Origin of the sequence: Leucobacter sp. 7(1), from assembly GCF_900163635.1 — a bacterium.
Lineage (GTDB): Bacteria > Actinomycetota > Actinomycetes > Actinomycetales > Microbacteriaceae > Leucobacter.
This window is the reverse complement of the sequence record NZ_FUID01000052.1, coordinates 1-57,018: the sequence shown is the minus strand read 5'-3', so window position 1 is coordinate 57,018 and position 57,018 is coordinate 1. Positions and strand designations below refer to the sequence as shown.

The window sequence follows — 57,018 nt, the reverse complement described above, 5'->3', positions numbered from 1 at the left end:
CTGGAAACTTCCGGCTCGCCTATTTCGAAAGGCCCTGACTTGGCAGAGAAATCCCCGAAGAGCTCACCGAAGAGCAAAAAGCTGTTCCGCGGACCACTGCTGTACTTGGTACTCGCGCCGCTGATTGTGCTCCTCGGGTGGTCACTGCTGTCGGGCGGCAGCGTCCGAGAGGTCCCCACGAAGCAGGGACTCGAAATGCTGTCCGAGGGGAAAGCGAAGGCCGCGGAGATCGTTGACGGCGATCAGCGCGTCAACCTCACGCTCACCAAGGCCAACAAGAAGCTCGGCACCGATGAGGTGTACTTCTACTACGTGTCGCAGCGTGGGGAAGCGGTTGTCGAGGCGGTTACGGACGCCAAGCTGAAGGACGGCTTCACCGATAAGGTGCCGCAGCCGAACCCGCTCTGGTCGCTCCTCGGCTTCTTGCTCCCGCTGCTCTTGATCGGCCTGCTGCTGTGGTGGATGCTGTCCTCCATGCAGGGCGGCGGCCGCGGCGTGATGCAGTTCGGGAAGTCGAAGGCGAAGCTCGTCTCGAAGGAGACCCCGCAGGTCACCTTCGCCGATGTCGCCGGTGCCGACGAGGCAGTTGAGGAGCTCCACGAGATCAAGGACTTCCTCGACGACGCTACGCGCTTCCAAGCCGTGGGTGCCCGGATCCCGAAGGGTGTGCTGCTGTACGGTCCTCCCGGAACGGGCAAGACGCTCCTCGCGCGCGCTGTCGCCGGCGAGGCGGGGGTGCCGTTTTACACGATCTCCGGCTCGGACTTCGTTGAGATGTTTGTCGGCGTCGGCGCGAGCCGCGTGCGCGACCTTTTCAAAGAAGCGAAGGCGAATGCTCCCGCGATCATCTTCATCGATGAGATCGACGCTGTGGGCCAGCGCCGTGGTCAGGGAATGGGCGGCGGTCACGACGAGCGCGAGCAGACCCTGAACCAGCTGCTCGTTGAGATGGACGGCTTCGACCCGAAGACAAACGTCATCATGATCGCGGCGACGAACCGCCCCGACATGCTCGACCCCGCGCTGCTGCGCCCGGGCCGCTTCGACAGGCAGATTGGCGTGGACGCGCCGGACATGCCCGGCCGTCTCAAGATTCTGCAGGTGCACGCGAAGGGCAAGCCGCTCTCCCAGAACGTGGATCTCGCGGTCGTTGCGCGCAAGACCCCCGGGTTCTCCGGTGCGGATCTCGCCAACGTACTGAACGAGGCCGCGCTGCTGACCGCGCGCTCAAACGCACAGCTCATCGACAACCGCGCGCTCGACGAGGCCATTGATCGCGCGATCGCCGGTCCGCAGCGCCGGACGCGCATCATGAAGGACCAGGAACGGTTGATCACGGCGTACCACGAGGGTGGACACGCCCTCGTAGCAGCCTCGCTGAACCACTCAGACCCGGTCACGAAGATCACGATCCTACCCCGCGGACGCGCCCTCGGATACACGATGGTGATCCCGCTCGAAGACAAATACTCGGTGACCCGCAACGAACTGCAGGATCAGCTCGCATACGCGCTCGGCGGACGTGTCGCCGAGGAACTCGTGTTCCACGATCCGACGACCGGTGCCGGCAACGACATCGAAAAAGCAACCAGCACGGCCCGCAAGATGGTCACCGAATACGGCATGTCTGCCGCGATCGGCCCCGTCAAGCTCGGTCAGGCGCAGGCCGGCGCGTTCATGGGGGAGTTCGGCCAGAGCCGGGACTACTCCGAGGGGATCGCGGTTTCGGTCGACTCAGAGGTCCGTGAACTCCTCGAGCAGGCCCACAACGAAGCGTATGAGGCACTCGTGAAGAACCGCGACGTGCTGGATCGCCTGGCGCGCGAGCTGCTCGAGAAGGAGACGCTCGACCACAACCAGGTCGCCGAGATCTTTGTCGACGTGCAGAAGCTGCCTGAGCGGCCCACGTGGCTCTCCCACGACGACCGCCCCGTGTCGCATCGGCCTCCGATCGAGGTCCCGGCTGTGCTGCGCGCCGACGGCCCGATCAGCGGCCCGGAGACGGATCCGGCACCCGAGGCCGAGGCATCCGAAGCTCCGGCAGCGGAGGCTCCCGCAGCGGAGGCTCCCGCAGCGGAAGAACCGACGCCTGAAGCTCCGACGCCTGAAGCACCGGCCCCGCAAACACCGGCCCCGCAGGCTCCTTCCTCGCACACACCGGGATCGACCGAGCCGCCGCGGAACCTGGGCGTGCGCGACGCGGACGACACTGACGGCCGCGCCCGGTAACGACATGAACGAGACCGTGGATCGCGAACGCGTCGCCGCGGCGGTGCGCGAGCTGCTGCACGCGATCGGTGCCGACCCGGACAGCCCCGAGCTGGCGAGTACGCCAGCTCGGGTCGCCGAGTCGTACACCGAGTTTTTCGCGGGCATGGGACAGGATCCCGCAGCCTTCCTGAGCGACGCGATCCCGGTGGGCGCGGATACTGGGGAGCTCGTGCTTGTGCGCGACATTACGCTGCGTTCAATGTGCGAACACCACCTCCTGCCCTTCCGCGGACGGGCGCATATCGCCTACCGGCCCGGCCGCAGCGTGGTCGGTCTGAGCGCGATCCCGCGCGTCGTTGACGCGCTTGCGGCGCGCCCGCAGGTGCAGGAACGGCTGGGGGAGCAGATTGCTCAGACCCTCGCCGACGGGCTCGACCCTGAGGGTGTGCTTGTGGTCCTCGAAGCACGCCACGGCTGCGTCTCTGACCGCGGCGTGCGCCAGGCAGACGCTGTGACAGTCACCGTGGCTTCGCGTGGTGTGCTTGCCGATCCCACGCAGCAGGCCGCGGTGTTTGCACTGCTCGGGCACGGTGGCTCAGAAGGTGCGCAATGATCACCCGTGGCACGCCCACCCGTGTGATGGGCGTGCTCAATGTGACGCCCGACTCGTTCAGCGACGGCGGCGTCTATGATTCCGTGGACCGCGCAATCGCGCGCGGCTTCGAGCTTCGCGCGCAGGGTGCCGACCTCATCGATGTGGGTGGCGAGTCCACGCGACCCGGCGCGACCCCGGTACCGTCCGAGGCCGAGCAGGCCCGGGTTGTCCCGGTAATCGAGGGGCTGGCAGCGGCGGGGATCGACGTTTCGGTCGACACGATCCACGCGGCCACCGCGGCCGCGGCAGTTGCTGCCGGGGCGCGGATCATCAACGATGTGTCCGGCGGACTCCACGACCCCGACATGCTCGCGGTCGCCGCTGCCGCGAGCCGCCAACACGGCGTGCGGTTCATCGCCGGCCACTGGCGCGGGATCCCCGATCCGGCCCACGCCAACTCGGACTATGAGAACGTGGTTCGTGATGTTCGGGCCGCGCTGGCCGGTCTCGCTGAGAAGGCCCTGGCCGCCGGCGTCGCCCGTGAACACCTGATCCTCGATCCCGGTCTCGGCTTCGACAAGACCGGAGCGGATGGCTGGCGGATCCTCGCGCAGCTCGACGCGCTTACCGAACTGGGCTTCCCCGTGCTCGTGGGTGCCTCCCGCAAACGCATGCTGGGCGAGGCGATCGCCGAGCTGCCCGCAGCTGCGCGGCTCGCTGACCCCGCGCCGGGGGGCCATGAACGCGACCTCGCGACCGCCGTGGTGAGTGCGTTCGCTGCGCAGGCCGGGGCGTGGGGCGTGCGCGTGCACGACGTCGCGGGCACCGTGCAGGCGCTCGCGGTGCAGCACGCCTGGCAGGGAGCCGAAGGATCACCCGTCTCCACACCCGAGCCCAGCGGGCCCACCGACAGGATCACGCTGACCGGGCTCGAGGTATTCGCACATCACGGGGTCTTCGACTTTGAACGGGAGCGGGGCCAGCGCTTCCTCATCGACGCCGAGGTGAGCGTGAATCTGCGAGCCGCCGCAGCGGGCGACGCACTCGCAGAAACTGTCCACTACGGCGAACTCGCGGACGCAATCGTCGCTGCCGTGGGGCGCGACCCTGTCGATCTGATCGAAACCGTTGCGGAGCGCGTCGCAGACGTGACGCTCGGCTTCGCGGGAGTCATCGAGGCTCGGATCACGGTGCACAAGCCGGACGCCCCGATCGCGCACCCCTTCCGGGACGTGTCAGTGACCGTGGTGCGGGGAGGGTCCCGATGATCGCCCAGGTGGTGCCGATCCTGCTCGCCTTCGGCGCGAATTTGGGCGACCGCGGCGAAACGATCGTGGCCGCGCAGACGGTGCTTGCCGGGGAGCCAGGGATCCGCAATCTCGTGGCCTCTCCGCTCCGCGAGACAATCGCCCTCACCACGGCGGGGCCGGATCCTGATGCCCCGCGCTACCTGAACGGTGTGGCGAAGGCCGACACCACGCTGACGCCCCACGAGCTGCTCGACGTTGTGCAGCGCATCGAGGCCGAGCACGGCCGCACGCGCGACGTGCGCTGGGGGGACCGCACCCTCGACATTGACATCATCCTGTTCGGCGGCCGGGCGGTGCAGGACGACCGCTTGACGGTGCCGCACCCGCGGGCGTTCGAGCGTGATTTTGTGCTCTCGCCCTGGCTTGCCCTCGACCCCGACGCGGTGCTCATGGGGCACGGTCGGGTCGCAGAGCTGCTGGCGCGGGTGGGAGATACGACTCGCCCGCTCACGGCGGTATCGGACGACCGTGCGTCCGCGGAGCATCCGGGGGTGCCCGATGCGCGGTGACGAGCGGACGAACCCGCTCGCGGTACTCGCGGCAGCGGCGATGGGCATTGCGATCGGGCTTGTTGTCCAGTTTGCGTTGTCCGGTCGGGGGTCGGCCCCGTTCGTGCCGCCGCTCTCCCTCGCGGTCATGCTGGTGCTCATCGCAGCGGTACTGCTGACGCTGGGAATCCGGCTTCGGCGCGCCGTGCTGAAACGAGCCGGCGATGTCAACCCGTTCCACGCGGTGCGCCTGCTCGCGACCGCTCGCGCCGGCCAACTCGTTGGCGGACTACTCGGCGGATTCGGTGGTGGGCTGGCGCTCTCGCTTCTGGGACGTAGCGTTCCCGCACCCGCGACGACCTGGGTGCCGATGCTCGTGGTGCTTGGCGGCGGGATAGTACTGATTGTGTGCGCGGCGATCACGGAACACCTGTGCCGCGTTCCGCCCGGTGACGGCGAGAGAACTGAGGAAACTGGCGAGGAGCCCGGGCCGGCAGGCCAGGCCGCCTACCGCAAGCCGTAGGAGGCTGGGAACGGTTGGATTAGGCTGGTCCGCGTGACTACTGACGCTCTCCCACACGATGCGACGACTCCCGACCCCTCCTGGCCCACCGGCACGGAGGACTGGCAGCGGGTATCCCCGGCGTATGCCTGGGCTGACCTCATTCTGAATCTCGCATTTACGATCGGGCTCGGCGCCGTGGTCGGCCTCATCCTCTGGTTCAACGCTGGTGACCAGCGCCTGGTGCCCATCCTCGTCCTCTCGGCCCTGGTTGTGGTGCTGCTCATCAATTCGCTGTTTGCCTTCCGCCGCGTGCGCGCGATCGGCTACATCCTCCGTGAGGATGACCTGCTCTTCCGACGCGGAATCATGTTCGAGCGCGTCATCGCCGTGCCCTACGGTCGGCTCCAACTCGTCGATGTGACCCGTGGGCCGCTGCTGCGCGCCCTCGGACTCGCGACGCTCAAGTTCGTGACGGCGTCGGCCGCGACCGGCGTGCAGTTACCTGGTCTGAAAGCGGAGGACGCTGAGGCACTGCGCGACCGGCTCGTGATGCTCGCCGAGACCCGGCGGTCGGGACTGTGAGCCAGTCCGACCCGCACTCGCTGCCTGATCGAGTACCGGCTGATCCGGCACAGCCTGTTCCGGCACAGCCTGTTCCGGCACAGCCTGCTGGAGCACAGCCTGATCCGGCACAGCCTGATCCGGCACTGGCTGATCCGGCACAGCGTGCTGGAGCACAGCCTGATCCGGCCGCAGCGCCCCTGACACCCGCGGCCCTCCCCGGCACCCCCGATGCGGAGGGCTGGCGCCGTATGCATCCGCTCTCCCCGCTGCTGCGGGGTGGCCTTGCACTGCTGGTGATCGCCGGTATCGTCATCGCGAACTTCCGCGACCGCCTCGTCGAACTATTTTTCGCAGGCGATCTGCTTGAATCCGAAGCCGCAACCTCAGCGGTCGATGAAGCGGACCTGATTACCTTCATCATGGAGCGCGGGCTCCTGGTTGTGGTGCTCGGTGGCGCCCTCGTACTGATCCTCCTGATCGTCGGCATCTCGTGGCTCATGTGGCGATTCGCGACCTATCGGATTACGGACGAGGCCGTCGAGACGCGCAGTGGCATTGTGTTCCGCAACCACCGGCGCGCACCCCTCGAGCGCATTCAGAGCGTGAATCTGCAGCGGCCCATGCTGGCGCGCGCCCTCGGGCTCACCAAGATCCAGATCGTGACCGCCGGGCAGGGCGGCACTGTCGAGCTTGCATACCTCGGCCACCAGGACGCGAAAACCGTGCGCGAGCAGATCCTGCGCCGCGCCGCGGAGAAACGGAACGGGACCGGAGGAGCGGCCGCGTCGATTACCGAGATCCGAGGTGGCGATGCCATCGGCCTTGACGGGGCGGTGCTTGCCGCAGCGGACGGGCTCGTGGGACGCGCGCAGGATTTCATCGACACCGACGTGGACGCGGAGGCGCTCGCCGCGCAGTCACTCGTGAAGGTTCCCGTGGGCCGGCTGCTGGGCAGCATCGCGCTGAGCTGGGAAGCGGTCTCTCTGGTGCTCGTGGTGCTCGCCGTGGTGATCGGCGGGGCGATCCTGTCGCCGTATCTGATTTTCGGCATCATCCCGATGATCATCGTGATGGCGGGCGTTATGCTGGGGCAGTTCAACAAGGGCTTCAACTTCACGCTCTCGCGGGGTCGTGACACCGTCCGCACCGGTGCTGGGCTCACCTCCACGATGACCGAGACGATTCCCTTTGGCCGAATCCACGCCGTTGAGGCACGGCAGCCGCTGTTCTGGCGCCCGCTCGGCTGGTGGAAGGTGCGCATCACCACCGCGGGCCACTCCGTCGCCCAGGGTGGCCAGAACAGCTCCCAGAACGTTGTGCTCCCTGTCGGACTCGAGGCCGATGTGCTGCGCGTGCTAGACACCCTGCTGCCCGGCATCGGGGATGACGACGCGGAGATCGCCGCGCTCCGCGACGGTTTGAGTGGCCCTGCCCGCGGCTACCTCGGTGCCGGGCCCCGAGCCGGATGGGTGCTGTGGTGGGGTCGGAAGCGCGCCGGAATCGCGATCGAGGGTCTCGGCACCGAAGACGCAACGCTCCGGATCCGGCGCGGCGTCATGACGCGCTCCCTGTCCGTGATGCCCATTGTCCGGGCGCAGTCCGTGCAGCTGCGCAGGCCGCTTGTGCACCGAGCGCTGGATCTCGCGTCGATTCAGGCACACACCGTGCTCGGCCCGGTGCGAATGGAGGTGCGTGGGCTCGGACTCGGTGACGCGCAGCGCACGTTCGACGCACTGGCAGCGGCCGTGCTTCGCATTCAAGGCGCTGAGGCCGACCGGATCGCGCGAGCTCACGCTGGGGGCGCGGCCCCGGCACCTCGTCATGCGGATCCGGAGGCGACCCTGTGAACGTGGGAGCCGCTGAGTCACGCCTCGGGGTCGGTATCGTCGGGGCCGGTCGGGTCGGGCCCGTGCTGGCTCGCGCGCTCGCGGGCGCGGGGCACGCGATCACCGGGATCTCTGCCGTGAGCGCTGAGAGTCGGGAGCGGGCCGAGGCCATGCTTCCGGGGGTGCCGATCCTAGACGTGCCCGAGGTTGTGCGCCGGTCGGAACTTGTGCTGCTGGCTGTCCCGGGCGACCAGCTTCCGGGCCTCGCCTCTGGCCTCGCCGCGACGGGGGTGTGGCAGCCGGGACAGCTTGTGATCCATACCGCGCCTGAACACGGCACTGCGGTGCTCGCGCCGGCGCTTGCGGCCGGGGTCATCCCGTTGGCGCTGCACCCGGCGATTGTGTTCACCGGGACGAGCCTCGATCTCTCACGTCTCGCGGGGGCGACGATCGCTGTGACGGCCCCCGCGCCCGTGCTCCCGATTGGGCAGGCGCTCGCGGTCGAGATGGGTGCCGAACCCGTGGTGGTGCGGGAACAGGATCGCGTGGCCTACGCGGATGCGATGACCGCGGCGGGGGAGCTGTCGCGTGCTGTGGTGCGCCAGGCCACCGATGCACTCCGTGAGCTGGGAATTGAGCGCCCGGATCGCCTGGCGGGTGGGGTTGTGCGCGCCGCTGTCGAGGAAGAACTGCTGGCCGCGGCTGGCCGCGAGCTGCCCGAGCTGCCTGAGTAGGCCGGCTGCCCGGGTCGCCCGGGTACGCCGGTTGCCCGGGTACGCCGGTTGCCCGAGTTGCCCGGGTACCCCGTGCAAACCGGGCAGCCAAAGGTCGCTACGCGTACTCGTGCCCGCCGATTCGCTCTTTGGAGATTCACGATTTCCACGGAGACTCACGAGTTTCACGGAGATTTTTCGCCGAAACCGGGACGTGGCGCGTGTATCTCCTTCGTAGTGGTGGGGGCGGCCCACGCTGCGATGAGGCTCCCGCGGAATCTAGCGGGAAACCACCGCGGCTCGGCGTCTGGCCTAGGATAGACGGGTACGTCAGCCCCAACGGAGGACCCACCCCCAATGAGTGATCAGAGCGCAGCCAACGCACCCGCAACCCCGGACGATGCCACCTCGGCCATCAGCGCCGAGGAAGTGTTTGAACAGAAGCGCGTGCGCCTGGAGAAGCGCGACAAGCTCAACGCCGGCGCCGAACTCGGCGGCGGCGCATACCCGGTCGCGGTGCCGGTCACAACGACGATTCCCGCCGTGCGTGCGCAGTGGGGTCACCTGGAGGAGACCCCGGACACCGCATCGGGTGCGACTGTCGGAATTGCCGGCCGCGTCGTGTTCCAGCGCAACACGGGCAAGCTCTGCTTCGGCTCGTTGCAGGCGGGCGACGGCACGCGCCTGCAGGTGATGGTGAGCCTCGCGGAGGTGGGCGAAGCATCGCTCGCCGAGTACAAGGAACTTGTCGACCTGGGCGACCACCTGTTCGTGAGCGGCGAGGTCATTTCGAGCCGCCGCGGTGAGCTGTCGATCATGGTCCGTGAGTGGCAGATCGCGGCGAAGGCGCTTGCGCCGCTGCCAAACATGTACGCGGAGCTCAACGAGGAGACGCGGGTCCGCCAGCGCTACCTCGACCTGATCCAGCGCGAGCAGGCACGTCGTAATGTCGTGACCCGCGCGCGTACGATGGCGAGCCTGCGGCAGACCTTCGCCGAGCGCGACTTCATCGAGGCGGAGACCCCGATGTTGCAGACCATGCACGGCGGCGCCTCGGCGCGCCCGTTCGTGACGCACTCGAACGCGTTCGACACCGAGCTGTTCCTCCGTATCGCCCCCGAGCTGTACCTCAAGCGGGCAGTTGTCGGTGGCATGGAGCGGGTCTTCGAGATCAACCGCAACTTCCGCAACGAGGGCGCGGATTCCACCCACAGTCCCGAGTTTGCGATGCTCGAGGCGTACCAGGCCTACACCGACTACAACGGCATCGCTGACCTGACGCAGGATCTCGTGCAGAACTCCGCGCTCGCTGCGAACGTGGGCACGGACCGTGAGGGCACGCACGTCGTCGAGTGGGCGGACGGTACGTTGTTCGACCTGGGTGGCGAGTGGGATCGCATCTCGATGTACGGCACGCTCTCCGAAGCGGCCGGGCGCGAGGTCACCCCCGAGACGTCGGTTGCTGAACTGCAGGCGATCGCCGATGCCGAGGGCGTCGAGGTGAAGCTGCCCAACCACGGCAAGCTCGTCGAGGAGCTGTGGGAACACTTCGTGAAGGACGGGCTGACCCGCCCCACCTTCGTGATGGACTTCCCCGTGGAGACGAGCCCGCTGACGCGCCACCACCGCTCGATCCCGGGCGTCGTCGAGAAATGGGATCTGTACGTGCGTGGCTTCGAGCTGGCAACCGGCTACTCGGAACTCGTGGATCCGGTTGTGCAGCGCGAGCGCTTTGTGCAGCAGGCGGCCGAGGCCGCTCGCGGCGACGATGAAGCGATGGGCGTTGACGAGGAGTTCTTGCGCGCACTTGAGCACGGTATGCCGCCGTCCGGAGGCATGGGCATGGGCATGGATCGCCTGCTGATGACCCTCACTGGTCTTGGGATCCGCGAGACGATCCTGTTCCCGCTCGTCAAGTAGCACTGGTGCGCTGCGCGGGGAGCGGTCTCGCTCCCCGCGCACACAGGCTTCCCGGGTACAGAGCAGGTAGAGTGGCTGTATGGATAACTGGTGGATGAACGCGATCTGGTCGCTGACCCCGACCGTGTTGATCGGGCTCTTCTTCTGGCTCGTGCTGCGCCTGATTTTGCGCGCTGATCGCACTGAGCGTCGCGTATACGAGCGCATCAGCGCGGAGGAGCGGGCAAAGGCCGGGCTTCCCACGCGCGACGACACGTAGCTCGTCGGTTCCGTCGCCGCGCCCGGTGACGTCGGTGGTGCCCGCTACAGTATGTAGCATGGGCGCGCGTACGCGCGACCCTGATCGTTCGGTGCTGCTGCGCGAGCGGTGCTGCGGTGGAGAGGGCGCGCATGGATACGAACTGGTTTGGCTTGAACTGGCCCTTCTGGTGGACGCTCGCGTTCCTCATCATCGACAACGTGGTGCGGATCGTGGCGCTGTTTGTCGTTCCACGCAACCGCCGTCCCACTGCCGGTATGGCCTGGCTGCTCGCGATCTTCCTACTCCCGGTGCCGGGGCTCCTGCTGTTCCTGATCATCGGAAGCAAGCGGCTCCCGCGGGAGCGCGAGCAGAAGCAGGAAGCGATCAACCAGTTCGTGTCGCAGATCGCGGAGCGCGAGGAGAACGGCCTGACTGCGGCTGAGGAACACCTCGAACCGGAGTTGCGCGGGGTCGTGCAGCTTGGTCGTTCGCTGGGCGCGCAGCCCATGCTGCGGGGGAACGCCGCCACGATGACAATCGACTATGAGGACTCGCTGGCGCAGATGGCCGCGGCAATCCGCGAGGCGACTGACTATGTCCACGTCGAGTTCTACATCCTGGTGCATGACGACGCGACCGACGGGATCTTCACCGCGATGCGGGAGGCCGTGCAGCGCGGCGTGCACGTGCGCGTGCTGCTGGATCACATCTCGGCCGTGCGGAACCCGGGCACCAGGCGCACCGCTCAAAGTCTCGACGACATGGGGGCGGAGTGGGCCTATATGCTCCCGGTGCGGCCCTGGCGGGGCGAGTACCAGCGACCCGATCTGCGCAACCACCGGAAGCTTGTCGTGGTGGATGGCCGGGTGGGGTTCATGGGATCCCAGAACCTTGTGGATTCGAGCTACAACAAGCCGTCAAACCACCGTCGCGGGCTCCATTGGAAGGATCTGATGGTTCGCGTCGAGGGGCCCATCGTGCTCGGGCTCGAAGCCGTGTTCCAGGGGGACTGGTACCTCGAGACCGGTGAATACCTGACAAATCTCGCGGACCCGCTCGAGGCCGTTGAGCAGCCGGGCATGCTTGAGTGCCAGATCGTGCCGAGCGGGCCGGGTTACGAGGGCGAAAACAACCTACAGGTGTTTGTGTCCCTGCTGTACATGGCGCAGCGCCGGATCAGCATCACGAGTCCGTATTTTGTGCCCGACGGCTCGATCATGAACGCCCTCCGCGCGGCGACCGCGCGCGGCGTTGAGGTGGAACTGTTCGTGTCCGAAACGGGTGATCAAGCCGTTGTCTATCACGCCCAGCGCTCCTACTACGAGGAACTGCTGCGTGCGGGTGTCCGGATCTGGATGTACCGCCCGCCGATCATTTTGCACTCCAAGCACTTCGCGATCGACGATGCAGTTGCGGTTGTGGGTTCCTCGAACATGGATCAGCGCTCATTCGGCCTGAACATGGAGATCTCGATGGTTGTGCACGGGAAGAGCTTCGTGCGGGACCTTGACGCGGTGAGCGACGAGTATCGGGCAAACTCCCGAGAGCTGACCCTGGACGAGTGGATGCAGCAGCCACTGCGCTCGCAACTGCTTGACGGCCTCGCCCGTCTCACCTCAGCTCTGCAGTAGGGGAGCTGCTCCGTTCGTGGCCCCGAGCGTCCTCCACAAGCCCGGTATAGAGCCGCAGCGAGCGCGCTTATCCACAGATGTGGCTCGACGCGCAAGAAACTCGGTGCAGCGCTGGAAATATGGGGATCCCTAACGCAGAATGTGAGGCATGATCCCCATGAACGAACCACAGATGTGGAGCTTGATTGGTGTGCTGGCCGCGACGCTCGCGGCACTCGTGAGCATTATTCCCTGGTTCTTGAATCGGATGATGACCTCATTGAGGGCCGAACTCGGGACCCGCTATGACCTGCTCCAGGCGCTCATGGAAACACACTGGGCGGCGACGGACGAGCGGTGGGTAGGCCAGTTTGAGGCATTGAAGGATCAGACGGTGACACACTCCGCCGGCATGCAGGGAGCTATCGTCGCCCAGCTCTCGGGACTACACAGTCGGATGGAGACGCACGCCAAGGGAATGCAGCGCCAGCTTGCCGTGCACATCGAGGGAATGCAGGGCCAGTTCGCCATGCACACCGATGGAATGCAGGGCCAGTTCGCCATGCACACCGAGGGAATGCAGCGTCAGCTCGACACGCATACCGACGGAATGCAGCGCCAGGTGGTGTCGCTCGCCAAAGATCTCGCGACACATGCCGAGACGATGCAGCACCAAGTGGAGTCGCTCGCCAAAGATCTCGCGACACATGCCGAGACGACGCAGCACCAACTCGACACACACTCCACCGCCGTTCGCGGGACGCTGGACCACCTGGCAACGACGACGCAGGCGCAGCTGCAGGCGCATGCGACGGCGACGCAGGCCCAGCTCGAAGCGCACGCCACGGCGACACAGACCCAGCTTGACGTCCGCTTCACCGCGATGGAGACCCTGTTTGACGTCAGATTCACCGCACTCGATTCCCGGATGGATAAGCTCGATTCCCGGATGGATGGTCTCGATTCCCGGATGGACAAGCTGGATACCCGAGTGGACGGGCTCGAGCATGCCGTGCGTGAGATCTCTCGCGGGGTCACCCACGAGGTCAACGGCTCGGCGATCTCCAGCTCGTGAGAACGCGCCGCAGCTCGGAGTCTCTGAGTTAGACCGCGGTTTCCATATTCGGGTCGCGTGGCTCTTCCGCGCTGAGTACTCCCAGCGCGTCAAGTCGGATCGCGGCGTGCTGCGGCACTGAATCATTCGGCCCCTGGGAACGGCTCAGGATCCAGACCTCGCCGTTGGTGATCCGCGGCATTGGCGTGCTCGTGAGCCGCCCGAGACCAGCCCGGATCATCGCCCCGTGCGCGACAACGATCGAGCCTGGTGCCTCCGCGAGGATCCGGCTGAATGCCCCTGCCGTGCGTGCTGCGAGCGCATCGATCGACTCCGCATCGGGAATCTCGAGGCCCGGCCAGCGCTCGTGAGCCTCGGGCACGCAGACGCCCTCGGCGGCCCCGAAATCGCGCTCCCAGAGCTCCTCGTCAATCCGCGGGCCAGGGAGCGCCAGGCCGCGCCCAATGATCTCCGCGGTCTCGCTCGCACGGGAGAGCGGCGAGGCAAACAGGCCCGCCCAGGGGCCGAGCGAGCCGGCGGCTCGTGCAAGCGCCGTGGCGGTTTCGGCGGCCTGCGCTCGCCCCGTGTCGTTGAGTGGAATCTCGGTGCGCCCCTGGATGCGCCCGGCAAGGTTCCAGTCGGTCTCACCGTGCCGCACCACAGCGATGTGGCGAGCGGCCGATCCAGCGGACCCGAAAGGAGTGGAAGACGGAACGGTCATGCCAGCTACGCTAGCGCCTGCGGTCCGGGAATGCCCTGGGCGGAGCAGGAGAGCTCCCGGCGCTTCCCAGGGCGAGGCACCGCGTCACGCCGCTGGCGAACAGGCCCCCAAAGTTCTGGTTCTGCCCGTAATCTGGGTGCATCGGCAGATCTGGACCGCGATCCGCCTGGGAGGTTATAGATGTTCGAGAGATTCACCGACCGCGCTCGCCGCGTTGTTGTCCTCGCCCAAGAAGAGGCGAAGATGCTCAACCATAACTACATTGGGACCGAGCACATCCTGCTCGGCCTGATCCACGAGGGTGAGGGCGTCGCCGCAAAGGCGCTCGAGCAGCTCGAGATTTCGCTGGACGCTGTGCGCGCACAGGTGACCGACATCATCGGCACCGGTCAGCAGCCGCCGGCCGGCCACATCCCCTTCACGCCGCGTGCGAAGAAGGTGCTGGAGCTGAGCCTCCGCGAGGCGCTCCAGCTGGGCCACAACTACATCGGTACCGAGCACATTCTGCTCGGTCTCATCCGCGAGGGCGAGGGTGTTGCTGCTCAGGTGCTCGTGAAGCTGGGCGCGGATCTGAACCGCGTCCGCCAGACTGTCATCCAGCTGCTCTCCGGCTACCAGGCCGGCAAGGAGAACGCGACTGTTGGCGCCCCGGAGCAGACTGGCGGCGAGGCGAAGGGTTCGCAGGTGCTCGACCAGTTCGGTCGTAACCTCACCCAGGCCGCCCGTGAGGGCAAGCTCGACCCGGTGATCGGGCGCGAGAAAGAGGTGGAGCGGGTCATGCAGATCCTCTCCCGCCGCTCCAAGAACAACCCGGTGCTGATCGGCGAGCCCGGCGTCGGCAAGACCGCCGTCGTCGAGGGCCTGGCGCAGGCCATCGTCAAGAACGAGGTGCCGGAGACGCTCAAGGACAAGCACGTGTACGTGCTGGATCTTGGCTCGATGATCGCGGGCAGCCGCTACCGCGGTGACTTTGAGGAACGCCTCAAGAAGGTCACCAAGGAGATCCGTAACCGCGGCGACATCATCATCTTTATTGATGAGATCCACACGCTCGTGGGTGCGGGTGCCGCCGAGGGCGCGATCGACGCAGCGAACATCCTGAAGCCGATGCTTGCTCGTGGCGAACTCCAGACAATCGGTGCGACAACGCTTGATGAGTACCGCAAGCACTTCGAGAAGGATGCGGCGCTGGAACGCCGCTTCCAGCCGATCCAGGTCGCGGAGCCATCGCTGCCGCACTCGATCAACATCCTCAAGGGCCTGCGCGACCGCTACGAAGCGCACCACAAGGTGTCGATCACGGACGGCGCGATCGTCGCCGCCGTAAACCTCGCGGACCGCTATGTGCAGGATCGTTTCCTGCCTGACAAGGCGATCGACCTGATTGACGAGGCTGGCGCACGCCTGCGCCTCTCGATCCTGTCGAGCCCGCCCGAGCTGCGTGAGTTCGACGAGAAGATCGCGGTTGTCCGTGCCGACAAGGAACAGGCGATCGAGAATCAGGACTTCGAGGCCGCGGCGAACAAACGCGACGAAGAGAAGAAGCTGATCGCCGAGCGTCTCCGCCTGGAGAAGCAGTGGCGTGCGGGTGACGTCGCCACAAACGCCGAGGTCGACGAGGGGCTCATCGCAGAGGTGCTGGCACAGGCCACGGGCATCCCCGTGTTCAAGCTCACCGAAGAAGAGACAAGCCGCCTGCGGTTCATGGAAGAGGCTCTGCACCAGCGGGTCATCGGCCAGAACGAGGCAATCTCTGCGCTCGCGAAGACGATCCGTCGTCAGCGCGCAGGCCTCAAGGATCCGAAGCGACCGTCGGGCTCGTTCATCTTCGCTGGCCCCACGGGCGTCGGCAAGACGGAGCTCGCGAAGGCGCTTGCGGAGTTCCTGTTCGACGACGAGGACGCGCTGATCTCGCTCGACATGTCGGAGTATGGCGAGAAGCACACAGTCTCGCGCCTGTTCGGTGCTCCTCCCGGGTTCGTCGGCTTCGAGGAGGGCGGCCAGCTCACCGAAAAGGTGCGCCGCAAGCCGTTCTCCGTGGTGCTGTTCGATGAGATCGAGAAGGCTCACCCGGACATCTTCAACTCGCTGCTGCAGATTCTGGAAGAGGGACGCCTGACTGACGGTCAGGGTCGCGTCATCGACTTCAAGAACACCGTCATCATCATGACCACGAACCTCGGTTCGACGGCAATTGCCGGTGGCCCGGTCGGCTTCCAGCTCGAGGGCGACTCCTCGGTTGGCTACGACATGATGAAGGGCAAGGTGAATGAGGAGCTGAAGAAGCACTTCAAGCCCGAGTTCCTGAACCGTGTCGACGACACGATCGTCTTCCCGCAGCTCACGAAGGCCGAACTGCTGCAGATCGTGGACCTGTTCGTGAAGCAGCTGAAGGATCGGCTCCTGGACCGCGACATGTACATCGAGATTTCGACGGCGGCGCGCGAGCGCCTCGCCGACATCGGGTACGATCCGACGCTGGGTGCGCGGCCGCTGCGCCGCGCGATGCAGCGGGAGATCGAGGACCGTCTCTCGGAGAAGATCCTGAGTGCCGAGTTGCTCGCGGGCGACCTGGTGAAGGTTGACCTGGCTGACGGCCAGTTCACCTTCGAGACCGAGTCGCGCTCCGCGAAGGAGCACGGTGAGACCTCCGCTTCGGCGGCGGCCGCTGTGGCCTCGACCGCGGCCACGCCGAACACAACCGCGGAGTAGTCCTAGACTTCTCGCGGAGACACGACGGCCCCCTGCTTCGGCAGGGGGCCGTCGTGCGTGTGGGGTCGTGCCCCGGACTAGACTTGGGGCATGAGTGCCGCACCCGAGATCCGCATCCGCAACGCGCGAACGGGGGACGTGATTCGCATGGTCGAGCTCATGGAACCCCTCGTAGCGCGCCGGATCCTGCTGGGTAAGGACCTCGTCGACCTGTACGCCGCGGTACCGGAGTTCATCGTCGCGATCGATGCTGAGGAGCGCGTCATCGGTTACGGCGCGGTGCACGTGATGTGGGAGCAGCTGGGCGAGGTGCGCACCCTCGGCGTCTCGGAAGCCTGGCTCGGGCGCGGGATCGGTCACCGCCTGCTCGACGCCCTTGAGGAGCGTGCTCGCGACCTGGGCCTGACGCAGCTGTTCTGCCTCACCTTCGAGACCGACTTCTTCGAACGCCACGGTTTCGCGGAGGTCGGGGAGGACACTGAGCTTGTCGCCTCTGACGTGTACGCCGAGCTCCTGCGCTCAAACGACGAGGGCGTGGCGGAGTTCCTGGATCTTGCCCGGGTGAAGCCGAATACGCTCGGCAACACGCGGATGGTGAAGCAGCTCCCCTAGGGGTTTGCGGCTACGCTGGCGCCATGTCGACCCTCCGAGAGCCCGTCGGTCCCAAAGACCGGAAGGTCTATATTCGGCGTCGTCTCCTTGTGCTCGCTGGGCTTGTGGCCCTCATCGCGGTGATCGTGCTTGTGATCGTCAAACCGGGATCCGGCAACGATGTCCCAGAGGCAGCACAGGTGAAGGTCCCGGCCGGCCTGGAAACGGAGCCCCCGAAGAACGACGCGGACGAGGACGCTGACGGCGCTGGGGCAGCGGCCTGCACGGCCGGACAGCTCCGTGTCACTCCCGTTACGGACAAGGGTGACTACGCCCCGGGCGAGCTGCCCGGGCTCTCCCTGTCGGTGGAGAACACCGGCGAGGCCGCCTGTACCGCAGATCTTGGCACGGCCGGGATGGAACTCGTGGTGGCGAGCGGCGACGACGAGGTCTGGCGATCGACCGACTGTCAGGAAAACCCCGAGTCACTCCCCGTGATTGTAGATCCGGGCAAGCCTGTGGAGAGTGAGCCGGTGCAGTGGGACCGTACGCGATCAAGCACGGAGACCTGTGCCATCACGCGAGACCCGGTGAACGCTGACGGCGCCTCCTACCATCTCCGCGTCACCGTTGCCGGGACGCAGGGCAGCGGCACCGCCCAGTTCCTCCTCTACTGACCAGAATCCCTACGCACCCAGATCCACCTCTTCGATTCGGAGCGCGAGCCACAGCTCCGCGCGGTCGTCGGCGTCGGCAAGGGTGCGTCCGGTGAGGCGTTCGATACGGGTGATCCGATCGCGCAAGGTGTTGCGGTGAATGCCGAGGGCGGTAGCTGCGGGGCCGCGCTGTCCGTCCGCCTCGTACACGGCGCGGAGTGTCCCCCGGAGGAGGGCGCGCTCCGTATCAGGGAGCGCCACGTCCTGGTGCGAGAGCGGGCCAAGCACACGCTCGCTGAGCCCGTGCGCGGTCTGCGCGGCCACACCCGCAGGGGCCCCACGATCGAGCGCAAACAGTGCCTCGAGGAACGGGGTGTCGCGGTCGGCCCAGACCACGTCGGGGACGCGTGGTGCGGCATACAGTGGCGCGGTGGGGGAGAGGCTGCGGAGCCGGGCGTGCGCCGAGCGGAGACTGTGTGAGGCGTCCTGCGGTGCCGTAGGGCGCCCAATCACTACGTCAAGCCCGTGGCTTGTGGCAACCGCGATCGCGTGCTCGGTGGCGCTCTCCGTGTCGGCGCACACCTGCCAGGCAAGCGCGAGGCCGGGTGCCCGGGGCGGGGTGGTGCCCGGGGTGATAAGGCGATCAAGCCCACTGCGCGGACGCCGCCGCCAGTCCGCGACGTCCTCCGCCGTACCCTGAACGGCCACGGCGCGCACCCGCTTCGGGAGCCGCACACGGGCCGACAAGATTTCAATTGTCGAGGGGGGCGTCTGTTCGGTGAGGAGTGCCCAGCTGAAACGTTCCCACCGTTCGCGCTCGCGCCGCTCCTCCGCACCCGCGCCGCGCAGACTGAGCCCGAGCACGATTGAGCCCGCGGCGATCGCTGAGCGGCCCTCCGGGGAAAGCGCGGCGGTGCCCGCGACGGCAAGCCGGAGCGAGCCCTCTCGGTCGAGTTTGATCGTCTCGAGTGGCTCGGTGTCCTGCGCGGCCGCGAACCCCGCGGTGCTCGCGAGAATTGCCCCATCTGAGGTCAGGAGGGCCAGGTGTTTCCCCGTCGCCTGGGCGATACTGGCGAGGACCTCCGCCGGATCTTGCTCGCCACGCGCACCGTCGAGCAAGCGTTGCTGCGCCTGCAGGGCGCTGCGCGCGGACCGCAGCTCATCCGCACGTACGAGCTCCGCGACGGCTTTGCTGACGGCGATGAACGGAACCGGGAGGGGAATCTCAAAGAGCGCGACTCGGTAGGCGCTCGCTGCCTGCACCAGGGCGGCCGGGATCTGCTCGTGATTGACGCCCACGCCGAAGCCTATTGCGGCCACCCGTGCGCGGCTGAGACTCGCGACAAAGTCCCGCCAGCGGGCATCAGCGTGTGACAGTGAGAGCCCTGTGGTGAGAATAATCTCGCCGCCCTCGAGGTACTCGCCCAGGTCGAGCAGTTCCGTGGTGGACACCCAGCTGATCTCCGGGTCGCCGGGTCCCGCCTGGACGAGGCGGAGTGCGAGATCAGGCAGTGCAAGCAATTCAGTGAGAGCGGCCATAGTGAGATTCTTGCACAGGGGTGAAACGGAAGCCTATGCAAGGACGCAGGCCGAGGCGTGCGTAGCTCGCCATACACTGGGCACAACCGGGGTGCGGCGCGCGGCGCGACACGCATCGGACGAGTAGTGAACGGGGAGTACGTGAACGACCAGACGGAGCACACCGCAGCGCAGGCGGCGGGTGGGAATGCCGGGGCACTCGCGGGAATACGCGTGGCCGACTTTTCGCGCGTGCTGGCCGGGCCGCACGCGACAATGATCCTCGCCGACCTCGGGGCCGACGTGATCAAGATTGAGAGCCCCGAAGGGGATGGCACCCGGCAGTGGAACCCGCCGAGCAACGCGATTGGCCAGAGCACCTACTTCGCGGGTGTGAACCGCGGTAAGCGCTCCGTCGTGTGTGACCTGCGTGATCCCGCGGGCCTCGAGCGCGCCCGGGAACTGGCAGCGACCGCGGACGTAGTCATCGAGAATTTCAAGCCGGGCACGATGGACAAGTTCGGGCTGAGCTACGCGGAGGTCGCCGCGGCGAACCCGGGTGTCGTGTACTGCTCAATCTCCGGTTTCGGGGACACGGAGGGGCGGGACCTCCCCGGTTACGATCTGCTGGTGCAGGCCGTTGGCGGCCTGATGAGCATCACCGGACAGGAGAGCGGCGATCCCACCAAGGTCGGTGTCGCGCTCGTCGATATCCTCACTGGCCTGAACTCGGTGATCGGGATCCAGGCAGCGCTGCGCGCGCGGGACACGGCGGGATCCGCTACGTCGGGCCAGGGACAGCACGTGAAAGTGACCCTGCTCGGTTCGTTGCTCTCCGCGCTTGCGAACCAGGCGTCCTCCACGCTGGAGACTGGTGTGTCTCCGACGCGGATGGGGAACGCCCACCCCTCAATCTCTCCCTACGAGACGTTTGACGCAGCCGATCAGGCACTTGCCTTGGCTGTGGGGACTGACGGCCAGTTCGCGCGTCTGTGCGAGGTGCTCGGGGTGCCTGAGCTCGCGAGCGACGAGCGGTTCGTGAGCAACCCGCAGCGCGTCGCGCACCGCGTGGAGCTGCGGGCGGCGCTCGAGCTGCCGCTGCGCACCCGCCCGGCTGAGGAATGGATTGCGGCGTTCACCGCGGCGAACATTCCGGCGGGCCGCGTGAACACGATCGCCCAGGCCCTCGAACTTGCTGAGTCACTTGATCTGGCGCCGGTCGCCGAGACTCCGGCTGTTGCCCCAGATGGTACGACGCACACGCTGCGCTCGGTCGCTTTGCCGATTTCGCTTTCCGGCACACCCGCCCGGTACTCGGCACCGCCGCCCGGCGTAGGCGAGCACCAGGATGCAACCTGGCGCGAGGCGTGACTGGTCCCGGCCAGCGATCAGAACTCTCCGGTTCGCCCCAAATTTCTTGACGTATCCGTTTCCACCGAAGGAGCACACAATGACCACCATTGACAACCTGTTCGACGTCGCCGACTTCGTGACTGAGGAGGAGCGCGAGTGGCAGCTGAAGGCTCGCGAGTTCGCCCAGACCCAGATCAGCCCGATCATCGATCAGGCGTTCGAGGATCGCCGCCTCCCCGTTGAGCTGCTGCCCGCCGTGGGTGAGTTCGGGGCCTTTGGCATGTACATGCAGGGCTACGGCCTCAAGGGCGCGTCCTCCGTGGCCTACGGCCTCGTGGCGATGGAGTTTGAGGCTGTCGACTCGGGCTTCCGCACCGCACTGTCCGTGCAGGGCTCGCTCGCGATGGGCGCGATCTACAAGTTTGGCTCCGAGGAGCAGAAGCAGCAGTGGCTGCCCGCAATGGGTCGTGGCGAGGCGATCGGCTTCTTCGGATTGACCGAGCCGCAGGGCGGCTCCGACCCCAACACGATGCTCACCTCCGCCCGGCGTGAGGGTGACCAGTGGGTCCTGAACGGCAAGAAGCGGTGGATCGGCCTCGCCACTATCGCAAAGGTCGGAGTGATCTGGGCGAAGGATGAGGAAGGCGTGGTCCGCGGTTTTGTGGTGCCGACCGATACCCCGGGCTTCCAGGCCACTGCGATCGAGAACAAGCTCTCGATGCGCGCTTCGTTGCAGACCGAGATCGAGCTGACTGACGTGCGGCTTCCGCTCGACGCGATCCTCCCGACGGCGAAGGGGTTGTCGGCACCTTTCAAGTGCCTGAATGAGGCACGCTACGGCATTGCCTGGGGTGTCATGGGTGCGGCCCGCTCGTGTCTCGAGGTCGCCGTGGAGCGCTCGCAGACCCGCGAGGTGTTCGGGGCGCCGATTGGTTCGAAGCAGATCATCCAGGCGCAGCTCGCGGACATGTTCCTTGAGTACCAGAAGGGCCTCCTGCTGGCGCTGCACCTCGGCCGCCTGAAGGACGCGGGAACGCTCTCCTACGACCAGATCTCGGTGGGCAAGCTGAACAACGTGCGCGAGGCCATCAAGATCGCTGGCAACTGCCGTTCGATCTTGGGCGGCGACGGCATTACGAGCGATTTCCCTGTGATGCGCCATATGGCGAACCTCGAATCCGTGCGGACCTACGAGGGCACGGACGAGGTGCATCAGCTCGTGATTGGACGTGCGCTGACGGGCATCGCTGCGTTCTAGCGCGCGCCGCGAGCAAAGCCAGTGTGATCTGGGATTATCCCAGATCACACTGGCTTTTTTGGTGCAAGAAATGGGTTCTGTGCATGTGTTATCCATAACGATCGTTGGCAAGAAATCTCTGAAAGTTTCCTGGACATTCAGGAAACTCTGTGTCTAGTCTGTGGGTATCACTGGGGGGTGGTCACACTGCACCGACGCAACGTTCAGGGCCGCGGGTTGACGCGGACATTGGCACGGCAACCGCGGGCCTCGGGTCAGCGGGTTTGGCACCGGATCGGCCTGATGGGGATCGCAGCGCTTGTCGCCGTGACAGGAATGTTCGCCCCGCAGCTTGGCGGCGCTCCCGTGCCGGCGGCGCATGCGGCCGACACCGACGCGCCCCAGATTTACAAGTTCCAGGGATTCTGGGACCGGATCGATGGTGACGTTGACGAGATTCGCGCCGACCTGGTATTGCGCGTGCCACAGGGCTACGTGAATAAGGGCACGGGAGCGCTGCAGAGCGTGAATGGCCAGCAGCTTCGTGTCGGCCATGAATACAGCGTTGGCTCGGGTCGTAAAAGCCATGCCTACATCAACACGATGCAGGGCGGAAAGGCCGGTGCGGAGGCGTGGGCGAAGAACCGGGACGAACGGTTCACAATCCATAAGGTGATCCCCTCAGGAAAATTCGACTTCCTCGTAATGTCGATCGAGGGCGACATCGACATCACGAATGCGCCGAGTGCGACGAACATTCCCGGCGGCCTGCTCTCCAATCTGAACTTCTACTTCAGCTACGCCTCCGGTGCGCCCGGTACGACGACTGGATGGATTTCCTCGGCGCTCACCACCGAGCCGGCGCCCTTCTACTGGTATTACGGCACGCGGAATGATACGTCCATCTCCGGCCCGCAGTTCCGAATCCCTTGGGACAACACCCAGGAGCTCTGGAGTGCCGGGCAGGCAAACTGGGGGCAGGTGCTCGACTATGGCCTGTCCTCGTCGGCTCCAGGCTCGCTTCCCCCGAACTCGATCGGGCTCGACCTCGTCAACAACGCCACCCGGAGCAACCCGGAGACTGGTTATGCGGGCACCGTTTCGGACAGCTTCTGGTACGCCTGGGTGCACGAGGACGGCTCGCTTGTCGAGAGCATCAACACGGGGCCGATTCGAGTGACCGGGGTGAAGCCGAGTGGCTCGTGGTACACCAACGCGAACCAGATTCCGAAAAACGTGAGCCAGGCCGATTGGCCGGGGCGCGCGGTGCTGGGCTGGACGCAAGAGCAGGCAGACCAGGGGTTGACGGGAAATGTCGCCCCCAGCGGCGAGACGAACTTCGAGGACGCCGGTGGCACGGGCTACTACCGCCTGCTCGCATGGCCCGAGGCGCGGGATCCGAATAATGTGGTTGGAGACAACGGATCTCCCCGGATCTCCTACTCCGCGGCGGACCTGTTCGATGGGAACGGGATGGTCACGCCCGAGGCGGACGCGGTCAAATGGACCACGGGTTCCGTGTACTACAAATACGAACTGCCGATCCCGGACGCCCCAGTCATCACGGTCCCGCCGGAGAACTCGCACACCAACGTCAATAACACCGTGACCATCTCGGGCACCGGAACCCCAGGACACACGATCACGCTCAAGTTCACGTCGGGCGAGACGATCACCGATTTCAACGATCCGGCGCTTGAGACGCTCGTCGACGGGCAGCACGAGGGGGTTCTCCCGGAGGATGTCGTGGTGGATTCCGAGGGGAACTGGAGCTACACCTATACCCCTGCAACGCCGCTCCCGGACGGGCCCTACACCGTCGTGGCCGCTCAGACGGATCCGACGCCTGGCTTCCTTGCGCTCACCAGTGAGATGTCGAACCCGAATGATCCCGATCCCGCCGTCGCAAGCGACTGGGGTGTCACCTTCTTCATCGACACCGTGGCCCCGGACGCGCCCGCGTTCGTGTGCCCCGCCACCCCGACCGAGGAGACAGCACCGACCTTTACTGGCTCCGGAATCGAGGCGGGCGCGAAGGTGTTCATCTCGCAGGACGGAGAGCGGATCGGTGAGGCGACCGTCACCGGAACTGACTGGTCCTACACGGTGGATCCGGCGCTCACCAACGGCACTTACGTCTTTACGGTGACACAGGTGGACGCGGCCGGCAACGAGTCGGCCGTAAGCGCCCCACCCTGTGAGCTGCGGGTGGCTGTCGCAGTGCCGGGCACCGGCGCGAAGGTCGTCGTACCCGTGCAGTACCCGGACCCGTCGCTCCCCGAGGCCGCGGTCGAGAACTGGGAGATCACGCTCACTGACGGCGACGACACCGTAGTGATGAGCGGGGGCACCCCCGCACAGCTGAAGCGCGACACCGTCTACACCGTGGGGGAGCGGCTCCGCGCGGACCCCGCACCGGAGGCCACAGCGGCGCGCTACACCCAGCTTGGTGAGCTCGTATGCGTCGACGGGGAAGGCGAGCCACTACCCAACGGCGTGGTGGACCCGGACGCGAGCACGGTGACTGTCGGATCCGAGCTTGAGGTCGCGGAACCTCTCGCCTGCACCCTGAATAACCAGGCAGCACAGGTCAGCTTCGTCACGCAGCGGCTGGGCGGCCAAACGACGGTACCAGCCGCGGGCTGGACACTCGGGGTGGTCGGTGCGGAACCAGGGTACAGCTCGGCGCTGACCGATACCGCGCCAAGCGATGTGGCGCGACCCGGCGAAGCCACGGTGTCGGCAGGGATCCCCGCAGGGCTCTCGTTGATCGGGATCCAAGCGCTCGACCTGACGCGGGCGGACTGCGCGGCGCACGCCCCGGATGCGACCGCCGCTCCACAGGACTGCTGGATCACCCTCGAGGGTGCCGGCGATCCGGCGGCGACACTCGCGCAGGGTACGCACTCCGTGTTCCGGCTCGTGGCGGCGACGCCCGCAGATCTTCCGGCCCTCCCCATCACGGGCGGGCTCGGATCCTGGGTCTTCATGGTCGGCGGGGCGGCAGTGTTCGCCCTGGCTGGTGGCACGTATCTGCGTCGCCGGCACCTCCTGACCGCAAGCCTGGGAACAGACCCGTCCGGGGGCAGCGCCGCCGGACCGAGCGATGACGGGAGGGGCGAATGAGGCACAGCACCTCGTGCCAGAGGGGGCGCTGACCTCCCACCGCACATGAGACACCCGGGCATCACGACCCAGACCAACGGAACACACTCAACTCCGTTTGTGCGCTGCTGTGCTGCGCCCAAACGGCGACGAAAGGACAGACCGTGAGGAATACACACACTCGACGACGGACGTTGACGGCGCTTGTCGGCGCCGCAGCACTCGTCATCGGCTCCACCGCACTTCTCGCCGGGCCCGCATTCGCGGCACCGGGGGACGGCGGCACCGGCACCTTGACCGTCCACAAGCTCGAGCAGCCCGAGGGCGGGGATTTCGGCCCGAACGACGGCTCCGAGATTGACGTGTCCGGCGCGAACCCGCTCGTCGCGGGCTTCACCGCCTGCACCATCGACGACATTGATCTGACGGATCCCGCGGACTGGGAGCGGCTGAAGGACATCACGCTCACGCTCGACGGCGGCGGGAACCCGATCGCGACCGAGGGCGGCACGAATCTGGCGCTCACCTGCGGCACTGAGGAGACGACGCAGGCCTCCGACGGCACGGCGGTTTTCACGTTGGACGCGGACAAGGCCTACCTGGTCTATGAGAGCACCGTCGCGGAGAACGCGATCCCGGCGGCAGCGCCGTTCCTGGTGACCGTGCCCTACCCGGGCAACGGTGAAACCGGGCAGGACACCTGGAACTACAACCCACATGTCTACCCGAAGAACACACTTGCGGGCGGCGGAGCCACGAAGGACGGCGAAATCATTGGTGACAAGGTCACCTTCGATATCGCGGTGCCGATCCCGCCGCTGGGCGCGGGCGAGACCTACACTGAGGTCCGCGTGAATGACCAGCTCGAGGCCTTCCTGACATACACCAGCGGCACGGTGACATTTACGGACGCCGATGGGAATAACGTGACGCTCGTCGCGGGTACCGATTACACCCTGACGCCGGCTGACGGTGCCGGGGCAGGCGGCGACGAGGTCGTGCTCACGTTCCTCGCACCGGGTCTGCTCAAGCTTGATGCGAACCCGGGCGGCACTGTGCACCTGCAGATCAAGGCTGACGCCACCGGCTCCGGTAGCACGGCGAACGAAGCGCAGATCACGATCAACGGCACCACGACGGATCCGGGCACCGGGCCCGAGGTTGAAGACCCCGAAGACTTCTTCTCCGGGGCGCACATCCTGAAGGAAGCGAAGAACAAGGGCGCGGCTGCGAATGTTCCGCTCGCGGGGGCAACCTTTGATGTGTACACCGCGGCTGCTGGCACAACAGATTGCCCAGCAGAGCCGGATCCCGCGGCGACCAAGGTTGTGGACGCGGCTGAGTCGGGTGCCGACGGCAAGACGCCGAATCAGGTACTGGGCGAGGGCAAGTACTGTGTCTACGAGGTCGGGGTTCCCGCCGGCTACAAGCCGATGAGCGGCGGCATGCTGCTCGAGGTCACGGGCGAGGACGCCTCCGTCACCGTGGTGAACACCCAGATCGGGGCCGACGAGGGCGATCTCCCGACGCTGCCGATCACCGGTGCGATGGGGAACATCCTCCTCGTGGCTGGTGGTGCCGCGCTTCTGCTCGTCGCCGGCGCACTGATCGCCGCGCGTCGCAAGCAGCAGCACCAGCAGTAACAGCAGAACAGGGGTGACCCCGCACGCGGTGCGGGCGTTGTGTGGCCGCCGGGCGAGACCCGGCGGCCACACCTGTTGCAGTGATCCGGCGGGGGAGAGGGCCACACATGGCGGTTACAGAGGAAGTACGTACGGTGCCGGAATCGAAGGGCACGCGACGGTGGCGTTTCGGATGGCTGAACCTCATCATCGCCGTGCTGCTCCTCGGTGGTCTGACGCTTGTTACCTATCCCACCGCGGCATCGTGGGTGTCGCAGCGAAACCAGTCGAACGTTGTGTTCGACCAGACTCGAGCCAACTCGGAGATCGCGCGTGAGGAGATCGCTCAGGCATTCGAGAAGGCACACGAGTACAACGAGGCGCTCGTGTCGGGCGCGTTCCTCGCCCCGGGAGCGAATATCGCGGAAGGTACGGGTGGGTCCCTGCCCGGTATGGTCGACCCTCATGAATACTGGAAACTGTTAAACGCCGACCCCACAGGCACGATGGCGCGGCTGCGGGTCCCGTCGATCGATCTCGACCTCCCCGTCTACCACGGGACAAGTGACGCGACGCTGCTGAAGGGCGTGGGACACCTCCAGGGAACCTCGCTGCCCACGGGAGGTGAGGGCACTCGCTCCGTGTTGACCGGCCACCGGGGCCTCGCGAACGCGACAATGTTCACCAATCTTGACCGGGTGAAAAAGGGGGATACGTTCAGCGTCGAGGTGCTCGGTGAGGTGTTCACTTACCGGGTGTTCGACCTGAAGGTCGTGGCACCGGAAGACACCGAGGAGATCCGAGCGGTGCCGGGTAAGGATCTGATGACGTTGATCACGTGCACGCCGCTCGGGGTGAATACGCACCGGATCCTCGTGACTGGTGAGCGGGTGACGCCGACACCTGCGGGCGATCTCGAAAGCGCGGGGAAGAAGCCCGAGGTCCCCGGGTTTCCGTGGTGGCTCGTGGGCTATGGGGCAGGTCTCGGCGTCGTGGGACTCTGGGTCTGGCGTTCCGGGTACATGCCGAAGCGGGCTCGTCCGGTCCCCGATACGCTGGAGTGAGACACGGAACCGGGGGATCCAGTCGCCGCCGGGATCTGACGGTATCCGTTCTCACGGTGCCCAATCTCACGGTGCCCAATCTCACGGAGGAATTCGATGACGTACCCAGCTGCCCCGCTCAGCCGTGTCCCTTGGGGTGCTGTTGCACTGTTCACGGTTCTCGCTCTGGGCTTGGCCTGGTTGATCGCCCTCCCGCTGTGGCTCGGAGACCTGTCCGAACCCGGCACCGCGGCGCTGTTTGGTCCGCTCGTGCAGGCGATGATGTTCACCCCGCTGCTGGCGACGCTTGCCGTCGTGTTTCTCCTTCGGGTGCCGCGCGGCGGGCCGGATCACCGCGGGGCTCGGCTGAGGTTCCTCGGGATGTGGCCGCTGCGGCCGGCCAAGCGGGTGGTGTGGTTCACCGTGGGGGCAATGTTTGCCCCGATTGTGGTGATCGCCGCGAGTATTGCGGTGGCGGCTGCCTTCGGCTGGGTCACACTTGATCTTGTGCACTTCTCCGGCTTCGCGGAGACGCTCGCGGCGACGGTCCCGGAGGACGCAGCCGCACTGCTGCCTCCGGCCGGGACGATCGCGCTGCTCCAGCTGCTCTCCTTACCGTTCGGAGTGATCTTTAACTGCATCTTCACCTTCGGTGAGGAGCTCGGTTGGCGGGGGTGGCTGCTCCCCGCGCTGCGCCCGCTCGGCACCTGGCCGGCGCTCGTGATTTCCGGCGTGATCTGGGGGCTGTGGCACTCACCCGTCATCCTGCTCGGGTACAACTTTGGCCTGCTCGACTGGCGCGGCGTCGCGCTGATGACGGTGGCGTGTGTGCTCTGGGGAATCCTGCTCGGCTGGTCGCGCCTGCGCACGGGGTCGGTGTGGCCCGCGGTTGTGGGGCACGCCGCGCTCAACGCGGGTGCGGCCCTGGTCGTGCTTGTCTCTGCAGCCGGCGCGGAGCTGGATCCGGTGCTCGTGCTCCCGCTCGGGGTTGCGGGATGGATCGCGGTCGCCGCAGTGATCGTGGTCCTGGTCCTGACGGGCCAGTTTTCCGAGTCTCGGCAGCCCCCGCTTGCCGATCCACGACCGCGCGTAATTCTCGCGCCTCATATGCCCGCGGCTACGCTCCCGGGTTCGGAATCTTGAGCGTGCCCGCGACGATCTCGTCGCGGAGCTCGGTGACCTCGCTGAGGACGTCCGGGTGCTCCATGATTGTGCACTCAGACTTCGGGGCCTCGGGGGTGAGGCTGACAAGCGTCATCCCCTCCTCCGCGAGGCCAAACGAGATCGTCGTTTCGGAGGAGCTCTTGCCGGCCATGATCTGACCCACCACGGTCGCGATCACGGTCTCGACGGACTTCATGGTGCCGTCCACGACCGCACCGGGTGCAAGCCGGCACTGGTTTTCGTCGACCCCGTACGCTGCGAAGCCCTGAGCCTTCGCGGCATCCATGATGCCCTCGTTCGAGCGGGCCGCAACGGCAAACACCTGGTCCGCGCCCTCGCGAGCGAGCTCCGTCGCGAGTTGGGCACCGCGCTCCGGGTTTGCGTAGGGTGCGGCGTCGGCCCCGATCACGGGGCTCGGGAGGACCTGCACCTCCGGACTCACGCTCTGTGCGCCGGCGGCGAAGGCGAGCGAGTATTTCCGCAGCAGGGGAGTGTCCTCTGCGAGTACCGCACTGACGCGCTGTGTTGTCGTGAGCCGGCCTGCCTCCACTCCGAGGAGGTAGGCAGCCTCGTGCTCACGGAACGTCGCCTGGTACAGGTTTTCCGGGGCGCCCTCCACTGTCGTGTCGATGAGGAGGAACCTCTGTTGCGGGTTCTGCTCGGCGACCGCTTTCGCGGGGGCCGCGAACGAGGCTCCAAGCATGACGATCACCTCGGGGGCTTCCGCGACGGCGGCCTCGAGGTTCGCGCGCCGTGTCGCCTCGTCGCTTGCCTCAAGCGTGCGTGCGCGACCGTCGAAGGTTCGTGCGACGGCCTCGATCCCGGCTTTGCCGGAGGTGAAGAACCCGTTTTGTCCGATCGGGTCGCTCGTGAGATACACGAAGGTGGGTCCCGCGACGGTGCTTCCCTGTTCCGACTGTGTGCCCGGGGCGCAGGAAGTCAGGAGCAGCGCCGCAGCGAGGCCGGCCGCGAGCAGCGCGGCGCGGAAGCGAGGAACATGCATGGCGGGGCCTTTCAGCGCAGCGGATGGGAACGGGCCGAGTGGTGACCGAGTGGCGGCCAGCCCAGTCCCAGCCTATTCCCCGCTCGCGATATCGCCGGGCGAACCCAATTGCTCACCGGCTGTTCACCCAGTCCCTGCGCGTGTCTCGGCGGACATTCGGGCGCGCAGCGCGTAGCGTGTGGGCTATCGGGCAGGGTGCCCGATCGAGGCGGCCAGCCACCTCGATGGGAGTGATGGTCGTCTCGCTGATCCGGGGCTCATGCCCTGGGGCAGAGGAGCCATCGTGGCCAACATCAATCACCCCGCACCATCCGTTGTCTCGCCCTCCGGTGCGGACCAGGACCACAAGCTGCGCACGTATGTGTTGGACACTTCGGTGTTGCTCAGTGATCCTCGGGCACTGTTCCGGTTCGCCGAGCACTCGGTCGTGCTGCCAGTCGCGGTCGTGATCGAGCTGGAACGGAAACGGGACGACCCGGATCTCGGGCATTTTGCTCGACGTGCGCTTCGGATCCTGGATGAGCTCCGTGGAACGCATCAGCGGCTCGACTTCCCGGTCCCCGTTGGAGATGCCGGCGGCACCTTGCGGGTGGAATTGAACCACACGGGGATGGAGTCGCTGCCCTCGGGGATGCGGCTCGGCGACAACGACACACGAATCCTCGCGGTGGCGCACAACATCGCCGCCGAGGGATTCGACGTGACGGTGATCTCGAAGGACCTTCCGCTTCGGCTCAAGGCGGCAGCGCTCGGGCTCGGAGCGGAGGAGTACCGTGCCGAGCTGGCGAGCGATGACACGTACACAGGCATCGCGACGCTGGATCTCAGCGAAGAAGAGATGCGAGTGCTCTGGGAGGATGAACGCGTTGATGGGGTGCCTGCCGCGGAGGAGATCCCGCTCGGGACCGGTCTCGTGCTGCACTCGCCACGCGGGTCTGCCCTCGGTCGAGTCGACGGCCCCGGGGGGCTGCACCTCGTCCGCGGCGACCGCGAGGTGTTCGGGGTCACCGGGCGTAGCGCGGAACAGCGCCTCGCGATTGATCTGCTCCTTGACCCGAAAGTCGGGATCGTCTCGCTGGGCGGCAGCGCGGGGACGGGCAAATCAGCGCTCGCGCTCGCCGCGGGGCTTGAAGCCGTGCTGGAGCGGCAGCAGCATCGGAAGGTGATGGTGTTCCGGCCGCTGTACGCCGTGGGTGGGCAGGATCTTGGCTACCTTCCGGGTGACCATCAGGAGAAGATGAACCCGTGGGGGCAGGCGGTGTTTGACACCCTCGGTTCGATTGTCTCGGAGAACGTCCTCGACGAGGTCGTGGCGCGGGATCTCGTGGAGGTGCTCCCACTCACCCACATCCGCGGGCGTTCGCTGCACGACGCCTTCGTGATCGTCGACGAGGCACAGTCGCTCGAACGGGGTGTGCTCCTCACCATGCTGAGCCGGATCGGGCAAAACTCTCGGGTGGTGCTCACCCACGATGTCGCCCAGCGTGACAACCTCCGTGTGGGTCGCTACGACGGGATCGCGGCGGTCATCGAGAAGCTCAAGGGCCACCCCCTCTTCGGGCATGTGACGCTGACCCGGTCCGAGCGCAGTGAGATTGCCGCCCTCGTGACCGAACTGCTCGGGGAGTAGCGGAGCGCCGGGGCCCGGGAAACGGCAGTTTCCCGGGCTACTCGGTGAGGCCTGAGTGCCACTTCTCGGTGGCGGTGAGATTCGCGGCTGCGCTCGCTGCCGCGGCCTCGGGGTCGCGGCGGCGGATCGCGTCGAGCACGTCGTCGTGACCGCGCGGCTCGTCGCGGCAGAACCCCTCACGCGTCTGTGCGTTCCGCATCGAATCGTGGAGTCGGGGCAGCAGTGCCGTGTACACCTCGAACAGAATCGGATTCCGCGCGGCTCGGGCGATCGCCTCGTGGACTGCGACATCGGCCGCAACCCACTCCTCGTCTGCGGAGCGCGTGCGCGCGTCGAGCGCCGCGGCGATGCGGGTGATGTCGGCCTCCTGGGCGCGTTGCGCAGCAAGGCGGGCGAGCTGAGGCTCCAGCGCTGAGCGCGCCTCGAGGACATCGCTGAGGGTGCCGCCGGATCGGGCCAGCGCACCGGGTACCTCACTGCGGGCGCGCACAAAGGTGCCGTCGCCGCGCCGGATCTCGAGCATGCCCGTGTACTGCAGGGCGCGGAGCGCCTCGCGCAGGGTGCCGCGCGCCACGCCGAGCTGCGCCATGAGTTCGGGCTCGGGTGGGATGCGTTCCCCGACCGGCCACCGCCCCTCGGTGATCTCCGCGCGCAGACGCTCGACGACCTGATCGCTCAGCGAGGCTCGGGGTACTGCGGAGAGGTTCATCTGTGCAATGATAGTGCACGTACAAAGGTTAGACGTTAGATGTTTGGAATCACCGTATGAACGCACACCCGCCACACCCGACCACCCCGCGCCGCGTTGCCCTGATGCTCGTGGCGCTCCTGCTCGTCGCGGTGAACCTTCGGCTTGCCATCACGAGCGCGAGTGCGCTGCTCACCGCGCTGACTGACGCGGGGGCACTGACCGCGGTCACTGTCGTGCTGATTCCCGCGATCCCGACCGCCGTATTCGCGATCGCGGGGCTCGGCACCCCGAAGCTCGCGGCGCGGTACGGCGTGAACCAGATCGTGCTTGTCGGGATGGCGGCCCTCGCCGTCGGCCTCCTGATTCGCGCCGTGCCGCAGCCGTGGATCGTTGTCCTCGGCACCGTGATCGGCACGGGCGGCCTCGCAATGGTGAACATCCTGCTGCCTGCGGTTGTCCGCGCCACGTTCTCGCAGCGGATCGGTCCGGTCACCACTGCGTACACGACGGTGATGTCGCTCGGAGCGGCCCTCGCGGCCGCGCTCGCTGTTCCCGTGGCAGCGGGCCTCGGCTCGCCGTCGCTCGGGCTCGGGGCGTGGGCGGTCCCCGCGGTGCTCGCACTCGTGATCTGGGCAATCGCCATCCGCGGCGACCGCCGTGCCGGTGCCGGCACCGGCAACATCCCGGCACAAGCACAAGCACAAGCACAAGCACAAGCACAAGCACAGACACAGGCACAAGCACAGACACAGGCACAGGCAGCTCCCTCGGAACGCTCGCCCGCCCGTGGCCCGCTGCCACGGGGAACGTGGCTGCTCGCGGGGTATTTCGCCCTGCAAGCGCTGCTGAGCTACGTGGTGATGGGCTGGTTGCCGACGATTGCGACCGATGCTGGCCTTGCGGCCTCACGCGCGGGCATGCTGCTGGGTATCGCAATGGCGGTCGGCGTCGTCGGAACCGTGCTTGTCATGGCGCTCGGGCGTACCCCCGGCGGGATGCGCCTCGGCTTCGGAATCGTGGCGGCTGCGAACACCGTTGCGCTGATCGGCATGATCTCGGCACCCGCCGCGCTTCCGGAACTCTGGGCCGCACTTCTGGGCCTCGGAATGTGCGCGTTCCCCCTGGTCCTCGCGCTGATCGCCGGGTTTGGGCGCGACGCACAGGAATCGGCGCGAGTCTCCGGGGTTGTGCAGTCGGTCGGATACTCCGTGGCCACGGTCGGCCCGCTCGGGGCGGGCGCCGCCCACCAACTGCTCGGCTCCTGGGACGCGGTACTCCTCGCGCTGATCGTGGGTACGCTCGCGCAGTTTGCCATCGGCGTGCTCGTGGCCCGGGTCGTGCGCGAGCGTCGCGCGGCGGCGGACGCGGTAGACGAGGAAGACGCGGAAGACGCGGAAGCTTAGAAACAGCAACCTCAGGAACGCCCCCTGAAACACCACAGCGGGGGCCGGGATCATGATGATCCCGGCCCCCGCTGTGGTGCGTACGGAAGTTACTTCGCGACGCCCGGGTGGGTCATCGAGAGCAGATCCAGTGCCTTGTCGAGGTCAGCCTCGGAGACATCGCCGCGCTCGACGTAGCCGAGATCGACGACGGCCTCGCGCACCGTGATTCCCTTGGCAACCGAGTGCTTTGCGATCTTCGCGGCGGCCTCGTAGCCGATGAGGCGGTTCAGCGGGGTGACTGTCGAGGGGCTCATGCCCGCGAGCGCCGCGGCGCGGTCGAGGTTCGCTTCGAGGCCGGCAACGGTCTTGTCAGCGAGCACAACGGAGGCGTTCGCGAGGAGGCGGATCGACTCGAGCAGCGCGGTACCCATGACGGGGATCTGCACGTTGAGCTCAAACGAGCCCGAGGCACCGGCCCACGCAATTGTCGCATCGTTGCCGATGACCCGCGCGCAGACCATGAGGACGGCCTCGGGGACGACGGGGTTGACCTTGCCCGGCATGATCGAGGAGCCCGGCTGCAGATCGGGAATGTGGAGCTCGGCGAGGCCCGTGTTGGGGCCGGATCCCATCCACCGAATGTCGTTGTTGATCTTCGTCAGCGACACCGCAATTGTACGGAGAGCGCCGGATGCCTCGACGAGGCCGTCACGGTTCGCCTGGGCCTCGAAGTGGTTGCGTGCCTCAGTGATGGGCAGGCCGCTCGAGGCAGCGATCTCCGCGATGACCTTCTCGGGGAAGCCGAGCGGGGTGTTAATACCGGTGCCCACCGCGGTGCCGCCCTGCGGGACCTCGGCGACGCGGGGGAGGGCTGCGTCGATGCGCTCGATGCCGTAGCGGATCTGAGCCGCGTAGCCGCCGAATTCCTGGCCGAGGGTGACAGGGGTCGCGTCCATGAGGTGCGTGCGGCCCGGCTTGACGGCCGTCTTCCACAGCTCGGCCTTCGCCTCGAACGCTTCAGCGAGGTGCGCGAGCGCGGGCTTCAGCTGTTCGATGAGCGCGCCGGTGACGGCGATGTGCACGGAGGTAGGGAACACGTCGTTCGAGGACTGCGAAGCGTTCACGTGGTCGTTCGGGTGCACCGGGGCCCCGAGGTGCTTCGAGGCGAGAGTCGCCAGGACCTCGTTGGTGTTCATGTTCGAGGAGGTGCCCGAACCGGTCTGGTAGGTGTCAACGGGGAACTGGTCGTGGTGTGCGCCGCCGATGATTTCGTCGGCGGCGGCCACGATCGCGTCGGCGATCGGCGCGTCGAGGATCCCGAGCTCCTTGTTGGCGATGGCTGCGGCGCGCTTCACGCGCGACAGCGCGACGATCTGTGCGGGCTCCAGGCCCGAGCCGGAGATGGGGAAGTTCTCGACGGCGCGCTGCGTCTGCGCGGCGTACAGGGCGTACTTCGGAACGCGCACTTCACCCATGGTGTCGTGCTCGATGCGGTACTCGATCTCTTCAGTCACAGCAGTCCTTTGTCTGAGGTGTTGGGTGGGTACGAGAAAAACTAGTCGAGGGGGGCGAGCTCGAGCTCGACCGGGCCGACAACGGTGTAGGGCACCGCGCGACCCTCGGTGAGTCGGTACTGGCAGCCCACAACAGCGAGCTTGCCGGCATCGACGGCGTCGCTAATTGCGCGTGAGGTGCGCAGCAGCTCGTTGACTGTCGCGGCGAGGTGGATCCGGCCGACAGCGTTCGCATCGATCTTGCTCGCGTCTGCGTAGGGGGTGTCGGTGTTGTTGCGCAGCCAGAGCTGCTGCACCGCGGGCTGGATCGGGGCGAGGGTGTTCTGCACGGAAGCCGTGGTTTCCGAGGGTGTGCGGCTCGACTGGTCGATTGCGGCGGCGACGGCCCCACAAGAATCGTGTGCGAGCACAACGATGAGCGATGCACCCAACTCGGTGACGGCGTACTCCATTGATGCGGTGATGGACTCCGCGACGACGTGGCCCATGTTGCGGGCGATGAAGAGGTCACCGAGGCCGCAATCGAAGATGATCTCGGCGGCGAGCCGTGAGTCGGAGCAGCCGAACAGGGCGACGTCGGGGGTTTGCGTGTTGACAAGCTCAGAGCGGCGTTCGACGTTCTGGTTGGGATGGGCGGATGCGCCGGCGACGAAGCGATCGTTGCCTGCCGCAAACGTGTCCCAGGCCTGCTGCGGGGTGACCCGAGGTGCGGTGTGAGGAGGGGTCATTCGGTGGTCTCCGTCGGGTCGGTGGCGTTCGCGGTGTCGGATGGCGGATCGCCGAGGGACTCGGCGACCTGCGTCGCGAGGACGCGGAGTGTCGCACCCGTATCGGTGCCGTAGACGAGGATCGTGTCATCACCCCAGGTGCCCTGCAGGCCAAACAGCATATTGGCCTTGTCGGGGCTGCGGTCTGAGTGGTCGTAGACGATCCAGTCGATCCCGCCCAGTTGCTCCGTCCCAGTCGGAGCCTGCTGCTCCATCTGCTGCGAGATCCATGTCTCATTAACGGGGGTCCCGTCGGCGGTGAACGCCTGGGCGACTGCGGCGTAGGCCTTGTCCGGGGTCGTGTAATTGATCTGCCAGGAGGTGATGCCCTTGGCGTTCCGCAGGTTCGCCTGCTTCGCCTTCCAGTCTTCTCCCGTGTCTGGCGCGGCGAGTGTGCGTCCCGCGCTCGGAGCCGCCTCCTCCGCGAGCTGCGACACATTCACCGAGTGGTCTTCAAAACCGCCGGGTCCGCGGGGAACCGCGAGGTAGATGACAAGCACCAGACCGAGGGTCACCAGCAAGGAGAAGACAAGGTTGTTCACTGTCTTCCGCTGCTTGTAGAGGCGACTGTTCTCGGCCTTGCGAACGCGAGTTTCGTAGGAGGTTTCCGGGCGCCCCAGCTCCGCGACAACCACGGGAGGCTTCTGTTTCTTCGCCATAAGTTAGGCGTCCACCCCCGGGGCGATCGCGCCAGCGTCGCTCGAGGCCGCCCCTTGGCGGGCAGCCTCGAGCCGCTGACGTGCACCGATCAACCATTCTTCACAGCGGGCCGCCAGGACTTCGCCGCGCTCCCAGAGCTGCAGCGAATCCTCGAGCGTCGACCCGCCCTGCTCCAAACGGGAGACAACCTGGATGAGCTCATCCCGGGCCTCCTCATAGCTGAGCGCGGCGGGATCCCTGGCCTCGGAAACAGACATGCCATCAAGTCTACTCTCCGCGGGTCAACGGACGCTGCGGGCCGCCGCGCTCTGCCCTATTCGGGAGCTTCGGCCACGGCCTTTCGCCCCAGTTTCGCCCAGGAGGACCGGATAATCCGCTGCACGGAACTATCGAGCGCGACGGCCACGATCAGGGTGGCACCGATCAGGATGGTTTGCAGGAATGGCGACGCTTGCATAAACACAAGACCCGCGCGCAGCACTCGGAAGAAGAGCAGGCCGGCGACGACACCGCTGATGCGCCCCACCCCGCCTTCGAACGCAACGCCGCCGAGGAGCACCACGGTGAGCACCTCGAGCTCAATACCGGAGCCGATGTTGGGGTTTGCCGACTGCACTTTCGCCGAGAGGAACATGCCGGCCAGAGCGGCGAACGCGCCCGTAGCGACAAACAGGAAAAAGCGGGAGCGCTTCACATTGACGCCCATGAGCCGAGCTGCCCGCTCGTTGCCCCCGATTGCCTTGACTTCCTTGCCGAACTTTGTGTGGTTGAGCACGTACCATCCCAGCGCTACGACGACGATGAGCGCGATGATTTGAATCGGGACCGGGCCCACTTTCAGCGTGCCAATCGCACGGAACGCGTCGGGCAATTCCGCGCGCGGGATTGTGCGACCGTCGGAGAGGAGGAGTGCGAGGCCACCCCAGACACTGAGCGCACCGAGCGTCACCACAAACGAGTTGAGGCCGAGATATGACACGAGGAAGCCGTTCAACGCACCCGCAGCCATGCCGGTGACGATCGCGACGATGAAGCCCAGGAGTGTGGACCCGGTGCTACTCATTGTGAGGCCGCCGGTGATCGCGGCGACGGAGGCAACCGAGCCCACTGACAGGTCGATGCTGCCCGACATGATCAGAAATGCTGCGGGGATGGCGATGAGCCCGAGCTCGGCGGCTTGGAGCAGGATGCTCTGGCCATTTGCGAACGAGAAAAAGTTGGGCCGCATGATCGAGAAGACGGCGATGAGGACGATGAGGGCGAGGAAGATGCCGTTCTTAGCGGCAAAGATCTTCAGACGTTCAGTGTTCATGACAGGCTTTCGATCAGGCTCGAACGGGTGAGCTCTGGGCAAGGAGTGAGGCGAGAAGGTCCTCATTGAACTGCGGGGTGCGGGGAACCGCACAGAACGTGTTACCGGTGACGGTGACCGCCCGGTCGCACATGCTGGCGATCTCATCGGATTCACTGGATGCCACGAGCACGGCGGCACCGGCAGCGGCGGCTGCACGCACCGCCTCGACGATGTCGAGCTTGGCCCCCACATCGACCCCCTGAGTTGGCTGCGCGAGGATCAACACCCGGGGTGGTGCCGGGTAGAGCCATCGCGCGAGGAGGTGCTTTTGTCGATTCCCGCCTGAGAACTGAGAGACCTCGGCGTCAGCGCCCGGTCCCCGAATGTCGAGCGCGGCCCGCGCCTGCTCATACACCGCGGCACCCGAGTGGGCTGACACCCACCAGCCGCGGGAGCCAAAACGCCCGTACCAGGGAAGCATGACGTTATCGAGCGCGGTTTCAGATCCGACGAGCCCCTCGGTGTCTCGATCCGGCGGCACAAAAAACACCCCTTGGCGGATCGCTTGTGCCGGGGAGGCAAACCGTACGGACGCCCCCGCAAGCTGATAGCTGCAGGGCTCTGCTGCGCCGCCGAGCTGCGCGGCGAGCGCAAACTGGCGTCCACCCGCCATCCCGAACAGGCCGACGACCTCCCCGGAACGGATCGAGAGTGCCTCGGTTCCCGCCGCCCCAGGAGGAAGCTCAACAACTGTGGCGCCCGGATCCGTGTGCGTGAAATCCAGAGAACGCAAGTTCGGGACGAGCGCTTCCGCGAGCTTTGCCGGGGTGAAATCTGCGGTCGGTCCATCAACCACGTGTCGGCCACCGCGGAGCACCACGATTCGTGTGCACACCTCCAAAATGTCAGGGAGGCGATGTGAGACGTAGAGGACCGTAACGCCCCGCTCGGCAAACCCTCGGATGAGGGTGTGCAGGGATTCCGTTTCAGCCTTGCCGAGCGCAGCGGTGGGTTCGTCGAGGAGGAGCACCTTCATCTCGCCGCCGAGCAGCCCCCGTGCGAGGTCGACGAGTTGACGTTCCCCGAGCCCGAGCGTGTCTACAGGCATATCGAGGGGCAGGTGCGCGCCCACGGTCTTGAGCGCGTCTGCCGCACGTCGCCGACGTTCGGCGTTCGGCGGTGTGGGGCGGGCGAGGAACAGATTCTCGAGCACCGTCATGTTCGGGGCGAGTGCGGGTTCCTGATGGATAACGGTGATGCCGAGTTGCGCTGCGTCCCGCGGACTCAGTTTGCGGGACACGGGGATGCCGTCCACGCTGAACTGTCCGGACGTCGCTTGGATGACGCCGGTAGTGACATTGCAGAGGGTGCTCTTTCCGGCACCGTTGTGGCCGAGCAGGCCGATGATCTCTCCCGGCTGAGCGGAGAAGCTCACCTCGTCGAGCGCTCGGGTCGCGCCGAACTCGACGGTGACGCCGGTGTAAGACAGGCGGGTCGGTGGGGTGGATGCTGCGGGCTTATGCATTGCTCTCCCTCGATGGGCACAGATCGATGGGCACAGAATGGGGCGGCTCAAGTGGCCGCCCCGGTCCGTGCTACTGGTTTGCGAGCAGGAACTTCTCCGCGTTTTCCGCCGTGATCTCGGTGGTGGGGACTGTCTTGTCGGTAACGCTCTTGCCCTCGGCCGCATCGATCAGCATTTGGGCGTTGGCCTCCGCAAGTTCGCGCGCGGGGGCGATGAACGCGTAGCGCCAGAAGGAGTTCGGTTCCGCGATGATCTCGAGCTCGGCGTCGGTCGCGTCGAGGTTGGCGAGCAGCATGCTGTCATCTGTGGGGGAGACCCCGGAGTCCGTCAGCGCCTGGTACGCACCCAGCGCGGGATCGTTTGCAATGGCAAGCCACACCTTGGTGTTCGGGACAGCGTTCAGCTGATTCTGGACTGCGGCGTAGCCATCGTCGAGACTGAGAACCTTGTGCTCGGTGATGTTGAGATTCAGGCCGGCCTCCCCGAGAGCGTCGAGCATCCCCTTTCCGCGGAGACGGCCGAGATCAGTGTCCGGCCACCCGAGGAACGCAACGTCAACCTTCTCTTTCCCGTATTTCTCTGAGATCCATTCGGCCGCCCGAACCCCGGCTTCCCGGCCATCGGCCTCGTGGTCGAGCACCACCGCACCGCTGACTCCGTCCCACGTGCTGCCGTACCCGAGGACGGGAATTCCCGCGTCGCTTGCCTGGCTGGTGACCGCGACCATCGCGTCAGACTGCACGGGGTAGCCCATGATCGCCTTGATATCGCCGCGGACGATCCAGGATTCCCAATCCTGCACCTGCGTCTGCGCGTTCCACTTGGGGTCGTCGGTGACAAAGCTGTAGCCGGCTTCGGTCACAGCCGTTTCCATGAACGGGAGCATGTCGTTCCAGATCTGGATATCGAGGCCAGCGAAACTCATTGCCACGGCTCCTTCGGAGCCCGAGGTGTTCCCCGCACCGGAGTCGGCGGCTTCGCCTGAGGTGCAGCTGCTGAGCGCCAGAGCGGCGACGGCGGTGAGCGCGGCCGCGGCCAGCGTACGTCGAATGCGTTTCATGTCTGTGACTCCCTTGTCGTTGACGCTGTCGAAACCTCGATGAGGCAATGCGACGGTGTTTCCGCGGGACGTTCATCGGCCCACGGCGTGAACAATATGACCACGTTGGGCATGGATAGTCAACTATCAATTTGGCTGAGTGCTGAATCGTTAACAAACTCGTGAGAATTGTTGCGATTAGTGAATTTGATCAATATGGTTAGTCGCGCCGACCCTGGGCAACGGTGCACGCAGGGAAACGAGCAACCCGAAAGGACATCGCAATGACGCGCAAAACGGGATACGTCTGGCACGAGAAGTACGCGTGGCACGACACTGGAACCCACGCTGGCCTGGTTCCATCAGGCGGGTATGTGCAGCCATACCGCAACTTTGAGAGTCCAGACTCGAAGGCGCGACTCGCTGGTCTTGTGGAGGTATCCGGCCTGCTCGAACAGCTCGTCCGGATCCCCGCCGTCGAAGCGAGCGATGCTGATCTCTTGCGTGTACACACCTCGGGTCACGTTGAGCGAATCCGGTCACAGTCGCTCGCCGGAGGCGGGGACGCCGGCGACGGGTTCTCCCCGTTTGGAGCGAGCGGCTTTGAGGTCGGGAAGCTCGCCGCGGGGGGCACACTCGCCGCTGCCCGCGCGGTACTCGATGGCACAGTCGACAATGCCTACGCCCTCGTTCGCCCGCCCGGGCACCATGCGGAACCCGATCAGGGACGTGGCTATTGTCTGTTCGCGAACGTTCCGGTGGCGATCGAGGCGCTGCGAGCCGAGGGGCGACTGAGCCGTGTCGCGATCTTCGACTATGACGTGCATCACGGAAATGGGGCGCAGAAGATCTACTGGGACGACCCGGATGTGCTCACGATTTCGGTGCACCAAGACGGGCTGTTTCCGGTAGACACCGGACAGGTCAGCGAGCAGGGTGCGGGGGCCGGCGCCGGTACCAACATCAACGTGCCGCTGCCCGCAGGATCGGGGGATGGTGCCTACTGGTCTGCCGTGGAGCGAGTGGCCGGGCCTGCGATCCGCGCGTTCGCGCCGGATCTCATCATCGTGTCGAGCGGCTTCGATCCGTCGGCGTTTGATCCGCTGGGGCGAATGAGCGTGACTTCGAACGGCTTCCGGGGTATCGCCGAACGCCTCCTGGATATCGCGGATGATGCGTGTGACGGTCGCATCGTGTTTTCACACGAGGGCGGCTACTCAGCCGTCCATGTTCCATTCTGCGGTGTGGCTGTCCTTGAAGTTCTGAGCGGGATCACCACGGATGTGGAAGACCCCTTCCAGATCTCGATCGGCGCGTCACCGACGCGCACACTCACCGCCTGGCAAACTGATGTCATCGATCGCTCGGCCGCGCTTGCCCGGGCGCTCGGAATGATCGTCACCGAGTAACGGGGCGCACCCGCGCGAGCGATGCAGGGCCGGTGAGTCTCAGGACTCCCGGCCATGCGTCGTGGGGAACACTGGCCGGTGCGTGTGCACGGAGTCGTACATAAACGTCTCGATCGTCGAGACGCCGGGTACCTCTCTGATCTGCCGGTTGATCAGTGAGAACAGTTCTCCGGGAGTCTGCGCATAGACCTCGACGAGCAGGCTGAACCTGCCTGAACCGAGCACCACGTAGCGCACCCCATCGCAGCTCGCGATCGCGTTCGCAACGCTGTCGATGCTGCCGCTGACCTCGATCTGCAGCGAAGCGATGCTCCGCAGACCCACCGCGTGGGGGCTTGTCACCCCGATCACACGGATCACACCGCGTTCCTGCAGGCGTTTGACCCGCGCCCTGGCACCGCCCGGGGTGAGGCCGACCGCGGCACCCAAGTCCGCGTAGCTCATCCGGCCATCCTCTTCGAGAAGCCCGATGAGCCGTTCGTCGACCTCGTCAAGCATCCAGGGTGGTTCTTCGCTCAGCTCGGTTCGGGGTGTGGAACCCTCCGCCACTTCTGCGCGCGCCTTAGCCATGCCTCAGTATCCCACGGTGGGGCTGTCCGCAGCGGATTTCCTGCGGTTTCGGCTCGCTCTTAGCCCCCCGACACCGCAGTGATCCGGCCGCTCGCGAGTGCCACCCGCAGAGCGGTGCCCGCGGGTGCGGCGGCGGCGTCGCGCAGCACCGATCCGTCGGGGAGCTGCACGATCCCGTAGCCACGTTCGAGCGTGGCTTGCGGCGACAGCGCGGTGAGGCGGGCCCGCAGATCGGCGAGGCCGCGTCCGCGGTCCTCGATGGCGCGGTCGGCGAGTTCGGTGCCGCGCGCGATCCAGCGCACAAGCTCCTCCGCACGGTCGTCGATGATGCGGTCGGGGGCGCTCAGGACCGGGCGCCCGCGCAGCTGCGTCAGCCTGTCGGTTTCGTAGCTCAGGAGGTGCCCCAGTCGGGAGGACATGCGGGCGCGCGCCTGGTCAATCCCCGCGAGCTCTTCGCCGACGTCGGGGACGACGCGCTTGGCTGCGTCTGTGGGTGTTGACGCGCGGAGGTCCGCAACCTCGTCGAGCAGCGGCCGGTCTGCCTCGTGCCCGATGGCGCTCACGATCGGTGTGGTCGCCGCCGCTGCGGCGCGGAGCACCCGCTCATCGCTGAAGGGGAGCAGGTTTTGGAAGTCGCCGCCGCCTCGGGCCACGATGATCACGTCGACCTCGGGGTCCTGGTCCAGCGCCTCGATCCCCGCGGTCACCTCGGCTGCGGCGCGGTCGCCCTGCACCGCGGCGTAGTGGATGCGGAACTGCACGCCCGGCCAGCGCAGGGTTGCGTTGCGCACGACATCCTTCTCCGCATCGGAGTCGCGTCCAGTTACGAGCCCGATTCGGTTCGGGAGGAACGGGAGCGCACGCTTGCGTGAGGGATCGAAGAGTCCCTCGCGCAGCAGCTGCTGCCGTAGCCGTTCGAGCCGCTCAAGCAGTTCTCCCAGACCCACGTGCGAAAGATCGAAGACCTGGACGGTGAGCGAGCCGCCCTTGACCCAGAAGTTTGGCTTCACCAGAGCGATCACCCGGTCGCCCTGGGCGAAGTCGCTGGTGAGTCGCTGGGCCACGGAGCGCCACACGGTGAAGCTCACGGTGGCGTCCTGGCCCAGGTCCTTGAGCTTGCCGTACACGTGGCCGCCGCGGACCTGCCACTGCGTGACCTCACCCTCGATCCAGATCTGGCCGAGCCTGTCGATCCAGGCCGCGATCTTCTCGCTCATGAGCGCAACGGGCCACGGCGTCTCTCGCGTGGCGGGTGCCTGTTCCGTGCCGGAGCTTGCGTCGGATCCTGTGGGGGCCATGCGTTCCACCTTAGCGAGTGGGTTGCTCAGGGAGCAGCGAGTAGAATCGTCACCATGAGTACCCCTCTTTCGCAGCCTGATCAGCGCACTATTGGCGCCCCCGTTGTGAGCCTCGCGATGCCGCGCATGCGCCGCGAGTCGGGACGACTGAAAGATCTGCCCGTCGACGGTGCGAAGAAGGTGCTGCTGGCGGCACCCCGTGGCTACTGCGCCGGCGTTGATCGCGCCGTTGTTGCGGTGGAGAAGGCGCTGACGCGATACGGGGCACCCGTGTATGTGCGCAAGCAGATCGTGCACAACGTACACGTGGTGAACACGCTCGAAAAGATGGGCGCGATCTTTGTGGAAGAGGTCGAAGAGGTGCCCGAGGGTGCCAACGTCGTCTTCTCCGCGCACGGGGTTTCACCAGCTGTGGTGCAGGCGGCAGATGATCGCGGCCTGCACGCCATCGACGCGACGTGCCCGCTCGTGACAAAGGTGCACCGCGAGGCCGTGCGTTTCGCGAAGCAAGATCTCGAGATTCTCCTGATCGGACACGACGGTCACGAAGAGGTTGAGGGAACCGCCGGCCAGGCCCCCGACCGCATCACCATCGTGAACTCCCCGGAGGAGGTCGACTCGATCGTGGTGCAGAACCCGGACAAGCTTGTGTGGCTCTCGCAGACCACGTTGTCGGTCGACGAAACGATGGAGACCGTGCGCCGCCTGCGCGAGCGCTTCCCGAATCTGCAGGATCCCCCCAGCGATGACATTTGCTACGCGACGCAGAATCGCCAGGTCGCGATCAAGAAGATCGCGCCGCAGGCAGACGTGGTGATTGTGGTCGGCTCGTCGAACTCGTCGAACTCCGTGCGGCTCAAGGAAGTTGCGCTTGAGTACGGGGCGCGCGCGGCCTACCGTGTGGACTTCGCGAACGAGGTGCAGCAGTCCTGGCTTGACGGGGCGCGCACGATTGGTGTGTCGAGTGGTGCCTCGGTCCCCGAGGTGCTCGTGCAGGAGTTGCTCGATGACCTCGCAGATGCCGGGTACTCGGACGTCGAGGCAACGGTCACCGCGGAGGAGGATCTCGTGTTCTCACTCCCGAAGGAGCTCCGCCAGGATGCCAACGGCAAGCGCGACACCCGCGCGCTTGGCGGACGGGTGCGCCCGGCCGCAAAGTAGGCGCAGCGGAGCAGCACAGAGCACCAGCAGCGGAGCCGCAGCGAAGTAGCAGCAACAGAGCACCAGCAGCGCAGCAACAAAGTAGCCCGCGGCGTCGCGCGCCTTACGCGTCTGGAGCTGCGGGTAGCGTGACCTGTGCGCTCAGCCCACCGCTCCGGGGTGAGGCGAACCGCAGCGACCCGCCGTGTGTTTTTACGATCTGTTCCACGAGTGCGAGGCCGAGCCCGACGCCCTCGGTGGGGTTCTGGGCTCGCCCAGAGCCGCGGAACAGTGGCTCGGTGAAGCGCGCGAGCGTGGTCTCCTCGATGAAGGGACCGTCGTTGGTGACGGTGAGGACAATCTCGTCTGGATCGCCGGCGATCGCCGCAGGCCGGGTGTCGGTGGTCACGCCAACGCCTCCTGTGCCGTGCTGGATCGCGTTTCTGAGCAGGTTCTCGACGAGCTGGTGGAGCAGCAGCGGATCCGCGATTACGAGCGCGGGAGGCGGGGTGGATCCCGCGGGATCAGCTACGCCGAGCCGCACGGCGGCTTCCTGCGTGAGGGCGGCAAGGTTCACGACGTCGTCGGCGCTTGTGTCCCGTCCGCCGGCGGCATGGAGCCGCAACAGCGCTTCCATCAGCGTGATCGCGCGCGTGTTCTCAGTGGTGAGATCCCGCAGGAGGGCGCTCGGATCCGTCTCTTCGGGGTGTTGGGCGGCTGATTCGAGGAGCACAGACATCGTCGACAGTGGAGTACGGAGCTCGTGGGACGCGTTCGCGGCGAAGCGGCGTTGCGCGGCGAGAGTGTCTTGCAGCCGGGCGACCATCGCGTCGAAGGCTCGAGCCACGTCTCCAAACTCGTCACGCCGCTCGAGCGCGATCCGGTGATCGAGATCGCCGTCGGTGATCCGGCGGGCCCCGGCTTCGAGCGCGCGCAGCGGCCGCAGCACTCGGCCCGAGAGAAGCCAGCCCCCGAGCAAGCCGAGAACGAGGAACCCCAGCATGATCCACAGCGAGAGTTCCACGAGGGTATCGAGGATCTCTCCGCGGCTTGTATTGACCGGGGTCCGTGAGGGATCGTCGGAGACGAGCGGGTAGCCCGGGAGGTAGCGCACCACCACGTAGACCCCGGCCAGCACCGCGCCGCCTGCCACGAGGAGGAACGCAGTGTAGCTGAGCGTCAGCGTGATTCGTGCTCGTGAGTTACGCATCGACGGCCATCCGGTAGCCCTCGCCCACGACGGTATCGATCGGGTCCGGCTGGCCGAGTGCTCGGCGCAGGGTCGACACTGTGACCCGGGGAGCGGTCGTGAATGGATCAGCGTGCTCATCCCACACTTTTTCGAGGAGCGTCTCGGCACTGACAAGCCCGCCTCCCGCCCGCATGAGTTGTTCGAGCACGCCGAACTGCTTTCGCGTGAGGGTGACTTGAGTGCCTCCCCGGCGTACCTCGCGTGTGAAGGGGTCGAGCTCGATGGTGCCCCACAGCAGTGTGGTGGGGAGCGCGGTTGTGGGGCGGCGGGCGAGCGCGCGCAGCCGCATCACAAGCTCGGCAAGCGCGAATGGTTTGGTGAGGTAGTCGTCGGCACCAAGACCGAATCCATCGATCTTGTCCTGGAGTGACGCGGCCGCGGTGAGCATGATTACGCGCACCTCGGGGTGGTCTCGGTGTGCGCGGCGGGCCACCTCGTCACCGTGCACGCCCGGGATATCGCGATCGAGTACGAGCAGGTCGACCTCGTGCACCGCGAGCGATTCGAGTGCGGTGTCGCCGTCCGCGACGAGGTCGGCTGCGAAGCCCTCTCGGGCGAGATGGGCCCGCACGGCGGGGCCCAGGACGGGATGGTCTTCAACCACAAGTACGCGCATGCTGATCAGTGTAGGCAGGGCGATGTTGCGTCCGTGTGAGAAACTCGACGTGTTCTTTCTTGACCAACCCAGATCTTTTCCGACCATACACTGATGCAACATCCGGCCCGCTTCACTGGAAACATGTTCACGAAGTTTCGTACTCTCTCACCCGCCGTCTTCGCCAGTGTGTCGGCGACGGTACTCACTCTCGTGGCGCTCACGCTGCTCCTGGCGCTGGGCGCCTGCGCTCCGGGCGCGCGGGAGGCCAGCACTGATTCAGGGAACTTCGGCGTCGTTGAGGCCCCGCCCGAGGGGGACGGCACAGTTTTTGCCGATACCTCGCCCGCTGCGGCTTCGGGCGACGGATCGATTCACGACCCGAACGGAATCTCGGTGCACGCGGATCACGCGGCGATGGCCGGGCTTGATCCGGCGTTGCATGACGCTGTGCTTGCGGCGGCAGACCGTGCGGCGGCGGACGGGATCGAGCTTCGCGTAACGTCGGGATGGCGCAGTGCCGAATTGCAGCAGCAGCTCCTCGATGATGCCGTAGTGACGTACGGCAGTGAGGAGGAGGCCCGGAAGTGGGTAGACACCCCGGAACGTTCGAGCCACGTCACAGGCCAGGCTGTCGATATTGGGGGACTCGAGGAGTCCCTCTGGATGGGCCAGTACGGGTCCGAGTTTGGGTTGTGCCAAACGTTTGAGAATGAGCGGTGGCACTTCGAGCTCGCTGAGCTCGAGGCCGACGGCATGTGCCCGGCACCCCCATACACGAGTGCAGCGGAGCGGCCGTAACCTTGGCCGCCCCGCTGCGGGGTGTGTGCGTGCCCGGGTCACCGGGCGGTGCGCTCTACATACTCTGCGCTCTACATACTCTGCGCTACAGGCTCCTACCTACGGAGTCTGCATCTCTGTGAGCGCGTTCAACATCTTGTCGAGGGATCCCGTGGGATCGTTCTGCAACTGCTCCATGATTTCGGGGGCACCGGAGAGCGCGATCATGGGCACCACCACGAGGAGGATGAACGCGATCGCCCCGGCGGCGAGCGGCACCCAGAACGTGATTTTGTGCTGGCGCATCCGCTGGATCGAGAAGATCAACGTGAGTGCGAACAGCAGGAGCACGACGAGCCCGCTGACGACACCGAGCGGGCCGACCCAGCTCGCAACGGTTGCATCCTCGAGCCCAATCAGCGAAGCGGTCAGGCGGATCTGTGACTCCAGGCCAAAGAACGACGCCGCGATGTTCAGTGCGCCGAACGCGCCGAACGCGAGCAGCACGATCGTCACGATCCGGTCGCCCAGCCGCGGTGTCGGGGTCCCCGGCATCCGGTAAGCGGGCGGCAGCTGTGCGTTCTGCTGCGGGTTTTGGTGCTGCGGGTTTTGCTGCTGCGGGTTCTGCTGCTGCGGGGCCGCTGCGCGATACGGTTCGCCAGCACCCTGCTGCGTGTCTGCCGCGGGACGGACCTGCCGCGCCGGGGCGGCGTCACCGCTTCGAGCGGGGGCACCCAGGTTGTGCGGCACGCCTGCGGGGGCAGCGGGCACGCCGCCGCCCGTGCGCGAGCCTGCCTCAGCGGCGTCCGCCGCGGCACCCTCGGGCTTCCACTCCCAGCCCTCCGGGGCGTACTCGCCATAGGCGGGCTGTGCGGGGCGAGCGGGCTGTGCAGCAGCGGGCTGCTGCGGAGGCTGCTGCGCGGGCTGTTCGGGCGCGGTGGGTTCGGAGGACACTAGGCGCTCACGGACTTTCCGGCGGAGCCGAGCTGCTCGGAGGCCAGCGCGATGCGCGCGGCCATCCCGCTCTCGGCTGCCTTGCCGTAGGCGCGGGGGTCGTACAGCTTCTTGTTGCCGACCTCGCCGTCGATCTTCAGCACGCCGTCGTAGTTCTTCATGATGTGGTCGACAACCGGGCGGGTGAACGCGTACTGCGTGTCCGTGTCGATGTTCATCTTGATCACGCCGTTGCGCACAGCCTCAGCGATCTCCTCGGCCGAGGAACCGGAGCCGCCGTGGAAGACGAGGTCGAGGGGCTTTTCGCCCGTGCCGTACTTCGCCTGCAGCCCGGCCTGGATTTCGGCGAGGAGCTCGGGGCGCAGCTTCACACCGCCGGGCTTGTAGACGCCGTGCACGTTGCCGAAGGTGAGCGCGGTGAGGTAGCGGCCCTGCTCGCCCAGGCCGAGCGCCTCGACAGTCGCGACTGCGTCCTCGAGCGTCGTGTAGAGCTGGTCGTTGATCTCGTGGGCGATGCCGTCCTCTTCGCCGCCGACGACGCCGATCTCGACCTCGAGGATCATTTGCGCCGCAGCCATGCGGGGCAGGAGTTCGCGTGCAATGTCGAGGTTCTCAGCGAGGGGCACAGCCGAGCCGTCCCACATGTGCGACTGGAAGTAGGGGAGCCCGCCCTGCGCGACCCGCTCTTCGCTTGCAGCGATGAGGGGGAGCACGAAGTTGTCGAGGTGCTGCTTGGGGCAGTGGTCGGTGTGCAGCGCGACGGTGACGTCGTAGGCCTTGGCGACCTCCTCCGCGTACTTTGCGAACGCGATGGCTCCGCCGACGCGGTTCTTCACTGTGTGGCCGGCAAAGTAGTCGGCACCGCCGAAGCTGACCTGGATGATGCCGTCGGATCCGGCCTCAGCGAAGCCCTGCAGAGCGGCGTTGAGCGTCTGCGAGCTTGACACGTTGACGGCGGGGAATGCGAAGCTTCCCGACTTGGCGGCGTCAAGCATTGCGGCGTACTGTTCCGGGCTGGCGACGGGCATGTGTGCTCCTCGAGTGTGGGCCGCGCCCGGTGACGTGCGGTGCGCGGCGGGTGGTTCTTGACGGGTAGTTCTTGACGGGTAGTTCGTGACGGGTAGTTCGTGACGGGATCGTGCGGATGAATCGGGGGCCGCGGCGCCGTTGCGCGGCGAACGGCCGGTTCTCTGCCCCAGTCTACGGGGTCAGATCGGGGAATGGCCGGGGGCCAGGAACCCCGCGCACACCGGGACGCGGCAACCCGCCTCGGCGCTCTGCGGACCGATCGCTCGGAGGCGGTAGACTTCTGGGCATGACTGAACCCGTTTCGCTTGGCGACTGGCAGCCCGACCGTAACCTCGCGATGGAACTCGTCCGCGCGACCGAAGCCGCAGCAATGCGCGCAACCCCGTGGATTGGCCGCGGGGATAAGAACGCAGCCGATGGTGCTGCGGTCGACGCGATGCGTCGGTTCCTCTCGACCGTGAACATGAAGGGCACGGTCGTGATCGGCGAGGGCGAGAAGGATGACGCTCCCTGGCTGTACAACGGCGAGGTTGTCGGCAACGGCGAGGGTGCAGAGTGTGACGTTGCGGTGGATCCCATCGACGGCACGCGCCTCACGGCCGAGGGTCGCCCGGGTGCGCTCTCGGTGATCGCGGTGGCGGATCGCGGCAGCATGTACGACCCCTCGGCAGTGTTCTACATGGACAAGCTCGTGTGCGGTCCGGAGGGCGTCGGCGTGGTCGACATCAACCGTCCGATCGGCGAGAACATCCGCGCGCTGGCTCGTGCAAAGAAGGTCGACGTTTCTGACATTCGCGTCGCGGTGCTGGATCGTCCCCGCCACGAGCAGCTCATCACCGACATCCGCGAGGCCGGTGCCGGCACTCGTCTCCTGATGGACGGCGACGTCGCGGGCGGCGTGAACGCGGCTCGCTGGGATTCCCGAATTGACATGTGCGTCGGCATCGGCGGCACCCCCGAGGGCATCATCACCGCGTGCGCCGTGAAGGCTCTCGGCGGCGTGATCCAGGGCCTCCTGTGGCCGAAGGATGACGAGGAGCGCGAGCGCGCCCTCGCCGCGGGTCACGACCTCGACCGCGTGCTCGAGGCGAATGACCTCGTTGCGAGCGACAACTGCTACTTCGTGGCGACCGGCATCACCGACGCCGAGTTCATCGATGGCGTTGAGCGTCGCGGTCCGTTCATGCGCGCCGAAAGCATCGTGATGCGCTCGCACTCGGGAACCATCCGCCACATCGTGAGCGACATGGATCCGAGCCGCTGGGACTAATCTCCTGACGCGACGCAGAACGCCCCGAGCGAATATTCGCTCGGGGCGTCCTGCGTTTTCGGGGTCTCTCCTAAGCCCAGAGCTTGTCGGGGTGGCCGGCGCCCACGGTTTCGTCAGAGCTCGCTGTGCTTCCTGAGCTTCCTGTGCTTCCTGTGCTTCCTGTGTTCGCTGTGCTCGTTGAGTTTGCTGTGTCCGCTGTGTCCGCTGTGGTGCTCGCATCCCCGGCACCGTCCGTCTCACCGTGGTCCTCGGCCTCGGGCCGTAGCTCCGGTGCAACGAGCGGTCGCACCGCATCCTCCAGCTGGGCCGGGGGTGGCGCGATCTGTTCCCCGTTGAGCGCGCTGATCTTGCGCGCTGTCGGGAGGACCTGGCGTTCCAGTGAGCCGATGTAGGCGTTGTAGTCTTGCACCCCGCGGGAGAGCGTGCGGCCCAGCTTGTCGAGGTGGGTTGCGTTGCGGCCGAGGCGCGTGTGCAGCTCCCGGCTCAGGTCGAACAGCGCCCGCGCTTCCGAAGTGAGCGACTCCTGCCGCCAGCTGTGCGCCACCGACTTCAGAATGGCCCAGAGGCTCACGGGAGAGGCGAGGGCAACGCGACGCTCGAAGGCGAACTCCATGAGCAGCGGGTCGGTGTCGAGCGCGCTGGAGAGCAGCGATTCGCTCGGCAGAAACGCGATCACGAACTCTGGGGAGTCGGGGAGCGCGGCCGCGTAGTCGCGTTTGCTCAGGGCGAGGATGTGCTCGCGGAGTGCCTTGGCGTGCTGTGCGAGGAGCGCGGTGCGGCGGGCGTCTCTCGCGTCGTCTTGCGGAGCGCTGAGCTGCTGCGCATCGAGCTGCTGTACCTCAAGGTACGCGGCGAACGGCACCTTCGCGTCGATCGCGATGGCCTTCCCGCCCGGCAGATGCACGACCATGTCGGGGCGGAGCACGCCCTGTTCCGTGGTGAGCTGCTGCTGCACCTGGAAGTCGACGTGCTCGATCATGCCGGCCGCCTCGATGATGCGCCGCAGCTGGGTTTCGCCCCACAGTCCGCGAGTGTTGTTCGAGCGCAGCGCGGCCGCGAGACTCTCAGCGGTACCGCGGAGCTTATCTTCGGCCAGGGCCGCCTGGCGTAACTGCTGTGTGATCTCCCCATGCTGTGTGGCGCGCTGCTGCTCGAGCGTCGTGACGGTCTGCTCGAGCTTGCCGAGGCTCTCGCGGAGCGGGGCGAGCTGCTGCAGCACGCGCTGTTCCTCGCGCTCCAGCTCGGCGCGTTCCCGCGCGTGGAGATGGGCGTCGCGGAGCCGTTCTTCGAGGCCATGCACGCGCGTCTCGGCTGCGGCGAGCTCTTCTCTGAGCAGCCGGGCACCCGCTTCGGCATCGAGCCGCGCATGCTGCGCGGCGAGTGCCACGTCGCGTTCCGCGGAGGCCGTGTGTTCTGCGAGAGCGGCACTGAGGCTGCGCGCGGCGCTGCGCCCGCGGACGGTCATGCCGACAGCGGCGCCGGCACCGCCGGCGAGCAGGGCCACCAAAATGAAGAGCAGCGCGAGAGTGATCGGGGTCATGCATCCCAGGATGGCAGGGACCACTGACAATGCCGTGGAACTACGCAGTGCTGCTGAACGGCACAGTGTTGTTGAACGACTCAGCGTTGCTGAACGGCACAGTGTTGTTGAACGGCACAGTGTTGTTGAACGGCACAGCGTTGCTGAACGGCACAGAGCTGCTGAACAGCACAGTGCTGCTGAACGACTCAGTGTTGTTGAACAGCACAGTGTTGTTGAACGACTCAGCGTTGCTGAACGGCACAGTGTTGCTGAACGGCACAGCGTTGCTGAACGATGCAGTGCTGTTGAACGACGGAGTGCCGCTGAACGATGCAGGGCCGCTGCGGGCACCGAGTGAGTTCGGTGCCCGCAGCGGCGGCCCGTGCCGCGGTAGCCAGTAGAGCTGCAGCAGCGGCCACTGCAGCAGCAGCTACTGCAGCAGCGTGAATCCCGACTCGTAGCGCGTCTTGCCCGTGGCGGCCAGCACGATCTGCAGGAAGCCCATTGCTTCGAGTTCGCGTGCTCGCGACAGCTGGCCTGCGTCGATCGCTCGGAGCCCGCTCGCTTCTATGAGCGCTGCCACCGCGATCTTTGCTTCGGCGTCGTCCCCCGCGAACAGCACGGTTGTCGTGGTGGTGCCGTTGGTGCCGGTGCTGAGCGTATCCCCGAGGTTCACATTGAAAGCTTTCACGACCGCGACCCCCGCTGGGAGCGCCTGGGAAAGCTCGACGGCGGTCGAGGAGTCTGCGGGCACTTGGAGCTCATCGTAGGTCGTGAAATCGATCGGATTGGCGATGTCGATCACTGTTTTGCCGGCGAGGCGATCCCGGTACTGCTCCAGCACACTCGGATACGCCTCGTAGGGAACAGCGAGCACCACGAGCTCGCCCGTGAGGTCGTCGCCCACCATGCCGTAAACCGCGTCGGATCGTTCGAGCGAGGATCCGGCCCCCGCTCGTCGTCGAATGATCTGAATGTCCGCTCCGGCGCGTGCGGCGATCTCGGCGATCGCGGAACCCATCTTGCCGGTACCAATAATGCTGACGGATGTCATGTGAATCAGATCCTCCTGAATCGGGTGAGTGCTTTTTCGGCGGCCTTGACCGCGTCGAAGTCGAAGATCACGCTGCGGCGGAAGTCGCGCCCTGCTCGGAGGTCGGCGTCGCGCTTCGCGATGTCTTCGAACTCGTTCTGCGCGTCGAACTGGGACCCGCTCCGGCGAGATGCGTTCTGCAGGATCGCGGTCCGCTGCATCCGCACCGCCGTGTACCGCTTGAAGGCCTCTGCGATCCCGTCGACACCCTCGGCTTCTTTGAGGAAAAATGCGAGGGTGATCGCGTCCTCCATCGCCTGGTTGACACCCTGACCCGCGTGCGGCAGCATCGTGTGCGCCGAGTCGCCGAGGAGTGTGACGCGCCCCTGTGACCAGTTGGTCAGCGGCTCGTGGTCATAGAGTCCCCACCAGAACGTCTTGTCGATCAGACTGATGAAGTGCTGTAGCCGCGGGTCCCAGTTTTCACCGGCAAACTCTGCGGCGAGATCGGCCACGTTGCCGGGTGCTGACCACGACTCTTTGAGTGGTCGGTCGCTCGGAACGAAGCCGACGTAGTTGAAGAGTTTGCGCTGCTGCAGCGGGTAACACATGAAGTGTTTCCCCTCGCCCATCCAGACCTGGCTGATCATGCGCCAGTCATCGGGGAGCAGGCTCGCGTCGAGCACACCGCGGTACGCCATGAACCCCGAGTAGACGGGCTCAGGAAGATGCATGAGTGAGTCCCGCACGACGGAGTGGATCCCGTCCGCTCCGACGACGGCATCAAATTCCTCCTGCACGCCGTTCTCGAACTCCACACGGACTCCGTGCTCGAGCGGGTGGATCGCGGTGAGGCGGTGGCCTAGGCGAATCGTGTCTGTCTCAACCTCCTGCGCCAGTACGTTGACGAGGTCGGGCCGGTACATCCCAACGTTTTGGTATTGCTGCGCGGAGTCCTCCCAGGCGGCTTCCGCAACAAGGTTGCCGAGCGAATCCTGGTACACACCGTGGCCGTCCGGAATTGCCCCGGCTCGCTTGACCGGTTCGAGGACCCCGAGCCGGTCAAGCACGCGTTGCCCGTTTGGGGCGACAGTGACGCCCGCGCCGACATCGCCGAGTTTACGTGCCTGCTCGAAGACTGTGACGTCGACGCCGGCGATTCTCGTGAGCGCGATGGCGGCGGTGAGTCCGCCCATCCCGCCGCCGATGACCGCGATTCTGGTGGGGTGATCACCCATGATGACTCCTTCTTGCTGGATGATGGAATACGTGCTGGTGGCGAGCGCTGCCTACCGCTCGCGAGCGCCGCCTACCGCTGTCGAGCGCGGCCTACCGCTGACTGAGGAGCTCCGGGGTTGCCACCGGAGTGGAGAAGACCGTGGCACCGTGGGCCTGTTCGGCCTCATGATCCGGACCGAGCGGGATCCCAGACCGATCGCGCAGGCACAGGGCCGCGCCCGCTCCGAGGAGCGTCGTGATGAGTAGGTACCACGAGACCGCTGCGGTCGTGCCGGTGGTGTCGAGCAGCATCTGCGAGATCATGGGTGCAAAAGCGCCACCGAAGACCGCGCCGAGCGCGTAGGTGATCGAGACCCCGGAGAAGCGGACTGAGGCCGGGAAAATCTCTGAGTACCACGCGGCGAGCGGGCCATAGGTGAGGCCGAGCCCTGTCGAAATCAGGACAAGCGCGGTGTACAGGCCAGGGAGCCCGCCGGTGCTGACGAGCCAGAAGATCGGGAACGCCGCAATCGCCTGGATGCCAAAGCCGATCAGGAACGTGGTGCGTCGGCCGAGCACATCGGCAAGGTAGCCGGAGAAGAGTGTGGAGCAGAACCACACGAGTGCAGCAACGCAGGCAGCGAGAAGCACCGCAGTGGTGTCGAGGCCCTGTTCAGCGATGGCGTAGTTGTTGAGGAATCCGCCTGTTGTCATGTAGCCGAGGGTGCTGTTGCCGACAAATACGAGCGCGGCGAGCACCACCAGGCCCCAGTGCCGCTTGAACAGGGTCACGATCGGTGCGCTTGTCTGGGCCCCGCGCTCGGCGATTTCCGTGAAAACGGGGCTTTCCTCGACGGAGCGCCGGATCACAAACCCGACGACGATGAGCACAACGCTCACGAGGAACGGCACGCGCCACCCCCACTGCAGGTATGCCTCGCCGGGGGAGATGACCCCGGTCATGAGCGCCGTCATGCCTGAGGCGAGCAGGAAGCCGAGCGGCACACCGAGCTGCGGCCAGGATCCGGCCCGGCCCCGCCGATCCGCGGGGGCGTGCTCGACGGCCATGAGGACCGCGCCGCCCCACTCGCCGCCGGCGGAGAGGCCTTGGAGGATGCGCAGAAGCAGCAGGAAGATAGGCGCCGCGATGCCGATCTGGGAATAGCTCGGAAGCACACCGATGAGCGTGGTCGCGACGCCCATCAGCACGAGTGTGACCACAAGCATTGTGCGCCGCCCAATGATGTCTCCGAAGTGCCCCGCGAGGAATGCGCCGAGTGGCCGGAACAGGAACGAGATCCCGACGGTTGCAAGCGAGAGCAGGAGGGCGATCTCCTTGCCTGCGGGCTGGAAAAAGAGCTGCGCGAAGACGAGGCCCGCGCTTGTCGCGTAGATGAAGAAGTCGTACCACTCGATTGTGGTGCCGATGATTGTCGCGAAGGCGATCCGGCGCTGCGAGCTGGGTCTCGCCGCGGTGTGTGATGCGCTCATGAGTGGAGGTCCCTAACGTCGTTGTTGCCCCTCCGGCGGAGGGATCTGGGAAGGTGCCTCTCTAGTGTTGTGGTGCGCGTCACTGCGTGTAAATCACAGTAATATGAAGATCAAATTCGATTGAACTTCAGTTTCCGAAATAGGGAGGCACGGTCATGGCCGACGTGAGTTTGCGGCAGCTGGAACTCTTTGCTGCGCTCCCGAATTTCGCCACGCTCAGCGCTGCGGCGGCTCACCTGCACATCTCGGAGTCGGCACTCTCGCAGGCGATCACAAGCCTGGAGCGCGCCGTCGGGGAGCAGCTGTGCGTGCGCCGCAAGGCTCGTGGACTCACGCTGACGCCCACGGGACAGCAGTTTGCCCGTGAGGCGCGGCAGATCGTTGCGGATACTCAAGAGCTTGTCCTTGGAGCGCGGCGGGGGCAAGAACTGCGGGGCCCGGTCAAGCTGGGGTGCTTTTCGAGCTTCGCCACCCATGTGGTGCCTGAACTGCTGGAGGAGTTTCCCAAGCGGCACCCCGGCGTTCACATTGAAATCATGGTGGGTACGAATGAGGAACTGCTCTCCGAACTTGAGGCTGGCAGGCTCGACGTGGCGCTCGTGTACAACGTGTCCCTCCCGCTCGGCTATCGGCGCCGCAAAATTTATGCGACCGAGCTCGAGGTGCACCTCCATCCCGAGCACCCGCTCGCGGCGGCGGACGCGGTGGACCTCGCAGATCTCGCGGAGGAGCCCTACATTCAGTACGACGCCACCCCGGGAACCCGAAACGTCGCGGACGCATTCAGCGCGCGTGGCCTCGAACCGCGGATCGAGGCCCGCGTGACCCAGATCAGTCTCGTGGAGGCGATCGTGGCCCGCGGCGTGGGCTACGGTCTGCTGATGTCTCGGCCCAACACGCTGCCCACAAGCATTGAAGGACGGCCGTTTGTGATTCGCCCGCTCGATCCACCAGTCACCGTCTCCCACGTGGTCGGCATCTGGCCCGAAGACATGAGCCTGACGCCGCGTGCCTCGGCACTGCTTGACTTCGCCGCGGAGCGCTACGGGAGCTTTGGTCGGGGCGACGTGCAGCAGCACCGCTAGAACGGCATCGGCGGCTCTGGCGGCTCTGGCTGCTCCGTCTGCTCCGTCGGATAGGGGAGCCCGGACGAGCCGGGTGAGGTTCCGGCAAGTGCCACCCCCAGACAC

General features: G+C 66.3%; 50 protein-coding genes. 29 read left to right on the top strand and 21 right to left on the bottom strand.

Going from position 1 to position 57,018, the window contains the following annotated elements; genetic code table 11:
- Positions 1 to 39 precede the first annotated feature (39 nt).
- From ftsH to FM113_RS09605, 12 genes are all read left to right on the top strand, one after another.
- Positions 40 to 2,229, top strand: a complete 2,190-nt coding sequence (gene ftsH, locus FM113_RS09660; protein WP_087014089.1) for an ATP-dependent zinc metalloprotease FtsH — start codon at positions 40 to 42, stop codon at positions 2,227 to 2,229.
- Positions 2,230 to 2,233: 4 nt separating this feature from the next.
- Positions 2,234 to 2,824: a GTP cyclohydrolase I FolE gene (gene folE, locus FM113_RS09655; RefSeq protein WP_087014087.1), complete on the top strand. Its 591-nt coding sequence runs from the start codon at positions 2,234 to 2,236 to the stop codon at positions 2,822 to 2,824.
- Positions 2,821 to 4,074 (top strand): dihydropteroate synthase, encoded by a 1,254-nt coding sequence (folP, locus tag FM113_RS09650; protein ID WP_254908951.1) that lies wholly within the window; start codon positions 2,821 to 2,823, stop codon positions 4,072 to 4,074. Before folE ends, folP begins: the two co-directional genes overlap by 4 nt.
- Positions 4,071 to 4,625, top strand: a complete 555-nt coding sequence (gene folK, locus FM113_RS09645; RefSeq protein WP_087014085.1) for a 2-amino-4-hydroxy-6-hydroxymethyldihydropteridine diphosphokinase — start codon at positions 4,071 to 4,073, stop codon at positions 4,623 to 4,625. Before folP ends, folK begins: the two co-directional genes overlap by 4 nt.
- Positions 4,615 to 5,127: a DUF3180 family protein gene (locus FM113_RS09640; protein ID WP_087014083.1), complete on the top strand. Its 513-nt coding sequence runs from the start codon at positions 4,615 to 4,617 to the stop codon at positions 5,125 to 5,127. The genes folK and FM113_RS09640 overlap by 11 nt, the downstream gene beginning before the upstream one ends.
- 33 nt (positions 5,128 to 5,160) lie before the next feature.
- Positions 5,161 to 5,691, top strand: a complete 531-nt coding sequence (locus FM113_RS09635; RefSeq protein ID WP_176387150.1) for a PH domain-containing protein — start codon at positions 5,161 to 5,163, stop codon at positions 5,689 to 5,691.
- A complete protein-coding gene (locus tag FM113_RS09630; protein ID WP_254908950.1) occupies positions 5,688 to 7,520 on the top strand; it encodes a PH domain-containing protein in 1,833 nt (610 codons plus the stop codon). Before FM113_RS09635 ends, FM113_RS09630 begins: the two co-directional genes overlap by 4 nt.
- Positions 7,517 to 8,233 (top strand): Rossmann-like and DUF2520 domain-containing protein, encoded by a 717-nt coding sequence (locus FM113_RS09625; protein WP_254908949.1) that lies wholly within the window; start codon positions 7,517 to 7,519, stop codon positions 8,231 to 8,233. The genes FM113_RS09630 and FM113_RS09625 overlap by 4 nt, the downstream gene beginning before the upstream one ends.
- A 336-nt stretch (positions 8,234 to 8,569) precedes the next feature.
- Positions 8,570 to 10,132 carry a lysine--tRNA ligase gene (gene lysS / locus FM113_RS09620; RefSeq protein WP_087014079.1) on the top strand — a complete coding sequence of 521 codons (1,563 nt, stop codon included), beginning with the start codon at positions 8,570 to 8,572 and terminating at the stop codon, positions 10,130 to 10,132.
- 79 nt (positions 10,133 to 10,211) lie between these two features.
- Positions 10,212 to 10,391 (top strand): hypothetical protein, encoded by a 180-nt coding sequence (locus FM113_RS09615; RefSeq protein WP_087014077.1) that lies wholly within the window; start codon positions 10,212 to 10,214, stop codon positions 10,389 to 10,391.
- A gap of 131 nt (positions 10,392 to 10,522) precedes the next feature.
- On the top strand, positions 10,523 to 12,004 hold the full coding sequence (gene cls, locus FM113_RS09610; protein ID WP_087014075.1) for a cardiolipin synthase: 1,482 nt from the start codon (positions 10,523 to 10,525) through the stop codon (positions 12,002 to 12,004).
- Between the two features lie 157 nt (positions 12,005 to 12,161).
- On the top strand, positions 12,162 to 13,058 hold the full coding sequence (locus FM113_RS09605; RefSeq protein ID WP_176387149.1) for an apolipoprotein A1/A4/E family protein: 897 nt from the start codon (positions 12,162 to 12,164) through the stop codon (positions 13,056 to 13,058).
- A gap of 28 nt (positions 13,059 to 13,086) precedes the next feature.
- Here the strand turns inward: FM113_RS09605 and FM113_RS09600 are convergent, their stop codons facing one another.
- Positions 13,087 to 13,758, bottom strand: a complete 672-nt coding sequence (locus FM113_RS09600) for a histidine phosphatase family protein (protein ID WP_087014071.1) — start codon at positions 13,756 to 13,758, stop codon at positions 13,087 to 13,089.
- 180 nt (positions 13,759 to 13,938) lie between these two features.
- On the opposite strand from FM113_RS09600, the gene FM113_RS09595 reads away from it, so the two are divergent.
- The 3 genes from FM113_RS09595 to FM113_RS09585 all read left to right on the top strand — a co-directional run bounded on the left by FM113_RS09595 (position 13,939) and on the right by FM113_RS09585 (position 17,738).
- Positions 13,939 to 16,470, top strand: coding sequence for an ATP-dependent Clp protease ATP-binding subunit (locus FM113_RS09595; protein WP_087014068.1), 2,532 nt, complete (start codon positions 13,939 to 13,941; stop codon positions 16,468 to 16,470).
- A 90-nt stretch (positions 16,471 to 16,560) separates the two neighbouring features.
- On the top strand, positions 16,561 to 17,082 hold the full coding sequence (locus FM113_RS09590) for an amino-acid N-acetyltransferase (RefSeq protein WP_087014066.1): 522 nt from the start codon (positions 16,561 to 16,563) through the stop codon (positions 17,080 to 17,082).
- A gap of 23 nt (positions 17,083 to 17,105) precedes the next feature.
- On the top strand, positions 17,106 to 17,738 hold the full coding sequence (locus FM113_RS09585) for a hypothetical protein (protein WP_087014064.1): 633 nt from the start codon (positions 17,106 to 17,108) through the stop codon (positions 17,736 to 17,738).
- A 9-nt stretch (positions 17,739 to 17,747) separates the two neighbouring features.
- Here the strand turns inward: FM113_RS09585 and FM113_RS09580 are convergent, their stop codons facing one another.
- Positions 17,748 to 19,256: a PucR family transcriptional regulator gene (locus tag FM113_RS09580; RefSeq protein WP_087014062.1), complete on the bottom strand. Its 1,509-nt coding sequence runs from the start codon at positions 19,254 to 19,256 to the stop codon at positions 17,748 to 17,750.
- Between the two features lie 141 nt (positions 19,257 to 19,397).
- On the opposite strand from FM113_RS09580, the gene FM113_RS09575 reads away from it, so the two are divergent.
- The 6 genes from FM113_RS09575 to FM113_RS09550 all read left to right on the top strand — a co-directional run bounded on the left by FM113_RS09575 (position 19,398) and on the right by FM113_RS09550 (position 28,738).
- Positions 19,398 to 20,606 carry a CaiB/BaiF CoA-transferase family protein gene (locus FM113_RS09575; RefSeq protein WP_087014367.1) on the top strand — a complete coding sequence of 403 codons (1,209 nt, stop codon included), beginning with the start codon at positions 19,398 to 19,400 and terminating at the stop codon, positions 20,604 to 20,606.
- Between the two features lie 79 nt (positions 20,607 to 20,685).
- The gene (locus FM113_RS09570; protein ID WP_087014060.1) at positions 20,686 to 21,846 is read left to right on the top strand and encodes an acyl-CoA dehydrogenase family protein; all 1,161 of its coding nucleotides are present in this window, start codon (positions 20,686 to 20,688) and stop codon (positions 21,844 to 21,846) included.
- A gap of 282 nt (positions 21,847 to 22,128) precedes the next feature.
- Positions 22,129 to 24,951, top strand: a complete 2,823-nt coding sequence (locus FM113_RS09565; protein WP_087014058.1) for an Ig-like domain-containing protein — start codon at positions 22,129 to 22,131, stop codon at positions 24,949 to 24,951.
- 143 nt (positions 24,952 to 25,094) lie between these two features.
- Positions 25,095 to 26,573 (top strand): SpaH/EbpB family LPXTG-anchored major pilin, encoded by a 1,479-nt coding sequence (locus FM113_RS09560; RefSeq protein ID WP_087014056.1) that lies wholly within the window; start codon positions 25,095 to 25,097, stop codon positions 26,571 to 26,573.
- Positions 26,574 to 26,680: 107 nt separating this feature from the next.
- Positions 26,681 to 27,616 (top strand): class C sortase, encoded by a 936-nt coding sequence (locus FM113_RS09555; RefSeq protein ID WP_087014054.1) that lies wholly within the window; start codon positions 26,681 to 26,683, stop codon positions 27,614 to 27,616.
- A 96-nt stretch (positions 27,617 to 27,712) separates the two neighbouring features.
- Positions 27,713 to 28,738, top strand: a complete 1,026-nt coding sequence (locus FM113_RS09550; RefSeq protein ID WP_087014052.1) for a CPBP family intramembrane glutamic endopeptidase — start codon at positions 27,713 to 27,715, stop codon at positions 28,736 to 28,738.
- Here FM113_RS09550 and FM113_RS09545 read toward each other — a convergent pair.
- Positions 28,713 to 29,762, bottom strand: a complete 1,050-nt coding sequence (locus FM113_RS09545; RefSeq protein ID WP_087014050.1) for a BMP family ABC transporter substrate-binding protein — start codon at positions 29,760 to 29,762, stop codon at positions 28,713 to 28,715. The genes FM113_RS09550 and FM113_RS09545 overlap by 26 nt on opposite strands.
- A 292-nt stretch (positions 29,763 to 30,054) precedes the next feature.
- Between FM113_RS09545 and FM113_RS09540 the strand changes: the two genes are divergently transcribed.
- A complete protein-coding gene (locus FM113_RS09540) occupies positions 30,055 to 31,392 on the top strand; it encodes a PhoH family protein (RefSeq protein WP_254908960.1) in 1,338 nt (445 codons plus the stop codon).
- Positions 31,393 to 31,429: 37 nt separating this feature from the next.
- On the opposite strand, the gene FM113_RS09535 is transcribed toward FM113_RS09540, so the two are convergent.
- Positions 31,430 to 32,101: a FadR/GntR family transcriptional regulator gene (locus FM113_RS09535; RefSeq protein ID WP_087014046.1), complete on the bottom strand. Its 672-nt coding sequence runs from the start codon at positions 32,099 to 32,101 to the stop codon at positions 31,430 to 31,432.
- 56 nt (positions 32,102 to 32,157) lie between these two features.
- Here FM113_RS09535 and FM113_RS09530 point away from each other — a divergent pair, with 56 nt between their 5' ends.
- The gene (locus FM113_RS09530) at positions 32,158 to 33,486 is read left to right on the top strand and encodes an MFS transporter (RefSeq protein ID WP_087014044.1); all 1,329 of its coding nucleotides are present in this window, start codon (positions 32,158 to 32,160) and stop codon (positions 33,484 to 33,486) included.
- An 89-nt stretch (positions 33,487 to 33,575) separates the two neighbouring features.
- Here FM113_RS09530 and FM113_RS09525 read toward each other — a convergent pair whose 3' ends face one another.
- From FM113_RS09525 to FM113_RS09495, 7 genes are all read right to left on the bottom strand, one after another.
- Positions 33,576 to 34,982 (bottom strand): class II fumarate hydratase, encoded by a 1,407-nt coding sequence (locus tag FM113_RS09525; protein WP_087014042.1) that lies wholly within the window; start codon positions 34,980 to 34,982, stop codon positions 33,576 to 33,578.
- Between the two features lie 41 nt (positions 34,983 to 35,023).
- Positions 35,024 to 35,710: a carbonic anhydrase gene (locus tag FM113_RS09520; RefSeq protein WP_087014039.1), complete on the bottom strand. Its 687-nt coding sequence runs from the start codon at positions 35,708 to 35,710 to the stop codon at positions 35,024 to 35,026.
- Positions 35,707 to 36,408: a DUF4245 family protein gene (locus FM113_RS09515; RefSeq protein ID WP_087014037.1), complete on the bottom strand. Its 702-nt coding sequence runs from the start codon at positions 36,406 to 36,408 to the stop codon at positions 35,707 to 35,709. Before FM113_RS09515 ends, FM113_RS09520 begins: the two co-directional genes overlap by 4 nt.
- 3 nt (positions 36,409 to 36,411) lie before the next feature.
- A complete protein-coding gene (locus FM113_RS09510) occupies positions 36,412 to 36,666 on the bottom strand; it encodes an exodeoxyribonuclease VII small subunit (RefSeq protein WP_087014035.1) in 255 nt (84 codons plus the stop codon).
- Positions 36,667 to 36,722: 56 nt separating this feature from the next.
- Entirely contained in the window at positions 36,723 to 37,721 is a 999-nt protein-coding gene (locus tag FM113_RS09505; protein WP_087014033.1) for an ABC transporter permease, read from the bottom strand.
- Between the two features lie 13 nt (positions 37,722 to 37,734).
- Entirely contained in the window at positions 37,735 to 39,228 is a 1,494-nt protein-coding gene (locus FM113_RS09500) for an ATP-binding cassette domain-containing protein (RefSeq protein WP_087014031.1), read from the bottom strand.
- A 70-nt stretch (positions 39,229 to 39,298) separates the two neighbouring features.
- A complete protein-coding gene (locus FM113_RS09495; RefSeq protein WP_087014028.1) occupies positions 39,299 to 40,288 on the bottom strand; it encodes a sugar ABC transporter substrate-binding protein in 990 nt (329 codons plus the stop codon).
- A 263-nt stretch (positions 40,289 to 40,551) separates the two neighbouring features.
- Here FM113_RS09495 and FM113_RS09490 point away from each other — a divergent pair, with 263 nt between their 5' ends.
- Positions 40,552 to 41,676 (top strand): class II histone deacetylase, encoded by a 1,125-nt coding sequence (locus FM113_RS09490; protein WP_087014026.1) that lies wholly within the window; start codon positions 40,552 to 40,554, stop codon positions 41,674 to 41,676.
- A gap of 39 nt (positions 41,677 to 41,715) precedes the next feature.
- Here FM113_RS09490 and FM113_RS09485 read toward each other — a convergent pair whose 3' ends face one another.
- A complete protein-coding gene (locus FM113_RS09485) occupies positions 41,716 to 42,246 on the bottom strand; it encodes an Lrp/AsnC family transcriptional regulator (protein WP_254908948.1) in 531 nt (176 codons plus the stop codon).
- A gap of 59 nt (positions 42,247 to 42,305) precedes the next feature.
- A complete protein-coding gene (gene xseA / locus FM113_RS09480) occupies positions 42,306 to 43,544 on the bottom strand; it encodes an exodeoxyribonuclease VII large subunit (RefSeq protein WP_087014024.1) in 1,239 nt (412 codons plus the stop codon).
- Positions 43,545 to 43,661: 117 nt separating this feature from the next.
- Here xseA and FM113_RS09475 point away from each other — a divergent pair, with 117 nt between their 5' ends.
- Positions 43,662 to 44,705 (top strand): 4-hydroxy-3-methylbut-2-enyl diphosphate reductase, encoded by a 1,044-nt coding sequence (locus FM113_RS09475; protein WP_087014363.1) that lies wholly within the window; start codon positions 43,662 to 43,664, stop codon positions 44,703 to 44,705.
- A gap of 103 nt (positions 44,706 to 44,808) precedes the next feature.
- Here FM113_RS09475 and FM113_RS09470 read toward each other — a convergent pair whose 3' ends face one another.
- Both FM113_RS09470 and FM113_RS09465 read right to left on the bottom strand, forming a co-directional pair.
- A complete protein-coding gene (locus FM113_RS09470) occupies positions 44,809 to 45,894 on the bottom strand; it encodes a HAMP domain-containing sensor histidine kinase (protein WP_087014023.1) in 1,086 nt (361 codons plus the stop codon).
- On the bottom strand, positions 45,887 to 46,552 hold the full coding sequence (locus FM113_RS09465) for a response regulator transcription factor (protein ID WP_087014361.1): 666 nt from the start codon (positions 46,550 to 46,552) through the stop codon (positions 45,887 to 45,889). Before FM113_RS09465 ends, FM113_RS09470 begins: the two co-directional genes overlap by 8 nt.
- A 123-nt stretch (positions 46,553 to 46,675) precedes the next feature.
- Between FM113_RS09465 and FM113_RS09460 the strand changes: the two genes are divergently transcribed.
- Complete coding sequence (locus FM113_RS09460) at positions 46,676 to 47,332, top strand: M15 family metallopeptidase (RefSeq protein WP_254908947.1); 657 nt, start codon at positions 46,676 to 46,678, stop codon at positions 47,330 to 47,332.
- A gap of 99 nt (positions 47,333 to 47,431) precedes the next feature.
- Here the strand turns inward: FM113_RS09460 and FM113_RS09455 are convergent, their stop codons facing one another.
- Entirely contained in the window at positions 47,432 to 48,265 is an 834-nt protein-coding gene (locus tag FM113_RS09455; protein ID WP_087014019.1) for a DUF6264 family protein, read from the bottom strand.
- A complete protein-coding gene (gene fbaA / locus FM113_RS09450) occupies positions 48,265 to 49,293 on the bottom strand; it encodes a class II fructose-bisphosphate aldolase (RefSeq protein ID WP_087014017.1) in 1,029 nt (342 codons plus the stop codon). The genes FM113_RS09455 and fbaA overlap by 1 nt, the downstream gene beginning before the upstream one ends.
- Before the next feature lie 287 nt (positions 49,294 to 49,580).
- Here fbaA and glpX point away from each other — a divergent pair, with 287 nt between their 5' ends.
- The gene (glpX, locus tag FM113_RS09445) at positions 49,581 to 50,564 is read left to right on the top strand and encodes a class II fructose-bisphosphatase (RefSeq protein WP_087014015.1); all 984 of its coding nucleotides are present in this window, start codon (positions 49,581 to 49,583) and stop codon (positions 50,562 to 50,564) included.
- Between the two features lie 70 nt (positions 50,565 to 50,634).
- Here the strand turns inward: glpX and FM113_RS09440 are convergent, their stop codons facing one another.
- Positions 50,635 to 52,104, bottom strand: coding sequence for a DNA recombination protein RmuC (locus FM113_RS09440; protein WP_087014013.1), 1,470 nt, complete (start codon positions 52,102 to 52,104; stop codon positions 50,635 to 50,637).
- Positions 52,105 to 52,133: 29 nt separating this feature from the next.
- Between FM113_RS09440 and FM113_RS09435 the strand changes: the two genes are divergently transcribed.
- Positions 52,134 to 52,487 (top strand): hypothetical protein, encoded by a 354-nt coding sequence (locus tag FM113_RS09435; protein WP_087014011.1) that lies wholly within the window; start codon positions 52,134 to 52,136, stop codon positions 52,485 to 52,487.
- 29 nt (positions 52,488 to 52,516) lie between these two features.
- Here FM113_RS09435 and FM113_RS09430 read toward each other — a convergent pair whose 3' ends face one another.
- The 3 genes from FM113_RS09430 to FM113_RS09420 all read right to left on the bottom strand — a co-directional run bounded on the left by FM113_RS09430 (position 52,517) and on the right by FM113_RS09420 (position 55,828).
- Positions 52,517 to 53,140: an NADPH-dependent F420 reductase gene (locus tag FM113_RS09430; RefSeq protein ID WP_087014009.1), complete on the bottom strand. Its 624-nt coding sequence runs from the start codon at positions 53,138 to 53,140 to the stop codon at positions 52,517 to 52,519.
- A 5-nt stretch (positions 53,141 to 53,145) separates the two neighbouring features.
- Positions 53,146 to 54,357 carry an NAD(P)/FAD-dependent oxidoreductase gene (locus FM113_RS09425; RefSeq protein ID WP_087014007.1) on the bottom strand — a complete coding sequence of 404 codons (1,212 nt, stop codon included), beginning with the start codon at positions 54,355 to 54,357 and terminating at the stop codon, positions 53,146 to 53,148.
- A gap of 91 nt (positions 54,358 to 54,448) precedes the next feature.
- Positions 54,449 to 55,828, bottom strand: a complete 1,380-nt coding sequence (locus tag FM113_RS09420) for an MFS transporter (protein ID WP_087014005.1) — start codon at positions 55,826 to 55,828, stop codon at positions 54,449 to 54,451.
- 155 nt (positions 55,829 to 55,983) lie between these two features.
- Between FM113_RS09420 and FM113_RS09415 the strand changes: the two genes are divergently transcribed.
- Positions 55,984 to 56,913, top strand: a complete 930-nt coding sequence (locus tag FM113_RS09415; protein WP_087014003.1) for a LysR family transcriptional regulator — start codon at positions 55,984 to 55,986, stop codon at positions 56,911 to 56,913.
- Positions 56,914 to 57,018 lie beyond the last annotated feature (105 nt).

Excerpts from the sequence above, each read along its gene's own strand:
- FM113_RS09510 (WP_087014035.1), bottom strand. The coding sequence starts at position 36,666 with ATGTCTGTTTCCGAGGCCAGGGATCCCGCCGCGCTCAGCTATGAGGAG.
- FM113_RS09470 (WP_087014023.1), bottom strand. The coding sequence starts at position 45,894 with ATGCGTAACTCACGAGCACGAATCACGCTGACGCTCAGCTACACTGCG.
- FM113_RS09505 (WP_087014033.1), bottom strand. The coding sequence starts at position 37,721 with ATGAACACTGAACGTCTGAAGATCTTTGCCGCTAAGAACGGCATCTTC.
- FM113_RS09460 (WP_254908947.1), top strand. The coding sequence starts at position 46,676 with ATGTTCACGAAGTTTCGTACTCTCTCACCCGCCGTCTTCGCCAGTGTG.
- FM113_RS09425 (WP_087014007.1), bottom strand. The coding sequence starts at position 54,357 with ATGGGTGATCACCCCACCAGAATCGCGGTCATCGGCGGCGGGATGGGC.
- FM113_RS09435 (WP_087014011.1), top strand. The coding sequence starts at position 52,134 with ATGCCGTGGAACTACGCAGTGCTGCTGAACGGCACAGTGTTGTTGAAC.
- FM113_RS09595 (WP_087014068.1), top strand. The coding sequence starts at position 13,939 with ATGTTCGAGAGATTCACCGACCGCGCTCGCCGCGTTGTTGTCCTCGCC.
- folE (WP_087014087.1), top strand. The coding sequence starts at position 2,234 with ATGAACGAGACCGTGGATCGCGAACGCGTCGCCGCGGCGGTGCGCGAG.
- FM113_RS09520 (WP_087014039.1), bottom strand. The coding sequence starts at position 35,710 with ATGACCCCTCCTCACACCGCACCTCGGGTCACCCCGCAGCAGGCCTGG.
- FM113_RS09415 (WP_087014003.1), top strand. The coding sequence starts at position 55,984 with ATGGCCGACGTGAGTTTGCGGCAGCTGGAACTCTTTGCTGCGCTCCCG.
- FM113_RS09600 (WP_087014071.1), bottom strand. The coding sequence starts at position 13,758 with ATGACCGTTCCGTCTTCCACTCCTTTCGGGTCCGCTGGATCGGCCGCT.
- FM113_RS09590 (WP_087014066.1), top strand. The coding sequence starts at position 16,561 with ATGAGTGCCGCACCCGAGATCCGCATCCGCAACGCGCGAACGGGGGAC.
- FM113_RS09475 (WP_087014363.1), top strand. The coding sequence starts at position 43,662 with ATGCCGCGCATGCGCCGCGAGTCGGGACGACTGAAAGATCTGCCCGTC.
- FM113_RS09490 (WP_087014026.1), top strand. The coding sequence starts at position 40,552 with ATGACGCGCAAAACGGGATACGTCTGGCACGAGAAGTACGCGTGGCAC.
- FM113_RS09580 (WP_087014062.1), bottom strand. The coding sequence starts at position 19,256 with ATGGCCGCTCTCACTGAATTGCTTGCACTGCCTGATCTCGCACTCCGC.
- FM113_RS09555 (WP_087014054.1), top strand. The coding sequence starts at position 26,681 with ATGGCGGTTACAGAGGAAGTACGTACGGTGCCGGAATCGAAGGGCACG.
- FM113_RS09485 (WP_254908948.1), bottom strand. The coding sequence starts at position 42,246 with ATGGCTAAGGCGCGCGCAGAAGTGGCGGAGGGTTCCACACCCCGAACC.
- glpX (WP_087014015.1), top strand. The coding sequence starts at position 49,581 with ATGACTGAACCCGTTTCGCTTGGCGACTGGCAGCCCGACCGTAACCTC.
- FM113_RS09615 (WP_087014077.1), top strand. The coding sequence starts at position 10,212 with ATGGATAACTGGTGGATGAACGCGATCTGGTCGCTGACCCCGACCGTG.
- xseA (WP_087014024.1), bottom strand. The coding sequence starts at position 43,544 with ATGGCCCCCACAGGATCCGACGCAAGCTCCGGCACGGAACAGGCACCC.
- fbaA (WP_087014017.1), bottom strand. The coding sequence starts at position 49,293 with ATGCCCGTCGCCAGCCCGGAACAGTACGCCGCAATGCTTGACGCCGCC.
- FM113_RS09500 (WP_087014031.1), bottom strand. The coding sequence starts at position 39,228 with ATGCATAAGCCCGCAGCATCCACCCCACCGACCCGCCTGTCTTACACC.
- FM113_RS09545 (WP_087014050.1), bottom strand. The coding sequence starts at position 29,762 with ATGCATGTTCCTCGCTTCCGCGCCGCGCTGCTCGCGGCCGGCCTCGCT.
- FM113_RS09420 (WP_087014005.1), bottom strand. The coding sequence starts at position 55,828 with ATGAGCGCATCACACACCGCGGCGAGACCCAGCTCGCAGCGCCGGATC.
- FM113_RS09640 (WP_087014083.1), top strand. The coding sequence starts at position 4,615 with ATGCGCGGTGACGAGCGGACGAACCCGCTCGCGGTACTCGCGGCAGCG.
- FM113_RS09535 (WP_087014046.1), bottom strand. The coding sequence starts at position 32,101 with ATGAACCTCTCCGCAGTACCCCGAGCCTCGCTGAGCGATCAGGTCGTC.
- FM113_RS09605 (WP_176387149.1), top strand. The coding sequence starts at position 12,162 with ATGAACGAACCACAGATGTGGAGCTTGATTGGTGTGCTGGCCGCGACG.
- FM113_RS09570 (WP_087014060.1), top strand. The coding sequence starts at position 20,686 with ATGACCACCATTGACAACCTGTTCGACGTCGCCGACTTCGTGACTGAG.
- lysS (WP_087014079.1), top strand. The coding sequence starts at position 8,570 with ATGAGTGATCAGAGCGCAGCCAACGCACCCGCAACCCCGGACGATGCC.
- FM113_RS09495 (WP_087014028.1), bottom strand. The coding sequence starts at position 40,288 with ATGAAACGCATTCGACGTACGCTGGCCGCGGCCGCGCTCACCGCCGTC.
- cls (WP_087014075.1), top strand. The coding sequence starts at position 10,523 with ATGGATACGAACTGGTTTGGCTTGAACTGGCCCTTCTGGTGGACGCTC.
- FM113_RS09430 (WP_087014009.1), bottom strand. The coding sequence starts at position 53,140 with ATGACATCCGTCAGCATTATTGGTACCGGCAAGATGGGTTCCGCGATC.
- FM113_RS09585 (WP_087014064.1), top strand. The coding sequence starts at position 17,106 with ATGTCGACCCTCCGAGAGCCCGTCGGTCCCAAAGACCGGAAGGTCTAT.
- folP (WP_254908951.1), top strand. The coding sequence starts at position 2,821 with ATGATCACCCGTGGCACGCCCACCCGTGTGATGGGCGTGCTCAATGTG.
- FM113_RS09565 (WP_087014058.1), top strand. The coding sequence starts at position 22,129 with ATGGGGATCGCAGCGCTTGTCGCCGTGACAGGAATGTTCGCCCCGCAG.
- folK (WP_087014085.1), top strand. The coding sequence starts at position 4,071 with ATGATCGCCCAGGTGGTGCCGATCCTGCTCGCCTTCGGCGCGAATTTG.
- FM113_RS09465 (WP_087014361.1), bottom strand. The coding sequence starts at position 46,552 with ATGCGCGTACTTGTGGTTGAAGACCATCCCGTCCTGGGCCCCGCCGTG.
- FM113_RS09515 (WP_087014037.1), bottom strand. The coding sequence starts at position 36,408 with ATGGCGAAGAAACAGAAGCCTCCCGTGGTTGTCGCGGAGCTGGGGCGC.
- FM113_RS09440 (WP_087014013.1), bottom strand. The coding sequence starts at position 52,104 with ATGACCCCGATCACTCTCGCGCTGCTCTTCATTTTGGTGGCCCTGCTC.
- FM113_RS09530 (WP_087014044.1), top strand. The coding sequence starts at position 32,158 with ATGAACGCACACCCGCCACACCCGACCACCCCGCGCCGCGTTGCCCTG.
- FM113_RS09550 (WP_087014052.1), top strand. The coding sequence starts at position 27,713 with ATGACGTACCCAGCTGCCCCGCTCAGCCGTGTCCCTTGGGGTGCTGTT.